We start from the raw sequence: 57,671 nt of genomic DNA, 5'->3' as shown, positions 1-57,671 counted from the left end.
GTGGCATAGCTTAAGGCTTCCAGCCATCGTTGCGGGTATGTTATGGTCTGTGCCGTGACACGGGGTGTCCTGCACCACAGGGCTGAGATAACACCCGTAGAACCTGATCCAGTTCATACTGGCGAAGGGATGTCAGCCTGCCGGCCATGATGCCATCGCTGCCTTATCATGCCTTCGCCTCAGCTCCGAGGTAGAGAATGCAAGCTTCCATTCCGTTTAACGAACAACTGGTACTGGTTACCGGCGGTGCCCGCGGCCTGGGCGAACATCTGGTACGCGCCTTTCTGCAGGAAGGTGCCAGGGTCGTCATCAACTATCTGAACAGCGCCGAGGCAGCACAAAAGCTGGCGGCCGAAGCGCCGCAGCAGGCCCTGGCGATACAGGCCGACGTCACCGATGCCGCCGCCGTGCAGCGTATGTTCGAGCGGGCCGAGGCCCACTTCGGTTGCCCGGTAACCACAGTTATCAACAACGCCCTGCCGGCGTTTTCCTTTAATGGTGATGCCCGTACTCATGCCAATGAACTGGCCTGGGAGCATATTAACCAGCAACTGGAAGGCGTGGTGGGCGGTGCCATTAACACCACTCGGGCAGCGCTGGCCGGCATGCGCAAGCAGGGCTTCGGCCGCATTGTCAATGTGGGCACCAATCTGTTCCAGAACCCGGTAGTGCCTTACCACGACTACACCGCTGCCAAGGCGGCACTGCTGTCCCTGACCCGCACCCTGTCTCAGGACCTGGGCCCTGATGGTATTACTGTTAACATGGTGTCCGGCGGTCTGCTGCGCACCACCGATGCCTCTGCCGCCACCCCGGAAGCGGTGTTTGACTATATCGCTGCCAACACTCCGTTGCGCCGGGTGACCACGCCGGCGGAATTTGCCGATGCCACCCTGTTCTTCGCCTCGCCCTGGTCGCGCTCGGTGACCGGCCAGAATCTGGTGGTAGACGGCGGTTTGGTGAAAAACTGATGAGTATGAAACAACGCATGATGCACCTGAACCTGTTTCTGTTCGGATGCGGTCACCACAGGGCGGCCTGGCGTCATCCCGGCTCATCGGTTGAACAGCTGGGTGACATTCGTTATTACGAGCGGCTGGCGCAAACCGCCGAACGCGGCAAGCTGGATGCGGTATTCTTTGCCGACGGCCAGTCTGCCGGCAGCGTGACGGATGGCAGCTACTGGTTTCTTGAGCCACTGACTGCCATGGCGGCGATGAGCCGGGCGACGGATCGCATCGGTTTTATCAGCACGGTCTCCAGTACCTTTTTTACCCCGTTTCATGCCGCCCGCATGATGGCCTCGCTGGATCATATTTCCAATGGCCGCATGGGCTGGAATGTGGTGACCTCCATGTTCGATGTGGAAGCACGCAACCATGGTTACGAGTCCATGCCCGGGCATGCCGAGCGTTATCGCCGGGCGGAAGAGTTTGTGGATGCGGTACTCAAGCTGTGGGACTCCTGGCAAGAGGATGCCCTGGTGATGGACCGTGCCGGTCACTATGCCGATCCGGAAAAAGTGACCCCCATCAACCATCAGGGCGAGTTCTTCCTGGTGGACGGTCCGCTTAACGTGCCGCGTCCGCCTCAGGGACATCCGGTGCTGTTCCAGGCCGGAGCCTCGGAGCAGGGCCGGACCCTGGCGGCCAAATGCGCCGAGGCCATTTATGCCGTGGCTTACGATCTGCCGGCCGCGCAGGAGTATTACCGGGATATCAAGCGCCGGGTGCGGGATGCGGGCCGTCAGGTGGAGGTGCCCATCATGCCCGGGCTGGTGACTTATGTGGCCTCCACCGAGGCCGAGGCGCTGGGCAAGCAGCGTGAGCTGGATGAACTGCTGCCCGCCGATGCTTCGTTGCGCCAGCTGGGCACTTATGTGGGTCAGGATTGTTCCGGCTGGGAGCTGGACGGCCCGGTGCCGGCGTTGCCGTCGCTGGATGCTTTCACCGGCCCCAAAGGGCGCTACGCTACCGTGCTGCGCATTATCGAAACCGAGCAGCCTACGGTACGTCAGCTGCTGGGCCGGCTCGCCGCAGGTGGTGGACACTGCACCATGGTTGGTACGCCCGAGTCTATTGCCGACCGCATGGAGCAATGGTTCCGCCATGAAGGTGCCGATGGTTTCAATCTGATGCCGCCGTCACTTCCCTCCGGAATTGAAGATTTTGTGGAGCAGGTGGTGCCCGAACTGCAGCGTCGCGGCCTGTTCCGCACCGAATATGAAGGCAGTACCCTGCGGGAGCATCTGGGGCTGGAAAAGCCGTAAGGCGAACAGCTCCCGTATTTACCATGTTACCCCCGCGAAGGCGGGGGCCATACAACAGACAACGCCTTTGCTGGTGTTGTGCACTCCTGTCTGGATGCCCGTCCGCACGGGCATGACGGAAATTATTGTCACCCCCGCGAAGGCGGGGGCCATACAACAGACAACGCCTTTGCTGGTGTTGTGCACTCCTGTCTGGATGCCCGTCTGCACGGGCATGACGGAAATTATTGTTACCCCCGCGAAGGCGGGGGCCATACAACAGACAACGCCTTTGCTGGTGCTGTGCACTCCTGTCTGGATGCCCGTCTGCACGGGCATGACCATTATCCTCCCGGCGGAGTCAGCCGTTGTTCCAGGCGACGGAGCAGGGCGTCGAGCGCCATGGCCATCAGCGCCACCATCATGCCGCCTTGCAGCACAAAGGCCAGGTTATCGGTGAGCAGACCGGCAATAATTACTTCGCCAAAGCCCTTGGCCGCGACTGTGGAGCCAATGGTGGCGGTGCCAATGCTGATCACCAGTGAAATGCGGATACCTGCTACCAGAGTGGGTAATGCCAGAGGTAATTCCACCCGCCACCATTGCTGTAAGGGGGTCATGCCCATGCCTTTGGCTGCTTCACGTACGCTGGCGGGAATTTGCTGCAGACCGGCAACGGCATTCTCAAAAACCGGCAGCATGCCGTAGAGCAGCAGGGCCACCAGCGTGGGGGTGAGGCCAAATCCCAGGGCCGGTACCGCCAGTGCCAGCACCGCCACCGGCGGAAAGGTCTGCCCCAGGTTGGCCACGGCCCGGGCCAAAGGAAAAAAAGCCCGGCCCGCAGGGCGGGTGACTGCTACGGCGGCTCCGAGTGCCAGCAGGGTAGCGCCTGCGATGGCGGTAAATACTGCCAGTGCATGCCACCCCAGCAAACTGGCAAAGCTGTCACGGGCATAAATGGCCGGCGCAGGCTCATCGACCAGAGGGCGGAACAGCGGAGTCAGAGCTTCCATATTGAATGTAAGCAGGGTCAGCAGCAGGACGGGTACCAGCCAGCCAAGGGGATGACTCATGGGCGGGCACCCTGTTTCAGCAAATTTTCCAGGGTGACTTCGCCGACCACCAGGCCGTTTTCGTCCACTACCGTCAGCCGCTCGGTGCCTTGCCATATCAGCCCGGCCATGGCGTCTCGCAGGCTGGTGCTGGTTGCCATGGCCGGTCCGGAGGGCCGAGTGACTGGTGTCATGATATCCGCCAGGGTCTGGGTGGCCAGCAGATGCAGGGATCTGTCCTGGCCACCCACCAGGTTTTGCACAAAACCCGGTCTGGGATAACGCAGCAGGGCCTGAGGGCTGTCTATCTGCAGTATTTCGCCTTTGTCCATGACCGCGATGATATCGGCCATTTTGATCGCTTCCTCCAGGTCGTGGGTCACCATGATAATGGTAATGCCCAGCAGCTTCTGAATACGCAGCAGTTCGTCCTGCAAGTGCGTTCGGGTCAGCGGATCGAGAGCGCCAAAAGGTTCGTCCATCAGCAGCAGTTCAGGTCGTGCTGCCAGCGCCCGGGCTACCCCTACCCGTTGTTGTTCACCACCGGAAAGCTGATGCGGATATTTCCCGGCAAAGGTGGCAGGGTCGAGCCGGAACAGGCTCAGCAGCTCGTTGACCCGGGCATCGGTATCGGCCCTGGTCCAGCCGAGCAGACGGGGGACGGTGGCAATATTGCGGGCAATGGTCTGGTGCGGAAATAATCCGACGCCCTGAATGGCGTAGCCAATGCGACGCCGCAGTTGCTCTGCCGGAATGGCAGTGACATTTTTACCCTGAATGAAAATTTCGCCTGCGCTTGGTTCAATCAGCCGGTTAAGCATGCGCAGGGTGGTAGACTTGCCGCAGCCGGACGTGCCTATCAGGGCACAGATCTGGCCGTTGTCTACCCGGAACGAAAGATCTTTCACTGCCAGCTGAGTGCCGAAGTGTTTGCTGAGATGTTTTACTTCAATCATGCGTGCCGGCCTTGTTGCTGGGCGATCAGGATGTCAATCAGCATGGCGAACAGAAACGCCAGCAGCAGGGTAGGTAGGGCACCGAGGATCACCAGATCGGTGGCGGTCTGCCCCAGGCCCTGAAAAATATAGGTGCCGTAGCCGCCGCCGCCCACCAGTGCAGCGACCGCCACCAGACCGATATTCAGTGTGACCACCACTCGCAGGCCGCTCAGAATGACTGGCAGGGCCAATGGAAACTCCACCTGCCACAGCCGTTGCCGTCGGCTCATGCCCATGGCGGTAGCGGCTTCACGTATGTCGGCATCGATCCGGTCAAAGCCCAGTGCGGTGTTACTGACGATGGGGAGCAGAGAATACAAAAACAGGGCGATCACCGCCGGTGCCGCACCAATACCACGAATACCGAGCTCTCCCAGCCAGGGATGTGCCGTGGCCAGCAGACTGAGCGGTACCATCAGCAGGCCGAACATGGCGAGGCTGGGAATGGTCTGTAAAATATTGAGCACCGGAAACAGGGTTGCCCGCAGCCCCGGTGAACGATGGCATGCGATCCCCAGGGGTATGCCTGCCAGTACCGCCGGAATTATGCTGCCCAATGCCAGCTGTAAATGACGCAGCCCCTGATGCCAGAAGTCGCTGCGGTTGTGAAACTCCTTGAGCAGCGAGAGGTTATCACAGTGACCAGATGCCAGCAGGGCCGCCACCGAACCACTGAGCAGGCTGATCAGCAGTAACCGTGCCGGGGGTTTTAGTTTCAGTTGCAGAGTGGTATCGGTGATCAGTAGCAGCAGCCAGAACAGGCCCAGCCAGAAGCCGGCGCCCAAGGAGACCCGGGCCAGAGGGGAGGCATCTGCCAGCAGGTTGGTGGCGGTGTTGCCGGCGGTATAAAGCAGCAGTAACAGGGCGAGGGAGGTAAGCAACAACCGCAGTTTCAGCCCCTGCTTAATCAGACACAGCGGCAGCAGCAACAGGAGCCACAGTCCGGGCGGCCCGGCTGCGTTCAGCAGCCCCAGTGGCTCGCCGGGCAAAATACGGTTGGGCTGCAGACTCACAAAAGGCAACGCCAGCAGGCTTGCCGTCAGTGCTGTCGCCAGCAGGCCGGCGACTTTATCGATGTTCAATGTAAAAGAAATGGGGACTCCCGGGGTTCGTCTTCGCGTGGGTATTCGCCGACTTCAGTCAGTGTGTCTGCTGCTCCGGGCTCAGTCCTGTGTCAGTCCGGCCAGATGATCGGCGGCCACGGCTTCAGCGCTTTCACCACCGATGGCGATGCGGCTGTTAAGCGTTTGCAGGGTTTCCACATCCAGAGACTGGAATACCGGCTCCAGAATGTCGGCGATTTCCGGGTGTGTATTCAGAACGCTTTCCCGCACGACCGGGGCTGGCGCATACACCGGCTGAACACCCTGGTCGTCGTCCATGACTACCAGTCCGACAGAGGCAATGGCACCGTCGGTGCCATAGACCATGGCGGCGTTGGTGTGGTCAGTTTGCAGGGCGGCTGCCTTGATGGTGGCTGCGGTATTGCCACCGGAGAGCACCAGCAGCTGGTCATCGGTCAGTTCAAAACCGTAGGTTTGCTGAAACGCCGGCAAGACGGCGGGGCTGGAAACGAACTCTGCCGATGCCGCCAGTTTGATGTTGCCGCCGGCACTGACATAACGGCCAAAGTCCGACATGGTGGCCAGCCCGTTGGTATTGGCAATGTCCTGGCGTACGGCAATGGCCCAGGTGTTGTTGGCGTTGGCCGGGGCCAGCCATATCAGTTGGTGGGCATCCAGGTCCAGCTGGCTGGCCAGGGAGTATCCATCGTCAAAGCGTTTCCAGGCGTCGCTGTCTTCTTGCTGATGAAAAAAAGCGGCGTTGCCGGTGTACTCCGGATAGATATCGATTTCGCCGGCGATAATGGCCTTGCGCAGTATGGGCGTGCCGCCCAGCTGGCTGCGGTTTTCCACCTTCAGTCCGGCATTATTCAAGGCCTGGTAAATCAGGTTGCCGAGCAGGCCGCCTTCGGTGTCGATTTTGGAAGAAACGACAATCGGCTCCGCTGCCATCACCGGCAGAGCAAGGGTCGCAGAGAGGGTAAACATGGCCGTGGCCAGCAGCTTTTTCATCATATTGTTCCTTCAATTCGGCGAAGTCGGGGCATCCTTTCTCTTTAGGGTACCCCATGGCTGATCTCATCTGAACCCTATTCGGGCGCTTTTGGTGCTTTGGCAGGGGACTTTTCAGTCCGTTTCAGTAACTGCAGCGGTCGCCACAGGCCGTCGCGGGTAAAGCACTGCCAGCCCCAGCGCAGCCAGCCCAGTAACGCAAAGGCCAGCCATAACGCCCATACCAGCATCAGCAGGCGGTACAGCAGCAGCGGCACCGACAGCACCCAGGCCACGGGCAGGGCACCGTCGGTGCGATCCTGATACCAGTTGAGTTGGTTGCCATAAGAGCCGTTGCCGGCAATCTGCATATGGGGAAGCCCCAGCAAGCCCTGCTGAATGGCACTGAATAAATAACTCAGCGCCACCAGAGTCAGCAGAGCCAGGCCAATTTGCGCCAGGTTGAACCAGGCTCCGGCCTGCTGATGTTGCCAGCGTTGACGTAATCCCAGGGCCAGCAGCCAGAACACCACGGTAGTCGCCATCCACAGCGGAACCTGGGTCAGTCCCAGTCCCAGCAACAGCCAGTGATGAAAGCGCAGCGGTGTTACCGGCAAGCGGGACAACCCTGCCGCAAGCAGCACCATGACCGCAACCAGGCTCCAGAACAACACCGCCGGGCCCAGCCGCGGGCCGGCGGTAAACAGCAACCAGCGGTCCTGTCCCGGCACCAGTTCAATACGGTGGTTAACACTGTGACTGTTGAGCTGAACCTGTGGTGTGGTGAACAGGGTGCTGATACCGGGCGTTTGTCGCCAGTGAATGCGCACCGCCTGTACCCCGGGGGTCAGCGGTAAAGTAAGCGTGCGCTCACTTATGCGCAGCGGCAAAGTACGGCCATTGATGACGACCGACTGCAGTTCGGCTGTTTCCGGCAGTTGCAGCGCATGCTGGCCGCCCCGGCTGCTGCGCAGGGTCAGATCCAGGTGAGCGTCGGTGGCATGTTTTCCCGGTTGCACCCTGAGGGTACTGGCGTCAATGGTCAGGGTCTGGCCGGGCATGGCGTCGGGCCGCTGAATGCTCAGCGTGAGCCGCTCTCCGGGCCAGGGCCGCCATTCCGGCAGTGCTCCTTTTTGGGGGGAGACCGGGGCCAGCCCTTCAGTGTTGATATGCCAGATGGGGCTGGCATTCAGCTGCCAGGTTTCGCTCCAGACCTGAGTGTCCGGTGCTTCAAAGGCCAGGCTGTCTGTCCGGGGCAGCGTCGACTGCCAGTGCAGCTGGTGCTGGCCGGCGGTCAGTGTGATATGGGCCTTGCCATCGATAACCGGGATGCCATCGGTAAGTACTGACTCACCGGGTAACAGCGGGATTTCCAGGCGCAGGGTGCGATCTGCATCAGACTGACGGGCGAGAAGGTTCTCTACTCGCCAGTCCAGGCCCAGTTGCAGGGTACGGGTCAGCCGGGCAAAGTCGGGCAGTGTGCCCGGTTTGAGACGGGGGGTGGCCGGCTGGCCATCGGCAGCCAGCCGGGTGAGCTGTAATCTGCCTTCGGGCACGCCGTTTTCGTTCAGGCCCTGCAACTGCCAGCCATTCAGCTGTGCATTTACCCGCTTGGGTATCATGCGCAGGGGCAGCTGCAGCCGGTCCTGTTCCGGCATTGGGCCGCTCAGCTCAACGTGATGAATGCCTGCCGGCAGCGGCAGGTGTACCACGCCGCCGTTATCGCGCCACAGCGCTTGTGCCGGGGTGCCATTTACCAGCACCTGCTCCGGTAACCAGGTGTTGTGCTGTGCCGGCAGGGGCACGGCTGTGCTGGTCTGAGTATGAATATTGAGTCCGAGTGTTAACCGCTCTGCTGCGACCATCAGCTTCATGTCGGTGGTAAGTGCACACTCGGGCAGGCAGTCCGGCGGGGCCTGCAGCCGGGTTTTCAGTTCACTCAGCAATTCAGGTGAAGGAAACTCGGCTCTGGCCTGAGGCGCATTCATCAGTAACGGCAATGCCAGCAACACAGGCAGTGTAGACAGTAATTTTTGCTGCATATGCAGACCCTTGCCACGAGTGAAGCCGATACCGGCCATACGCAGTACCAGCAGGCACAATAAGATCACCCGCAAGATATTCAGCCCCGTATTGACGGCAGGTGGCAGAAGCACCAGCCGGACTTGTTGTTCCTGGGTGACCGGGCCATTCCAGTTAAACTCCACACTGCGCCATTGCCAGTCGGGCAGGCCCGGGCCGGTTTGCACCTGAGCTCCGGGATCCAGCCGGGGCAGAGGGGCCGGCTGGCGGGGCGCCGGCGATAACATCATTTTATCGGCCACCGCTTCTGATTCGGCCTGATGCGGGCCGCTGGTGACGGCAGCAGGTGCCATCATGCCTGCGCGTGCCAGCTGCGGATAAAAAGCGGTGCGCAGCTCGTCCACGATAAAGGGGATGGCAAGCAGAGTAAGTACTAACAAGGTCAGCAGCCGGTAGCTTGCTATCCAGAGACGCAGCTTTCCTGCCGGCAACACTTTCAGCAGGGCACAGGCGGCCAGCAGGTTCAGCCAGATCCAGCGTGGTGGCCCTATTCCCGATGGCTGATGCCAGATCAGACTCAGGGTCAGCAGGGTCAGCACGCCCCAGTGCCAGCCCCACAGCCTGAATGCGGCGACGGCGGCAATCAACACCAGAAATAAATCCAGCAGAGTCCAGCGTTGCAGCCAGGTGTGAGGCGTGTTGTCCATACCAAACGCCGCCAGCAGGCTCCAGCCCGGTGGCAAATGCAGCCGGCTGCTCAGCTGCTGCACGGTAAGATCCCATCCCACGGCCGGCAGGGTGTCGCTCTGCTGTTCCAGGCGGCTGTCGGCCACCATATTTAACGGGCCTGGACGCAGCTCCACCCCGGGCTGATTATTATCAAGCCGGGTGAGCAGACGGGGCTCGCCGTTGACCGCAACCCGGCCCGGAGTGAGTGAGGTGCTCAGCCGGGTGCTGTGGGCAAGCGTGCCGGTGAATGTGTCTTTCAGCGTGTAACCGCCGCCGTCAAAGTCCAGCCACATTTCACGGTGCAGAGCCAGCTGGTCAGGCACGGGATTGGGATCACCCCGGCGCAGTACCTTAAAGGCCATGGTGGTGTCCGGTGTCATATGGAAGGCGGGCAGCGTCTGCCACTCGGGCGGCAGACCGCTCTGGCTGGCATCCAGGGTGGCCGGGCCGGTGATCTCCATCAGCCGCAGTTGCGGGTAGGCCTGTACCGCCCAGACTTCCTCTGCCGGCCATGGTGCAGGAATGGCCGGCAAGGTCAGCGCCTGAACGTCTCCGGAATAACGGCTGACAAGGTGCACCTGCCAGCTTCCCGGGCGGGCCTGAATACGAATACGTCCGTCCGGCTCCAGCCGGGCCGGCAGGGAGGAGTTGAGTACCAGGGGGATCTGGTCTTTAAGCAGTGCCGGGCCCAGCAAAAGCTCTCTTGGCTCGCCGGCCACGTTCAGTTCAATACGTGTATTGACCTGCAGCGGAATATCATCCGCGATATGGCGGTAGACATTTACATTGAGCGTATTGGCCGCCGGTGTCTGGCTCTGACTGCGCCGCCCCGGCCAGAGCCGGCCCTGTATATCCAGTTCGGGGGCGGCAACGGGCTGGCCGTTCAGGCTGAGTGCCAGCAGTCCGGTGCCGGGATCCAGCTGCAGGCTGACCGGCATCCGGGCCCATTGCCAGCTGCCTTCGATGGTGTATTGACCGGCGGGCAGACGGAGCAAAGGCTGATCGTTGCGCTCGCTCAGCACGGCGGGCTTATTATTGACCAGGATGTGCTGAGGCCAGTGTTCACGGTTACCGGGCAGAAGAATACCGGTGGTCTCATACAACTGCCAATGCTGTTTGAAGTGGCCGCCGCTGTCGGTGAGACTGAGCTCCAGCTGACCCGGCCAGGCGCAGTGGCGCTCGTCTTTTTGCCGGTATAAGAGGGGGCAGCGGGATTGATTTTCTCCGTGTAATGCCCACTCCGCCCAGGGCTGCAGAGGTGAGGGGATCTGTTGCCAGGACAAGGGAGCAGCCGATGCCGGCAGCATAAACAGCAGTAATAACAGTGTGAACACGGAGCGCATAGGCATCCTTAAATATGGCTGCGCAAAAAAGTGTGCCTATATCCTAGCAGGCGACGAACAAAAAGGAGCCAATTGACAGCAATGTCTGTGGCTCCTGTCACGTATGCCAGTGATGAGATGGAAAACGCCGCAGGGTCAGGCCATCCGTCTGTTTTCCCGGGCGGGGACCAGTGACGCTGGCGGCAGATGACAGCGCAAGCTCCCGTCACCACTGCATTGTTCCGGAGGGGACTCTGTGTTGCAGACCCCCGGGATGGCATGGGGGCAGCGATCCTGGAAGGCGCAGCCCTGTAGGGGGATGCCGGGTTGACTGCCGGCGCCCTGTTCAATAATGGGCAAGGGGGCGCCCGGTGACAGGGCGGCATCCAGCAGCAAACGGGTATAAGGATGCAGCGGGCCTGATGTGAGCTGATGAACAGTACAGAGTTGCATCAGTCTGCCTTTGTAGAGCACGGCAACACGGTCGGCAAAGCTCCTGACCAGGGCGAGATCATGAGCAATGAACAGGATGCCGATATCTCTGTCCTTCTGTAACCGGGATAGCAGTCGCAGGATGGACGCCTGTACCGACACATCGAGTGCTGACGTGACTTCGTCACACAGCAGCAGACGAGGCTGGGCAGCCAGGGCCCGGGCAATGGCCGCCCGTTGCAGTTCACCACCGGATAACTGACCGGGTAACCGGTCAAGGTAGTCGGGGTTTAATTTTACTTCCTGCAGTAATTGGGCTGCTTTTTCCCGGCATTCGCTTTTACTCAGCCTGAACCATCTACGCAAGACCGGCGCCAGGCTCTGATACAGCGTCAGTCTGGGATTAAAGGCGGCATCCGCATGCTGGAAAATCAGCTGCATACTGCGCTGTTGCTCGGGTGAGCGGGTGTTCATTTGTGTGCTGAGCACCTCGCCTTCGAAGTAACCTGCTCCGGTACTGGGGGGAATAATGCCCGCGAGGGCTTTCAGAATGGTGGATTTGCCACTGCCCGACTCCCCAATCAGCGCCAGAGTCTGTCCCTGGTGCAAACTGAAATTGATGTCATTGACGGTATTCTGTACGGGCCGGCTGCGCAGCCTGTCCAGCCAGCCGGGCTGCTGGTAACGGATGGCCAGTTCGCTGACCTGCAGCAGGGGAGTCTCCCGGGTGTTAACCTGTCGCTGCCGTTCTTCACCGTGACTCTCTGCATGCTCTGTCTGCCCCGGAAAGTGGCAGGCTACGTTACCCGGTGCCGACAGCCGTGGGATCTGCTGCCGGCAGCGTGTTTGGGTATTCGGGCAGCGGGCAGCGAAGGCGCATCCGTCCAGCCGGCTGCCGACGGCAGGCGGCACGCCAGGTAATTCGGGCGGCAACCCCTGCTGCTGGTATCCGGGGGTCGCGGAGAGCAAGGCCCGGGTGTAGGGATGGCGGGGGGAGTTCATCAGGGCCTTCTGCTCAGCGATTTCAATTATATGGCCGGCATACATGACGGCAATGCGATCACAGAGGCTCGATACGGCACCCAGATCATGGCTGATAAAAACAATGCTGGTGCCTACCTCGTTCCGCAGTTGTTGCAGTAAATGCAGGACGTGCACCTGGGTGGTGGCATCGAGTCCGGTGGTCGGCTCGTCCATCAGCAGCAGCCGGGGTTTGGCCGCCAGGGCCATGGCGATGACTACCCGCTGTTGTTGCCCGCCAGAAAGCTGGTGAGGGTAACGGCTGAGCAAAGAGGCCGGGGCGGGCAACCTGACTTGTTCCAGCAGGGAAATGGCCGCCTCCCTGTGCTCGCCTTTGCCCTGATGCAGACGCAGCATTTCCTGCAGCTGGTCACCGATGGTCAGGTGAGGAGTAAGGGCCTGCCCCGCCTGTTGTGGGATCAGGTTGATACCATGCTGATGGATCAGAACGTCCGGCCGGTGTTCGCTGAGTGTGAGCGGGGTCCCGTTTACCCTGACTGCCCCGGAAACGGCCATGCTGCCACTGCGGAGCAGACCCAGCATGGCCATGGCCAGAGTGCTTTTGCCACAGCCGGATTCGCCGACGATACCAAGGATTTCCCGCGGAGCCAGCGTCAGGTTAACACCGCGCAGCACGGGACGAAGCTCCCCGTGATTATCCTGGTAGCCCAGTTCCAGGTCTTCAATGGCTACTAATGAATTAGGCATGGTGATTCCTCAGCGGATCGCGGACGACTTATCAATCCCCAGGGCTTTGGCCAGGGCATCAGAAGTCAGGTTAATGGCAATGATCAGGCTGCTCAGAGCGATGATAGGTGACAGCACGGCCCATGGGGCAATAGACATAAAGCCCCGGGAATCTGCAATCATCAGGCCCCAGTCCGGCGTAGGTGGTGAGACCCCGAAACCAAGAAAGGAAAGCGAGCTGAATGCCAGCAGCATCCAGGACCACCTCATGGCGATTTCTACCAGAATGACATCGGTGATATTGGGAAGAATTTCGCGCCAGATCAGGGTGAAATGACTGTCTCCCCGCAGGCGGGCTGCCGTGATAAATTCCCGACAGATGACTTCCTTGGTGGCGGTCAGCACAACCCGGATCACGGCAATGCCGTAGAAAAAACCCAGGGTAATAATAAACACCAGTGGCCCGGGGCCGGCCAGGCTGATAATCAGCAGCATAAATAACAGCCAGGGGATGGACAGCAAGGCATCGACCAGGCGCATGGCCCAGTCTTCCACCATGCCTCCGCGGATGGCGATAAATAAACCGGCCAGGGAGCCCCAGGCAACCGCCAGCAAAGCGGCCGGGAAGGTGGTGATAATGGCTTCTCTTCCCCCCATCAGGGTCCGGCTCAGCACATCCCGTCCCATTTGGTCGGTGCCAAGCCAGTGTGATGAGTCGGGGGCCTGCAAGATGGCCAGGCTGTTGGAAGCGGCAAAGTCATAGGGGAGCAACCAGGGTGCCAGCAACATCACCAGCAGGTGGAGGGTCAGCAACAGCAGGCCGATCTGGCCGGCACGGGTGCTGGTCAGCCGAGCCAGCACGGCAGGGCAGGTCTGCCGGGCAGACAAGAGCAGGGAGAGTGACATGGTTATCTCAACCTCGGATTGAGCAGAGTGACACAGAGATCGGCGAACAGGTTACAGGCGATATAAATAGCTGAAAGAGTCAGGGCACAGGCTTGAACCACCGGAATATCCCTGTCATAGACGGCCGAGATCATCAGGGTGCCAATGCCCGGATAGTTAAAGACCTGTTCGATAATCACGACGCCGCCCAGCAGCCAGGCAACGGTCATGGCCGAGAGGGTAATGGTCGGCAGCACGGCTGCTGGCAGCAGATGGCGCAGCAACAGGCTGGCAGACGGGATCCGTCGTATGCGCGCCATTCTGATGAAGCTGGCCGACAGGACGTCAATGGTGCTGCTGCGCATCATGCGCATCATGTGTGCTGTACTGATTAACACCAGAGTCAGTGCCGGCAGCCAGGCATTGGGCAGCAGTTCGTCCAGTCCTGCGTGGGCGTCCGCCAGGGTGACGGCCGGAAACCAGGGCAGCCAGATGGCAAATGCCAGGGTCAGCAGGGTCGCGGTAATAAATTCGGGAACGGTCATGGCCAGCAAGGTGATGCCTGAGATCAGGTTATCCAGCCAGGAATCACGGTAGATGGCGGTCACCATCCCCAGAAACAGAGCCAGCGGAATCGCCAGCAGTGCGGCCATTCCACCTAACAGCGCGGTGTTGGCGAGGCGCGGTAGTAACTCATTATTCACCGGTCCTCCGCTGCTGAGTGACAGGCCAAAGTTGCCTTTGAATAACTGGCTGCTCCAGGTGGAGAAGCGTTCCAGCACGGGCTGACTCAGACCGAAGTTATCCCGGCACAGGGCCAGGTTGTTCTCGTTGACGTTGCGGCCCAGATAACTCGTACAAAAATCTCCCGGCAGCGCTTCGGTGACGGTAAACACCAGGCAGGCCACAAAAATCAAGGTAAAAACGGCGTATACGAGTCGTTTACAACACAGCATCAACATGGGATTTCTCTGCATATTCGTAAGTGATGCCCAGCAATTGTGCCAGTGTCGGAGTGACGGTCAGCGAGTTTGCCCGGGAGATAATCTGCCGTTCCGGTACCCCGGGGCCGCTGAAGATGGCGATGCGTTCATCGTCCGGATGAGCCGGTCCCATACCATGAGTGGAAACATATTTGGGCCTGGCAGTGGGAGCGTTTCCTGCATGTTTGGCGGCAGGTTCAAAGCTGGTGTTCTTGGGTGCAACAAACACGGCCAGCTGCTCAAGATGCGTGGCGGGCAAGTAAGCGGGATTATCCAGCCGGGTCACGCCATAAGCAGAGAGTCTGGTATCGATGCTGTCCAGTTCGGCCGGGTTGTTACAGGCGACAAATAACAGGCCCCCGTCACAGTGTGTCTTCACTCCCGGGATAATATGTTCAGGCACCAGTGCCGTTTCCACCAGGGCATGACCATGATCACTGACAATTGCCAGGTTGTACTCGCTGGCCAGCCCGCTTTCCTGCAGGCGACTCAGTAAACACCCCAACTGGGCATCGACCAGTTCCAGCGACCAGGCGACCAGTTCACGCTCGTTACCCAGCAGGTGCTGGCAATAGTCCGGGCTGTTCAGCTCCAGCATCAGCAGATCGGGACGCTGATGCTTAAGGAGCTGCCAGCCCTGCTGTAACAGCTGGTGATCATTGGCCGCGATCCGGGTCAGCGATTCGGAGCCGCCGGACAGAGAGTGCAGACCGGGAGCACTCAGCGCTTTGGCGCGCTGGCAACCATCTTCCCACCATGGCGACAGATACCAGTCGCAATCATCGGCGCTGACCAGGCCGAAACCGACAGAGGCGACGCGCTTATTCTGTGCTCTGGCCACTCGGGCGAGGGTGGGTACCCGGACGTCACTGGCCTGGGCGGGAGGAAAATACTGGCCGTTCCACAGGTTATTGGCGTAGATACCGTGCTGAGTGGCATCCACTCCCGTCAGAATGCCGGCTCTGGCCGGCATGGAATTTGCGTTGGCATCGGCTCCCAGTCGTTGTATCAGCAGCCCTGTTTCTGTCAGGGCCTGCAAATGAGGCAGGCGATGAGCGTACTGTTCAAACAGGCTGGCGCTTACACCATCCAGCAGAATCAGGATTAATTTACCGGACATACGTGTCTCCGAAACATAAATGCGCCCCGCAGGGCGCATGGGGGGGTGAGCGCCGGTGATCAGGATTTGTCGACCAGATGCCAGCGGATGGCAAAGTGCTCTACTGCCGGAATAGAGACATTGGCTCGCATCACCCGGTTGTTATTCAGGTGGAAAGGAATAAGGGTACCGCTTTGCTCTGAAAGCAGGCGTTGTGCCGACTGGTAGAGCTGAGCGCGTTTGTTATGGTCGGTTTCTTGCCGTGCCTGACTCAGCAGCTGGTCGAACTCTGCATTTTTAAAGGCGGATTCATTCCATGGGGCTGTGCTGCCGAATACCTCACTCAGGACCTGATCAGCGGGGCGTTGTCCCCAGGCGGTATTGAATACTGACTTTTTCATCCAGGCGGTGCTCCAGTAATCGGAGGCCGGGACTGTCCGGATATTTACCTTGATGCCTGCACGAGCTGCCTGGCGCTGATATATCTCCGACATCGGGCGGAAATAGCCGTCGGCAGGGCTGGTATACAAGTCCAGGGTCAGGCCATCCGGGTAGCCAGCTTCACGCAGGAGTGATTTGGCCCCCTCAATGTCTTGCTCACAGTGTTGCTCCAGACGGTATTGATCCCCTGCCCAGACCGGATTGTCACAGGAGATGGTCGCCCCCCCCTGACCAAACAGCAGCTGGACCATTTCCTGGCGATCCACCACCATACGCAGGGCTTTCCTGACCCTGGCGTCTTTCAGTGCCGGATCGTCGTTGCGAAAGACGATGCCACGCCAGTCGCCCGTGGGAATGGCGTCATAATGAAAACGGGCGTTGCCTTCAAACATACGCAGTTGCTGGCCATTGACGCCGTTCCAGCCGGCCCAGTCGATCTGTCCGGCCAGCAGTGCCTGGGTGCGGGCGTTTTCATCTGCAATGGCGATGAGCTCCATGCCATCCAGCTTGGGCTGGCCTTCCCAGTAGTTGTTAAACGCATCGAATGTGGTGGTGCCTTTCGGTTCAAATCTGGTCAGCTGGAAGGGACCGGTGCCCACGCCCATCAGGGCGGGATCTTCATCAAACCCGGCCGGCACGATTTTGGCTCGATAGTCCATCAGCAGAATGGGCAGGTCGGCATGAGCCTGGCTCAGGGTAAAAATGACCTTGCCATCTTCGGTGCCGGTAACCTGCTTAATCATGGACAGGGCAGCACGGGCAGGCGCGTCACGCAGGGGATCAAGAATCCGGTTGAAGCTGTAGACCACATCTTCCGGGGTCATGGTCTTGCCATTGTGGAATTTGACATCCGGACGCAGGGTAAAGGTCCATACATCCGCGCTGGCGTTCGCACTCCAGCTGCTGGCCAGAGCTGCAACCGGCTCGCCCTGCTCTCCCTGGCGTACCAGCCGGTTATACAATATCTGAATGGCATCGTAGTAACGGGTAGACGAGATGGGATCGAGAGATTCCTTGCCGTTATATTCCAGCCAGTAGGGCGTTTTCAGTGTTTCTGCCTGGGTCAGGGTGGTGCCGGAGACCAGGAGTAATCCGGCCAGACTATGCTTCCAGTTCATATCTCATTCTCGTTAGCAGTATCGGGGAATTGGCAGTGAGGTTAGCAAGGAGACGTGACGCTTTTTTTATGAATAAAGGCGGTTTCCTGCGTTTGCCGTCAGGGTTGCTAAGGGCCAGCCTTAGCAAAACAGGGAGAAGCATCCGAGGTTCATTTTTATCCGGCCAGGTTGTCCTGCTCCAGTTCCTGCAACAGCCATTGCCTGAATATCCGTATTTTTTCGAGGCTTCGTTTGTGAGGCGGGATAAGCAGAAAATGGTTGCTCTGGCTGGCCATGCGGTAAGGGTGGGCCAGTCTGAGGGTGCGATTGGCCAGCAACTGCCTGACCAGCGGGTAGCGAACCAGTAACAGTCCCAGTCCCTGCAGGGCGGCGGCAATTGCCAGGCTGGAGGTGCTGAATTCCATTTTGGGCATGGTAAAACCTTGCTGGGGATCCTGCTGCTGAAACCAGTCTCGCCATCCTTCCCGGTAGCCGTAACATCCGAGCTTGGGATAGGAAGACAGCAGGTGCAGGGGAGCTTCGGCGGGATAGTGCACCAGCAGTGCCGGGCTGGCGACCACCACCCAGTGATCATCGGTCAGTTGTTCAGCCTCCCGATCTGGCCAGTTGCCGTAGCCGTTGATGATTTCCACATCCACCTCACCGGGTTCATCCGGGATGGCGTGATTGGTCGCCAGAAACCTAAGCTGTATACCCGGGTGGGCCTGATGAAAACGGGCCAGTCTGGGGATAAGCCAGTGTTCGGCAAAACTGTGTGCCACCCGCAGGGTAAGCTGAGTTTGTTGCTCTCCCCGGAACAGATCGTCCGTGCCTTTTTTCAGTGACTCGAACAACCAGCTGAGCAGGGGAAGATAGGAACGGGCTTCATCGGTAAGTTCGATACGGCTGCCGCGACGCAGAAACAGTCTGACACCAAGAAAGTCCTCAAGTTGTTTGACCCGTTGACTGATGGCGCCCTGGGTGACACAAAGCTCTTCGGCGGCGCGGGTAAGACTTTGGTAACGAGCGGCGGACTCAAAGGCCAGCAGGGCATTAAGAGGGGGCAAGCGGTTGGTGTTGTATTGCATGGTACGTCTTCCGGAACGGGATCATCTGCTGCTGATCATAGGTGTCAGTCAGCCGTGCTCAGGGTGGCTTCTTATTACGCTGTATTTATGACGTTTTAATGATGCAGGCTTCAGCATTTCTAAGGCAGAGCCCCAGAAATGATCGATGTTGCCGGTGGTAACCGGACGCTAGAGTAACCCCGATCAAAGGCGCCAAAGCAGCGCCGGACCGATAGGTAACGGGAGCTACCCATGTTGAAGTATTTTGAGTATGAGCAAAACAGTCTGACCCTGAGCTGGGCCGATGGCCGGGTCACCCGGCTGGACGTACTCTGGCTGCAGGATCATGATCCCGCCGGGCGTCATGATAATGGCCAGCGCTTGATTTCAGTGCTGGATCTGGACTGGCAGGCAGGGATCCGGGCCGTGGATCGGCAAGGCGGCTCCCTGGTGATCTGTCTGACAAACGGTCGCGAGCTGACCTTTACGCTGGAGCATCTGGCAGCGGAGCAGATGACAACAATCCAGGATGACCGAAGCTGGCGTGGTAAAACCCTGTGGCGGGGTGAGGCGTTTACGTTGCCGGACGTCAGCTGGCCGGATTATACCGGTCATGATGACATTCGTTGCCGGGCCCTGGCCGCCGTTGCTGAAAGTGGCCTGGTATTGTTGCGGGATGTGCCCTGTGAGCCTGGCCAGGTACTTGAGGTCATTCATACCTTTGGTTATGTGCGGGAAACCAATTACGGCCGTTTATTTGATGTAAAAACCGTGGTCTCGCCCAGTAACCTGGCGTTCAGCAATCTGGGACTGGGACCGCATACCGATAACCCATATCGTGATCCTGTCCCTGGCGTACAGTTGCTTCATTGTTTGTCCAATGAGGTGGACGGCGGAGAAAATTTACTGGTGGATGGCTTTCAGGCGGCAGCACGGCTGCAGGCGGAGCATCCGGAAGCCTTTGAGTTGCTGACCCGGATCCGACTGCCCTACCGCTTCATTGACGAGAAGGCTGATTTGCGCAGCCGGGTGCCGTTTATCGAAACCGATGGCGCCGGCAATGTGCTAAAGGTTCGTTACAATAACCGCTCCATCGCTCCCTTTATGTTGCCGTTTGAGGAGCAACGGGCCTTCTACCAGGCGTACCGGTTGTGGGCAGAAACCCTCTCTGCGCCGGATCTGGCGTTTACCTGTCGCCTGGAGCCGGGCGATTGCCTGATCTTTGACAACACCCGGATCATGCATGCCCGTACCGCTTTTACCGATGGGGGCCGCCGTCATCTGCAAGGTGCTTACAGCGATCTTGACGGCCTTTACTCTACTCTCTACCGGCTGGGAGCGTCAGCATGCTGAATCAGGCACCGACCAAAGACAATATTATCGAGATGATTGAAGCGGTCTTCACCCGTCATGGTGCCGACTCTTATCTGGGCGAGCAGGTGACCATGGCTCAGCATATGCTGCAGGCAGCCTGGCTGGGTGAGTTGCAGGGAGAAAGCGATGCGGTAGTACTGGCTGCGCTGTTGCATGATGTGGGTCACTACGCCAACAAATTGCCGCCGGAGGTGCTGATGTCCGGTACCGATAACCGGCATCAGGAGTCGGCAGCCAGCTGGCTGGCACCTTTTTTTCCGGCCGAAATCATTGAGCCCATTCGCCTGCATGTTGCTGCCAAACGTTATCTGGTAACGGTGGATCCGGACTACCGGAACCAGTTATCGCAGGCATCGATTGACTCTCTTGCGCTGCAGGGAGGTATGATGTCTGCCCGTGAAGTGCATGAAATGGAAGCCAATCCTTATCTGGATATGGCGATCCGGGTGCGCCGGCTGGATGACCAGGGCAAGGATCCTTCGCTGACAACACCAGACTTTGGCCATTTCAAAGTCAGACTGGATCGCTGGTTGTTGTCCGGTGATGACAGGCAGTAACGGTCTCACCGGCTGATGTTTCTGCCGGGATGATGGATGTTCCCGGTAGAAGCAGACAACAAGTGTGCTGCATGTTGCAAAATATTGTTTTTTTGATTTTTTTGTGATCAGTCATGCTATAAGGTTGCGTCATCTGCAGGATATAAAGTGGCCCTTAGACCACAAAGGATGACTATGAACCAAACTCAATCTCTGATGCTGCGCCTGTTTTATGGCGGCAGCCTGGTAACCCGGATTTTAATTGGCATTGTAGCCGGCGCGGCACTGGCGGTGCTGGCGCCGGCCGCTGCCGGGTCTGCGGGTCTGCTGGGCAGCCTGTTTGTAGGCGCGCTGAAGGCCGTCGCGCCGGTACTGGTGTTTGTGCTGGTGATGTCATCCATTGCCAACCACAAGAAAGGCGAGCAAACCAGTATTAAACCCATACTCTATCTTTATCTGCTGGGTACGTTTGCCGCCGCCCTTACCGCCGTGCTGATGAGTTTTATTTTTCCTACCGAGCTGGTGCTGGCAAGCCACGGTGGTGAAGCTTCCCCTCCGGAAGGCATTGGCGAAGTACTGAGAACCCTGGTGTTCAATATTGTCGATAACCCGGTGAATGCGCTGCTTACTGGCAACTTTATTGGTGTGCTGGCCTGGGCAGTGGGCCTGGGACTGGCGTTTCATCATGCCGGTGACAGCACAAAAACCTTGCTGAATGACCTGTCTGTGGGCGTGTCGGCCATTGTGAAGTTTGTTATCCGGCTGGCCCCTGTGGGTATTTTTGGTCTGGTGGCTGAAACCATCGCCAGCACCGGCTTTGAGGCACTCTGGGGCTATGCCCATCTGCTGGGTGTGCTGCTGGGCGCGATGCTGATTATTGCGCTAGTGGTGAACCCGCTGCTGGTATACCTGAAAATCCGGCGCAATCCCTATCCGCTGGTACTGCAGTGCCTGCGTGAAAGTGGCGTGACGGCTTTCTTTACCCGCAGTTCGGCCGCCAATATTCCGGTAAACATGGAATTGTGCAAGAAGCTCAAGCTGCATGAAGACACCTATTCCGTGTCTATTCCTCTGGGAGCCACCATTAATATGGGCGGTGCCGCCATTACCATTACCGTCCTGACCCTGGCAGCGGTGCATACCCTTGGCATTGAGGTCGACATCATGACTGCGTTGCTGCTGAGTGTGGTCGCGGCAGTGTCAGCCTGTGGTGCATCAGGTGTGGCCGGTGGCTCACTGCTGTTGATCCCGCTGGCCTGCAGCCTGTTTGGTATTCCCAACGACATCGCTATGCAGGTGGTGGCCGTGGGCTTTATTATCGGTGTGCTGCAGGATTCAGCAGAAACCGGCCTGAACAGTTCTACCGATGTGCTGTTTACCGCCGCAGCCTGCATGGCTGACGAAAATAAAAACTGATCTCCAGGTTCCCTGATATCAAGGCCGGTAAGCTGATGCTTACCGGCCTTTTGTTTTTGCGCTGGCATAAAGCCGGTTTCCGTCTAGCCTTGATGTGGTAAGCAGGTACGCAATAACAAGAACCGACAAGGATGGTGGCATATGAAAATCAAGGCAGTGGTTGTGGTTTCCTGTCTGCTGGCCGCGGGCGTTCAGGCGCAGGGGTTCAGCTCTACACCCATGATGTATTCACAGCCCGAATTTTATGTTGGGCTGAATTATGCGCAGCTCAGTCTGGATGCCGAAAACGACTTTTTCGGGGAGTCTGCCGACTGGAATACGGTCGGCCTCAATGCCGGTGTGCAGCCGTCTCCGTATCTGGCATTTGAAGGCCGTTACGGCAAAGGGGTAGGTAATGATGACCATTTTGACGGGCTGGTGGAGAGCAAGCTGAAGCATTATTTTGGTCTCTACGCAGTGCCACAGTTCCCCATTCAGGACTTTATGTCTGTTTATGGTCTGCTAGGCTGGACCAAGGCAAAAGCCGATTTCAGTGCATCCATTATCAGTGAAAAAATTTCTGAAACGGAAGATGACTTCAGCTACGGCGTAGGCGTACGTTTCCGTGATATGCGTACCCCGAACGGGGTTGCCTTCTTTGCCGAGTACGCGCAGTTAATCAATCGAAGTGATTACGATGTCAATGGCCTGACGCTTGGGCTGAGCTGGCATTTCTGACGCTTTGTGGCAGGTCGCGGAAGCAGGGGTCAATGGCCCCTGTTATTTTTATACAACCAGTACCGGGCACCTGGCGGCACTGGTAACCCGGTGTGATACGCTGCCAAGCAGCATGCCTTCCTTATCGCTGTGAGTACCGCGAGTACCTACCACAATGAGATCCGCGTCTTTTTCTTTCGCGAACCTGACGATAACTTTTGAGGGCCGGCCGCCGCGAACAAAGCCGCGTAAATGGGTGGCCTGCAGTTCCTGCGCGTGCGCCTTGGCGAAGTTGACAACCTCCCGGGCGTATTCCGACAGCACCTTGTCGGGAATATCCATCTCCGCCGGCCGGCCGATGGACAGGCTGGCTTCAAACAGGCTGTGATGTTTGTATACGCAAATAAGCAATATTTCGGCCTCGGGCAACAATTTTTGCAACTGCACCGCCTTGTCCACGGCTCTGAGGGAGGAATCAGAGCCGTCCACAGCCACCACTATTCGTTTAAACATTCTGCCTCCTTTCACAATGTGTGGTGCGAAACCTCAGTCCGCAAAGGCCAGATCCCGGAAATACAGTGCAATGTCGGGAAAGGCGATAATCAGCCCGGCGGCCGCCACCAGCATAAAGATAAAAGGTGGAGTACCGCGTATTACTTCCATATATGGGCGTTTGAAAATAGCAATGGCGGTGAAGATGTCACAGCCAAAAGGCGGCGTGGCTGAACCGATGGCCACCTGCAGAGTGATGAGGACACCGACCAGCACCGGATCCAGCCCGGTGGACTGAATGGCTGGCGCGAAAATAGGGGTCAGCACCAGAATCACAACAATCGGATCCACAAACATGCAGGCAATAAAGAACGCCACACAGATGGCGATAAGTACGCCTACCGGACCCGCCTCGTTGACACCAACAGATTCCAGAATGGCTTGCGGTACCTGGGCAAACGACAAAATCCAGGAGAAGCCGTTACCCACCGCCACCAGAATAAAGACCACGGCGGTGATCAGCCCTGTAGACTTGGCAATGCGGTAAATATCGGGAAGTTTGAGTGAACGGAATATCACGAACTCCAGCAAAAAGGCGTAGAGCACACACACGGCGGCGGCTTCGGTAGGGCTGAAAATACCGCCGTAAATACCGCCGACGATAATGACCGGGAAAAACAGCGGCCACAGTGCCTGGCGCACGGCCCGGCCCCGCTCGCGCCAGCTGGCTTTTGGCTCGGTCGGTACGCCGTGCTTGTGGGCGTAATACAGGCAATAAAGAGAGAACATCACCAGAATCAGCAGACCGGGACCAATACCGGCAATAAACAGCTCGGCGATGGAGGTTTCGGAGATCACCCCATAGATAATCATGCCAATGCTGGGGGGGATCAAAAAGGCGATGTCACTGGCGTTGATGATCAGCGCGAGAGTAAAAGGATCGGAGTAACCGGCCTTCAGCATCCTGGGACGCAGTGGCGAGCCTACCGCCACCACAGTGGCCTGAGTAGAACCGGATACTGCGCCAAACAGGGTACAGGAAGTGGCGGTGCTGATGGCCAGGCCGCCCTTGATGTGACCAATAAAGGCCATCACCATGTTGATCAGCCGGTCGGCGGAGTGACCCCGGGTCATGATATCGGCGGCCAGAATAAACATGGGGACGGCAATCAGCGAAGCCGGGCGAATGCCTCCCATCATCTGCTGAATAAAGGTACCCATCTGGCCAAAGCCGTCGAACATCATGATAAAGCCAACCACAGAAGCGGTGATCAGCGGAATCATCATGGGAAAGCCCAGCAGCAGCAGGCCAATCATGATCGACATTAACAGTGTTGCCATGGAATTTTTCCTCAGACTTCGGTTTCGGTGTCGCCATAGCCATCCGGCACGCCGGTAGACAGGTATACACCATGGCTGGAGATGTTTTTAACGGCGGTCAGAAAATACTGAATGCCGGTAATGGCAAAGCCCACCGGTACCCACAGGTAAATCCACCAGATCTCAAAGCCCAGTGCCGGCAATATGCGGCCTCGGCTGTATAGCGTTTCAATGTAGCCATAGGCGTGGTAGCAGAGAAAAAACATCACCGCAGAGGTAAACAGGGCAATCACTATCATCAGGATTTTACGTAGCCGAACGGCCAGTGAATCATACAGTGCCGACATGCGAATATGGCGGCCGTGGCGGGCGGCATAGCCCAGACCGGCAAAGGTGATCAGAATAATCAGAATGCGGTTTATTTCGCCGGAGAAAAAAAAGCCTTCGCCAAATACGAAGCGGGCAATGACATTGCTACAGGTGTTGATGGCCATCAGCAGTACACCGAAGGCGAGCATGACTGCCTCAATGCGGGCTATCCATTCATCTACCCAGCCCAATATACCGGGCAGGCCGGAGTGGTAGCCGGCGGTATCGTCTTCGACGGTTTCCTGGGTTTTGTTGTTCATACCTTGCTCCTTGGCCGGATTAAAGGGCCGGCCAGGGTAAGTAGAAATGGGGCGCAGCGCGCCCCGTTCAGGTTAGTTGGTGACTTTCTGAAGATCTTCTTTGAAGGTGTTGAGCAGTGCTTTTCCGCTTTCACCGGTCATTTCGATGAACTTGGCTTCCACCTGGGGAGCCCGCTCACGGAAGGCGGCAATCTGCTCGTCGTTCAGGCGGGTGACGGTGACTTTGTCACTGCTGCTGGTGATCTTTTCCAGTGAACGCTCGGCCAGACCGTCAATATGCTTAAGAATTTCTTCAAAGGCGTAGTCTGAGGCCTGCTGTACCAGCTGCTGGTCTTCATCGGACAGGCCATTATAGAAGTCCTGATTGGCCATCATGGCAGTGGTGAACCAGCCGTGGCCGGTGAAGATCAGATTGGGCGACACCTCGTACAGACCACCGGATTCAATCCAGAAAATAGGGTTTTCCTGGCCTTGAATCATATTGGTCTGCAGTGCGCCGTACACCTCGCCCCAGGGCAACGGAGTGGGGGTCGCACCAAAGGCAGAGTAGGTTTCCGACAGCAGCGGGTTGGTCATCACCCGAATCTTCTTGTTTTTGAGTTCTTCGGGGGTGGTGACAGGTTCATCCAGGGTGACGACAAACTCCCCTTCCGGATACATCTGCAGCAGCTCCAGGCCCTTTTCCGCATACAAGGCAGGAAACTTGTCGTTGATGGCGTCACTTTCACGGAAGAAGCTCACCACGTTTTTCATGTCGGTGGGCATCAGGTAAGGAATAAAAAAGATCTGCGCTTCAGGGATCAGAGAGCCGGTAAAGCCGGGCGACTGGTTCACAAAGTTAAGAATTCCCGCCTGGGTCTGCTCCATAATGTCGTCGGACTCACCCAGTTCGCCAAAGCGATAGATCTGCAGTTGATGCTCCGAGTTGTCTTCAATGTATTCTTTAAATTTGTACGCGAACACATCCTGCACATCGCCCTCATATTCCTCGTGGGCATAGCGCCAGGTGTCGGCTTGAGCGGCACTGCAGGCGAGCAGAGCCAGAGCCGGGATGCCGGCCAGCTTTTTGAACTTGAATCCCTTTTGCGTATCCATGCGATGCTCCGTTATGGTTTCGTGTTCTAACCTTAATTGCTTTTATAGACTGGCAAAATAAGTAAAAAGACGCAAGGGAAGGGGTTCATTCAGGAACGCAATTGTGAGAGGAAAGGAAGAAGAAATCGCATTTAAAAGGGTTTTTTTGTGTTGTTTTGCGTATTTTTATAGGTTTTTTGGGTTTTTTTTGTTTCTTGGTTTTTATGAGAAGTCAAAGAGGGTGGTTAAGGATAGAGGGCTAAACATTACAATAGTAACTATTTTTCGTTCCTGTCAGGATAACCTTAGCTGGTAAAAAGAAAAACAGGCAACCGGGTTGCCTGTTTTTTTAACTCAGAAGTGGTAACTCAGCACCGTACCGGCCAGAACCTGTGTTGATTCGCCGACCTGACGGACAATAGGGCTGTCTTTGGCATCGCCAGTCAGTCTGGTCACCGTAGCAAGGCCGGTCAGTGACCAGTTTGATGAAAAGCGGTAGTTAACATGGCCGCTCAGGCCCAGACGCCAATAGCCGTCACCGGGCTCATAGCGTTGAAAGCCGCTGCGGGCTGCATCAGTTGCAGATACCCGGAACAGGCTCTGGGTCCATTCCTTGCTGCTGTAAATCAGGTTGGGACCAATGCCGGCAGACCAATTGGGAGATATGCTGTGGCGCCAGCCAGCACGCAAAATGACCTGATAACCATCCATATCACCGGTAAGTGGAGTTTGAGCTTTTAGGGTCACATTCCAGGGGCCTGGCTGGTACCGCAGGCGCATACCTCCGGTGATACCTCCGTCTATTTTTTCAAAACGGCTAAGGTCACCGTCGTTATCACGACCCGGGATATACCCGATAAAAGGTGACAGGGTCCAGTTTTTCTGGTGGTACAGGTTCCAGCCCAGGCCGTCTCTCAGGTTCAGATAAAACTGATCGCCATAGCGCAGGTTGGCATCAGGCAAAATCCGGGTTTTGTAATCATCGCTACCCAGATAATCCGGGGCCAGAGTAACGGAAACTCCAATGCTGCCGTTCAGTGGCTGGGCCATGGCCGGTACCGCCAGCAGTGGCAAGGTAGCAAGAGAGCAGGCAATACTTCTGTACATGGGGCTATGCTCCTGAAATAGGGGGTAATGACTGACAATAAAGCGCCAATGCCGGGATATACAATACCGCTCGAGTCTATCATGGCTACTGACGGTGTCGTGGTTGTGTATACCCATATTGGGCGGAGCGTGAGTAGTACAGCTCTGCCATGATACTGAACTCAGCCCCGGCTCCGCTGATACCCTGGTAATAAAAAACCCGGCCGAAGCCGGGTTTAATTTATTTGTAAATTAAAATAGGTAATCAGCCGTTCAGCTGAGCCAGAGCCTGATTCAGGGTAGCGCTGGGGCGCATCACCTTTTCCAGCTCGGCCGGATCGGCGTGGTAGTAGCCGTGTACACCGGCAGACTTGCCCTGTACCGCGTTCAGCTCTTCCACGATTTTGTCTTCGTTATCAGCCAGTGCTTTGGCCAGCGGCGCAAAATGCGCGGCCAGTTCGGCGTCTTCGGTTTGCGCGGCCAGCTCCTGAGCCCAGTACATGGCCAGATAGAAATGGCTGCCCCGGTTGTCCAGCTCACCGGCACGGCGAGACGGTGATTTGCCGTTATCCAGCAACAGCTCGGTGGCTTTGTCCAGAGCTCCGGCCAGCAGCTTGGCTCGGGTGTTGCCTTCCTTGAGGCCCAGCTCTTCCAGTGATACCGCCAACGCCAGGAACTCGCCCAGAGAGTCCCAGCGCAGGTGGTTTTCTTCCATCAGCTGCTGTACGTGCTTGGGCGCAGAGCCGCCGGCACCGGTTTCATACATGCCGCCACCGGCCAGCATGGGAACAATGGACAGCATCTTGGCAGAGGTGCCCAGTTCCATAATGGGGAACAGATCGGTGAGATAGTCACGCAGTACGTTGCCGGTCACGGAGATGGTGTCTTTGCCGCGCTTCATGCGTTCCATGGAGAAACGGATGGCTTCGTTATAAGACATGATGTGAATGTCCAGACCGGTCAGATCGTGCTCCTGCAGGTAGGTTTCTACCTTTTTGCGCAGCTCGTTGTCGTGAGCACGCTCGTCGTCCAGCCAGAATACTGCCGGGGTGTCGGAGTTGCGGGCACGGTTAACGGCCAGTTTCACCCAATCGCGAATGGCGGCGTCTTTTGTCTGGCAGGCGCGCCAGATATCGCCTTGTTCCACGTCGTGCTGCATCAGCACGTCGCCGGCTTCACTCACCACACGCATGGTGCCGTTTTCAGTCATCTCAAAGGTTTTATCGTGAGAGCCGTACTCTTCGGCTTTCATCGCCATCAGGCCAACGTTGGATACCGAGCCCATGGTGCGCGGGTCAAAGGCACCGTTGGTTTTACAGAAATTGATGACTTCCTGATAAATACGGGCATAGGTGGACTCAGGCATGACCGCCTTGGTGTCTTTCAGCTTGCCGTCGCGGCCCCACATTTTACCGGAGTTGCGGATCATGGCCGGCATGGAGGCATCCACAATCACGTCGCTGGGCACGTGCAGGTTAGTGATGCCTTTGACCGAATCTACCATGGCCATTTCCGGACGGTGCTCGTAGCAGTCGTGGATGGCTTCTTCAATTTCTTCCTGGGTCGACTGGGGCAGGGTCTTGATCTTTTCCAGCACGCTGTTCATGCCGTTGTTGGGATTCACTCCCAGTTCTTCAAACAGCTTGCCGTATTTATCGAATACTTCCTTGTAGAACACTTTAACAGCATGGCCGAACACGATGGGGTGAGAGACCTTCATCATGGTGGCTTTAACGTGCAGAGACCACATCACGCCCGCATCTTTACATTCCTGCAGGGTCTTTTCAAAGAAGGTTTCCAGTGCGTTGGCGCTCATAAACATGCTGTCCAGCACTTCGCCTTTTTGCAGTGCCAGCTCTTTTTTCAGCTGGGGCTTGCCGTCTTTACCGATAAATTCAATGCGTACGGTCTGAGCCTTGTCGCTGGTGATGGATTGTTCGCTGGAGAAGAAGTCACCACCGTTCATGTAGTCGGCATGGGAACGGGACGCCTTGCACCACTCACCCATGGAATGGGGGTACTTGCGGGCAAAGGCTTTAACCGCGGTCGGGGCACGGCGATCTGAGTTGCCCTGGCGCAATACCGGGTTGACGGCACTGCCCAGAATTTTGGAATAAGCGTCACGAATGGCTTTTTCTTCATCGTTTTTCGGCTCATCAGGCAGATCGGGAACCTGATAACCCTGAGACTGAAGCTCTTTGATACAGGCGCGCAGCTGAGGCACGGAAGCGCTGATGTTGGGCAACTTGATGATATTGGCGTAGGGATCCTGCGTCAGCTGGCCCAGCTCGGCCAGGCCGTCGGTAACACGCTGTTCGTCGGTCAGGTGTTCGGGAAAGGCGGCCAGGATGCGGCCGGCCAGGGAGATATCGCTGAGCGTGACATCAATGCCAGCGGCATCGGTAAAGGTGCGAATAATGGGCAGCAGAGAGTAGGTGGCCAGCGCAGGTGCTTCGTCAGTCAGGGTGTAGACGATGGTTGATTGTTTTTTGGTCATTATTTCCCTATTTCCCAGGTTTGGTGTTGGGGGAGCAGCGGTTACGTCTGGCACCAGAGGGTATCAGGTGCTGACGCTTGACATCACGCTGCACGGAATTTCCGTCACTTATTGTATGACACTTGGGCGTCAGGACTTAAGTGCTCAAGTTCAAATAAGAAAGAAATAGTCAGTCAAGATGTACATACGCGCTGACGGTGAAAGTATAATTTTAGAAAAGCCTTACTTAACGAACAGGTATTCATCTCAATGCCGTCATTTGAAAGGGCTCAGGGTCGTGTTTAGCGGAAATGCGGCGCTTCAGCGGGATAAAGCGATAATGAAGGATTCTGTATGAGAAAAAATCTCCCTGTCACCGATAATGAACGTACCTTCGGTATCAATGAGCACTTGGTATCAACCACCGATATCCAGGGTAATATTCTTCATTGCAATGATGCGTTTGTGGCCGTCAGTGGCTATACCCGGGATGAACTTATCGGCCAGCCTCACAATATGATCCGTCATCCCGATATGCCGCCTCAGGCATTTAAAGTGATGTGGGAACACCTTAAAGCCGGTAAGCCCTGGATGGGACTGGTAAAAAACCGCTGTAAAAACGGCGATTATTACTGGGTGGATGCATACATGTCGCCGATTACCGAAAAGGGCAAGATTGTCGGTTACGAGTCGGTGCGGGCCTGTCCGGCGCGGGAGGATGTGGCCCGGGCCGAGCGGCTCTACGGGCAGCTGCGGGCGGGCAGGAAAGCGCTCCCAGCCATGTTCTTTAAGCGATCTTTGTTCTGGCTGGTGGCATCTCAGTTACTGGTGGCCGGCCTGCTGCTGACCGGGTATACCGATGCCGGCATCGCTGCCGAACTGCTGGCACTGGCCGCTTTTGCGGGCTGGAGCCACTACCGGCATACCTGTTCGCTGAAACAGCTGGATGTGCTGTTGGGGAGTGCCTTTCGTCATGAGCTTGCCGTGCAGACTCACAGTCATGAGCAGGGCATGCAGGGCCGGCTGAATGTGGGGATCCGCAGTGAGAAGGCGCGTCTTATGGCCACCATTACCCGTATTGAAGATGCGGCAGTCAGAGTGCACGGTCGTTCAGAGGAGGGCCTGATGCAGTCCCGGCAAACGCGGGAAGGCATGTCCGGCCTGAGTGAACAAACCGAGCTGGTGGCCACCGCTATGAATGAGATGAGCACCACCATAAATGACGTGACGGCCCATGTGCAGGAAACTGCCAGTCAGGCTGACACTGCCAGTCAGATGGCCAGGCAGGGTCTGACGGTAGCCGGTGTGACCCGGGAAGCGATCGCTGAACTGAAAAGCATTGTGGACGATATCAGCGGTGAGGTCCGGCAACTGGCGGAGCAAACTTCCTCCATTGCCCGGGTGGCAGGCATGATTGAAACATTATCGGAGCAGACCAACCTGCTGGCACTTAATGCGGCCATTGAGGCTGCCCGGGCCGGTGACCAGGGCCGTGGTTTTGCGGTGGTAGCCGATGAGGTACGACAGCTGGCCGCCCGTACCCGGGATTCTACCGGTGAGATCCATCGTATTGTGGCAGAGCTGACTGAGCGGGCCGGCTCGTCCGTCGACGTGGCGGAGCAGGGGAAAGCCAGTGCCGAATCGGGGCTGGCGCGGGTAGTGGAAACCGAACAGACCCTCAGCGGTATCGTGTCAGCGGTGTCCCGCATTGCCGATATGTCTTTGCAGATGGCAACAGCGGTAGAGCAGCAGGCCCGGGTGGCGGAAGATATTAATCAGCAGTCGGTAACCATGGCGGAGGTATCCGATACGGGGCTGACGCAGGCAGATGCGGCTGCCGGTAGCATGGAGGCATTACAGCTGGTGGCCACCGAGTTGCACGATCTGGTGGTGCGGCTGAAGCGGTGAGGTAAACCGTGAGTCATTCAGCGGGTGGGCTTGTGTCCGGAATGGGTATCCGGGCTGAAGCCCGCCTTACTTGCGTCTGGCATAGGTCCGGCTGAGCCGGCGCAGTACCGGTAATTGCTGCTGAAAGTTGTGGCAGGCGGCACAGATAAGCGTGTGCAGCCTGAGTGACAGCTTTTCTCCGGCGGTAAGAGACCGCTCCTGGGCTTCGGACATCAGCCGGGTAGCCTGATGACATTTCAGCATGTGGCATCTCCTTGTCGTTGCCAGCGGTTTTCCAGGCACTCACGCAGCCGCAGACGGGCGCGGTACAGCAACACATTCAGATTGCTGACAGTCAGTGCCAGTTCGGTACAGATCTCTGCGCTTTCCAGTCCGATAAATTCCCGCATCATAAATACCCTGCCCTGGCTGGCAGGCAGACCATTGAGACAGGCCTCGAAGATTTCCCAGAAGCGTTCGTCTTCCAGGTTGTCATCGGGAGAGCTCCAGCGCACCGGGCGCGCCTCTTTATGCCAGCGGCCATGCTGATTAAACAGTGTTTCTTCAAACTGTCGGTCTTCCCTGTCGCTCAGCTCGCTCACTGTCGCCAGTCGTTTCCGTTTACGCAGTTCATCGGCAATTTTGTGTTTAAGAATGGCAAACACCCAGGTTTTGTAGGCGGAGCGACCGTTAAAAGAACGGGCATAACAAAAGGCACCAAGCATGGCCTCTTGCACGGCGTCTTCCGCCATGTGCGGATCCCGCAGTTGCAAGGTGGCAAATTTCAGCATTTGCAGCCGCAGTTGTTCGTTCAGCTCGGGTGATTCCGAAGGCGCAGCCATGACACTCCTTGTCGGTTTAGTCCGGAGAGATAACGAACAGTTAATCACAGACTTTTCCTGTTAGCCAATGATCCAGTGACACCACCCCCGGCCCGCGAGCGGCCAGCAGCAATAAGACGGTGGCCCAGACGCCATGCAGAGGCCAGGCTCCGGGATAGACCAGCACCTGAATGACCAGCGTCATGCCCAGAAGCGCCAGCGCCGATATCCGGCTGGCGAGCCCAAGTACCAGCAGCAGCGGAAATACATGCTCGGCGGTGGCGGCCAGCAGGGCCCCCAGTTCGGGCGAAATGAATGGGAGCCGGTATTCTTCCCGGAACAGAAACACTGCCGAGTCATTCAGGCTGGGCCAGCCCAGGCTGAACTCGCCGCTGATAACATCCAGGCTGAAGTTGTCGACTTTGGTCTGGCCCGAACGCCAGAACACGGCGGCAATGGAAAACCGGCCCAGCAGAGCGATCAGTGAATAAGGCAGGCGGCTCAGTCGCTCACGCCAGGTGCATATAGTGTGAGTGAGGCTCATGATGTTTCTCCCTTGGTGATCACGCCGGTGATGGTCTGGTTGGTCAGCAGGCACTGCAGCAGGTCTGCGGGGTTAACGTCGGCATGGCGTTGTGCCGTGCGTTCAAGAGCGGCACTCAGCGGCAGGCCGGTCATGAGGGCCGTCATAAAGTCACTGTCGGCATCGTTCAGGCCAATCATATTTACTATCAGCCCGGGCCGTAACAACAGTGCATTTTCGGCTATAGAGAGATCAATCTCATTTAGTCGGCCTTCGCCATGATGGGCCCGCCATAGAGAGCACACCGCAAAAGAGGAGCGCAGCAGGAAGCAGGCGGGAGATAGCTGCAGGCTCTGACCGGCAAGACGTTCCGGGTCAGCCAGCAACGCCTGCAAGATATCTGTGGCCACGGCATTGGCATCGGCTGCATGGCGCACCTGTTGCAGAGCAAGCTCCAGCCGCGCCATGTCTGCCAGATAGGGCAGGCTGGCAGCGGGAGCAAAACCGGCAATAAATGCGGGCATTGTGGTGCCGTATTCGGTCAGCAATGGTGTGGCAGGAGGTGATTGTTCAATATAGAGGGCGGCCATGGCGTTGAAAAAGTCTTCCCCCACCAGTTGCCGGCACACCGGAAACTGGGCTGCCAGCGCCTCGGTGAGGGAGGCCCGTATATTGTTGCGGTACACATTAAAACGAGCCTGCCGGCCGGGGTGAGTGGTGACGGTATCGGGTACCGGTTGGCTGGCATCGAGCAGGGCATGGTAAAAAAGGTTATGCATGGTGGCGCTCCTGCTGGCCGGCTCGCTCCAGCAAATGCTGAATATAGCCGGTTTCTGCCAGCAGCTCGTTCAGGGCAGGAACATGGTTATCCCGCTCCAGCAGCGTGGGTCGTGGGCCGGTCTGCTTCAGTAGCCACTGATACAAGGACCATACCGGCTCGGCTACCGGGCTGCCATGGCTGTCGATCAGCAAGCGGGCACCACTGTCATCGGTTTGCTCGTCAAAGCCGGCCAGGTGTATCTCGCCCACCTGCTGCAGCGGCAGGGCGTTAATATATCCCTGTGCATCGCGTCGGTGATTGATTGCCGATACATACACATTGTTGACGTCCAGCAGCAGGCCGCAGCCGGTGCGGCGGACCGTCTCGCTGATAAAGTCGGCTTCATCGAGCGTGGATTCGGTGAAGGTGAGGTAAGTGGCGGGATTTTCCAGCAAAATGGTGCGATTCAGCACCTGCTGCACCCGCTCCACATGATCACACAGTCGTTGCAGGCTGGCCGGAGTATAGGCCATGGGCAGCAAGTCATTGGCATAACGCCCCCGGTATCCGCTCCAGGCGATATGTTCGGATACGGCCTCGGGCTGATAGCGCTGCACCAGGCGGAACAGCCGGCCCAAGTGGTCTTCATTCACCGGCTCGACACCGCCCAGCGACAGCCCCACGCCGTGCACCGACAGCGCGTAATGATCGCGAATGCGGCTCAGATAGTGATGGCGGGGGCCGCCTTCCACCATAAAGTTTTCTGCATGAATCTCCACAAAACCCAGTCCGGGGCGGCTGGAGAGTATGTCTTCGGCGTGCTGCAGCTTAAGCCCCAGTCCGGCAGCGGCCGGCAACCGGGAGGCACCGGTGCCGGCGGTGTTAAACGCTGTGGTCATGGTGCCTCCTCAGGCTCAGGCCTTTACTTCCTTAAAGGCTTCCAGCTGGCCCTTGCCAGTGGGTGAGGTGGGGGAGTCGGTTTCCAGGCAGGTGCCGGCAGGCACCAGTTTCCAGGAATTACCCTGATAGTCGATCTTGGATGTGCCGGCGCAGGTGGTGCCGGGGCCAGCGGCACAGTCATTCTGACCGGCCATGGCGACACCGAAGCACTTTTCCATGGCGTGCTTGTTGCCGGCATGGCTGTCGGCCAGAGCCGAGCCGGAAGCGGCCAGGGCGGTGCTCAGCGCAAAAGCGAGAGTGGTTGCGGTGTTGATCTTGTTCATGGCGCAAATCCTTCTGTTGAGTGATGAAAGAAAGGCGGGATATCGCCGTCTTTTCATTCTGTAAGTCGAAGGACGAAGCGGGTTTCTTACAATTTTTTTCAGGTTTTTGTTTGCTGAGGGATTTCCTCGATTTCCACAATTTTGGAGCGGCTCACCACCACTTTCCACCGCTGCAGCACCGGCGGATTCTGGCCCTGCACTTCCCGGGTGACCAGATTGAACAGATAGCGCTTTTCTACCGGCTGACGGACGACCTGACGGTCTTTCAGCTGATAGACATGGTGCGAGCCTTTTTCCATCAACCGGGCCAGCATGCCCAGATCCAGCTGCAGGCTTTCCCGGGTCTGCTCATAACCGGTCAGAAAGCGGGTGGGCAGCATGCGTGAATGACTGCCGTAAAACATCACTACCTCTTCACGCTGGCTGACACTGGCCCGGCGGGCGGCCCGCACTTCTTCAGGCACCCGGGCTGGACGTTTATAATCAAACCATTCCAGCTGGCGCCCGACTGGCTGGGTGCTGTGTACATCAAAATATTGTCGCCGCCATTTGGGTCTTCCCTTACGCAACCATCGCCACAGGGTATTGCGCAGGTCATCCTTAAACAGTTCCCGCAGGGCATAGAGCAGAGCCAGGGCAAAGATCACCATCATGGAGATGCCGCCCAGGGTTTCCCGGACCTCGTAGGCCGCCAGAGAAACGGTAGTCATCACCACGGCAGTTACCACCGACTTAAGCAGTTTCTGCTCGCCGCCGCCCAGCTCCCGGGTTTTCTCCTTGAGGGTGACCGGGTACTCAATCAGCCTGCGCAGCAGCCGCATTTTATTGGAAATACGCGACAGTGAGTCACTGGCGTGGGCGGTATTGTACTGGTGTTTAATGCGATGCTGGCGCTCCAGGGCAGAGACTTCCAGTAGCAGGGGTTTCACGGTTTTATAGTCCCCGTTGCGAGGCAGGTGGGCCACCAGCGACAGCAGCCGCTGTTCGGTAAACCAGGACACATAGTTATCGATATTGGTGTAGTACTTGCGCAGGGTGTCGTCGGCAGGCACCCGGCGACGCAGCCGGCTGAGAATATCCTGGGCCAGCGCTACAACCTCCTCAACCTTTTCCCGCTCTACCTGATCCATATGGTTACGCAGGTCGTGGCAGGACTGCTCCAGCCCCACCACATACTGATAGCCATAAAGGCTCAGGCTGAGCCGGTATTGTTCCGGGGTGAGTTTGCCGCGTTCTGCCAGCCGGCTGTGCACCAGTGGCAGGTGAGGGCGATCGCTGAAGTAAGTACGGCTGGTGTGAATGGCATTGTGGTAAAAGCTCTCTTCGGGCACGACCGTGCTGTTGAGGCCCAGCTCTCCGGGAACAAACAGATAGAGCTCAAGCCGGTGCTCGGTAGCTTCCCGCAGAATGCGTGAGAGCTTGAGTAAGTGGCCGTCTTTGCGTTCAGCGGCAATCACGAAATGGCGGCCTCCGGTATCAGTCCTGCAGCAGGCGTGAAGAGCGGCTCAACAGGCCATGCAGCAGAGTCTGAGTGGTATTTAATTCATCGCCGGTATCGTTCACAAAGCTCATCATGGTGGTGAGATAAATGCCGGTAAGGGCTACTTCGCCCGCACTGCGACGCCAACCGGCGGCCTGCCAGTGGGCGGATTCCAGCAACCACTGCACGGTACGGCTGATACGGGTAAGGCCATGGGCCTGCAGGTGAAAGTGACCCGGCTCCAGCTTATAGCCCAGTATTTCCTTTACGATATTGCGATACGGTGACAGGTAGTCAAACCAGGTCATCATAGCGCTGAACAAGCGTTCATTTAACGGCAGCTGCTCGTCCGGCAACAGGCTCAGCAGTGCCTGATCGGCACGGTCGAACAAGGCTTCGGCCAAATCATCACGGGAACGAAAGTGCTGGCTCAGTGCTGCCAGGCTCAGCTCTCTGGCTTCGGCCAGCTCGCGCAGGCTGAACCCATGCCAGCCCCGGTGCAGAGCCAGGTGCAGCGCGGTATCGAGAATGGCATCCCGTTCGGTGCTCTGATGCGTCATCACGGTCTCCTGCTGTGGAATGGGGAGCATATCAACAGACTATAACAAGAAAACGGGCCGCAATGGGCCCGTTATTATGTTTACGCCAGCAGCGATTATTGCTGCTGGTCGGTCAGGGTTTTGCCATGTCCGGTCCAGAACACTTTGGCGCCATCGTGCAGCGGGGTCACAATGCCCATGGTGCCGGAGTCGATGTTCATGGAGGCGGCGGCCTGGGACACCGAACGCATAAAGGTCAGGCCTTCCTCGGAGTAAATTTGTGTCAGGCTGTCGGCAACCTGAGCTTCAGACAGATGACGGCCTGCTACCCAGAGGGCGGAGTCCTGTACCGTAACCACGTCGTAGTCTACGCCCGGGTAGGTGCCGGCGGGAATGGTGACTTCGGCATAGTAGGGATGATCCTGGAACAGGGTGCCATTGCTGGCGGCTTCATGCACCTGCAGCAGGCGGATATCGTTGCTGGAAGCAGCCTGAATGACGGAAGCATTGGGGAAGCCGGCGAATACCCAGAGCGCGTCAATCTGGCGGTCACCCAGCGCCGAGGCTCCCTGGTTGTAACCGATGTACTGGGGGGTGATCTTGTCCCACAGACCGACGCTTTCAAAAAAGCGCTGGGCTGAGGCGGCGGCACCGGAGCCTGCCGGCCCCACGGCCACGTTTTTGCCTTCCAGCTGGGAGACCTCGGTAATGCCGGCACCGTCGAGCACGATCAGGTGGGCGGGGGCACCGTAGAGGTAGGATACAGCCTTGGCGTTGCGGTACTTGCGGGTGTCGTTGGTCAGCTTGCCGTTCAGGCCCAGGAACATGTCACCGGAGTAGACAATACCGAAGTCGGCGTCTTTGGAATTGACCCGGCGCAGGTTTTCCACCGAACCGGCAGAAGCCATATTAGACACTTCCACGCCGTCCAGGGTTCGGGACAGGCGGGTGGAAATGCCGTTGGAAAAATACTGAAAGGTGCCGCCGTCGGGGCCGCCGGAAAAGGCCAGGCGCTCGGTCTGGGCCTGAGTGGCAGCGGTACTCAGGCTGGCCACGGTGGCCACGGCCAGGGTAGTCAGAACACGAAAAGACTTGTTGGTCTGTTTGCTCATAGTGCTTTCCTCTTTTTGATAACGTTTATGGTCTTCCGGTGAATACGTTTTAGTCGCGCTCGGGCACCGTCAGTACAGGGATGTCCGACTGGCGCAGGACCCGCTCGGCGGTAGAGCCGAGCAGCAGTTTTTCCATGCCGCGCCGGCCGCGTGTGCCAAGTACAATCAGGTCGGCACCGAGCGCCGAGGCCCCGGCCAGAATTTCTTCGGCGTCGTAACCCAGCCTCAGTTCGGTGCTCAGCTCGCCAGCAAAGTTCTTGAAATGACGGTTCTTAAACGCGTGCAGATCGCTCATGGCCTGAGTTTTTACTTCTTTTACAAAGGCTTCCATCACACTGGCGGGAATGCCGCGGCGATGGCGATCATCCAGCTCAGTGATCACGTGCAGCAGGTACAGGTGAGCGCCGTGGATCTCGGCCATGTCCCGTGCCAGGGCCGCCGCACCGGCGGCACCCTCGGAAAAGTCAGTGGCATACAGGATAGAGTTAATCCGTGACATGGGCCCTCCTTAACGGGCGTTGGAATGGTTAACGGCGGAGCGGGGGCTGTCTTCGCGCTGCAGCCACCACACCAGAGCGACCAGTGCCAGGCCGGCAACATCGGAGAGCAGGCTGGGCCAGTACAGCAGCAGGGTACCGACACCCAGCAGCAACCACTCGTGCAGACGAGTTTTACGGCGCAGGTAGCCCATGGCAAAGGCACCAAAAGCCAGTGTACCCAGCGTAGCCGAGACAAAGGCGGTCATGATTTCAAGCAGGGTGCCGTCGAGCAGCATGGCCGGCACATAGGCAAACAGCAGCGGCATGACATACAGCATTTTGGCGAACTTGAACGAGGTCCATCCGGTCTTCCATGGATCCGAACCGGCGATGGCGGCTCCGGCATAGGCGGCCACACACACTGGTGGGGTGATGTTGGAATCCTGGGACAGCCAGTACACGATCATATGGGCGGCAATGGCCGACACGCCGAACTCACCCAGTGCCGGCACGGCTAGTACTGCCACAATCAGATAGGCAGCGGTCACCGGTACCCCCATGCCCAGAACCAGTGAGGCGATGGCCACCAGTACCAGCGCCAGCAGCAGGCTGTCGCCGGCCATGGAAATAATCAGGTCAGAGAATTTGAGGCCCATTCCGGTGAGGGAGATGGTGCCTACAATGACGCCGATCACCCCGATGGTGGCTCCGACGATTAGGGTATTGCGCGCACCGGTCTGAATGGCTTCCCAGATCTCTCTGGGCCCCATGCGGGTTTCCTTGCTGACCCAGCTGACGGCGATGCACGACAGGGTAGCCCAGAACGCCGAGTTGCCGGCGGAGCGGCCGGCCAGCAGCAGCACCGTGATGATGACCAGTGGCAGAGCGTAGTACCAGCCGTTCTTGAATACGGTTTTCCAGTGAGGAATTTCTTCTCCCTGTATGCCTACCAGGCCATGCTTTTTGGCTTCGAAGTGAACCATGCAGTACACCGCCAGGAAGTACAGAATCGCCGGTCCGATGGACAGGATCATGATGGTGGAATAAGGAGTACCGGTGAGTTCGGCCATCAGAAAGCCGCCGGCACCCATGATGGGAGGCAGAAACATACCACCGATGGAAGCCGCAGGCTCAATGGCGCCGGCCACGTGGGGTTTGAAACCGGCCCGCTTCATCATGGGAATGGTAAAGGCGCCGGACGACACTGTGTTGGCGATGGCGGAGCCGGATACCGAACCGAACAGGGCAGAAGAAATGACCGCCACCTTGGCCGGACCACCGGTGGAACGGCCGGCCATGGCCAGGGGTAAGTCAATAAAGAACTTGCCGGCACCGGACTTCTGCAAAAAGGCACCAAAGAAGATGAACAGAATGACATAGGTGGCCAGTACGCTGGCCATAACCCCGAACACGCCATTGGTGGTCAGGAACAGAGCGGTAGCCAGGCGTTCAAAGCGGAATCCTCTGTGGGCGAACAGCTCTGGCAGATAGGGCCCGAACAGGGCAAAGGCGATCATGCCTATGCCAATCAGGGTAATGGACCACCCCAGTACCCGGCGGCAGATTTCCAGTGACAGCAACAGGCCGACTACACTCACCAGCATGTCTACTTCATTCTCGGCACCAGCCCGGTAGTTGAGCGCTTCAAACTGGCTGATCCAGTACAGTACGGTACCGGCCACCATCAGTGCCAGTACCACATCACTGGCGGTGGGGCTGTTGCTGTTGCGCTGGCTCAGCCACTGATCCAGTGGGAGCATCAGGGCGGCAAAGGGTACGATCAGGGCCAGCACATAGTGCAGCCGATCGAGATCCTGCTCCAGTGCTACCCCCAGGCCGTCGTATTCCCAGGTTTCCCGGAACAGGGTGATTTGCTGGTACAGGGCGGTGGGCGAATCGTAAATGATAAAGCAGCCCGCCAGCAGGGCCAGCAGGGCGGCGCTGACCACCGACAGGCCGGCATGGGCCGAGCGGCCACCGGCGGGGTAAAGTAAAAACACCAGTACAAAGGTGATCAGCACATAAATACCGAGGTGATATTGTGTGCTGAGGGCGGATACGCCGGCACCGTAGAAATAAAGTGCCACCATGGCGGCGGCCAGGGCTGCTGTCAGCCAGGCCCAGGGCCCGGAGAGCTTGCGCTCGGTTTTGGCATCCTTTTCCATCAGCTCCTTGAGCTTCTTCTGCTCTTCGGGGCTGAGCTCGTCGAGCTGTTGTTGCTGCTGTGACATTCCTTAACCTCGTTTTTTCATTGGCTGCTAACAAGCGACCTTTTCCATTAACAGCTTATTAGCAAAAATAAGGCCAACTTATGTTTATATCGCGAAAGACCGCGCCATGACTGGGTATTAACTGGTTCGGAAATAACAGGTGTGCGGAATAAGGTGGACGAAATGGGTGGAGATATACCCATGAAAATCCAGAAATGGGTGAGTTCCCACCCATTTTAATTAAAAGGGATTGATAGCAGGGACTGCTGCTTGAGCATGAAGGATATCAATCACCATCCGGTACTGAAGTGTGATCGTCTTCACGGTGCGAAAACGGAGCAATGGGTGGAGTTCCACCCATTGCAGGGTCAGCGACTCTGGTGGTTGACCGGGGTAGCTCGCAACAGGTTGTCATGTACCGGACAGCGGGCACACACCAGTTCAAGAAACGCCTGCTTTCCGGCCTCATCAAGATCTGCATCGATGTCGGCACGGATATCAATGTGCTTAAATCCGACCGGATCGGTACTCGGCTTGCCTGCCAGTCCTGCCGGATTGAGTTCGCCATTGACTTCTACTTTAATGCCACGCAGCTCAAAGCCCTGTTCCCGGGCAGTCATTCGGGCAATGGTGGACACACAGCCAGCGAGGGCAAATAAAAAGGTATCCAGCGGATTCGGTCCGGTATCGCCGGCTGCAGGCTGGTCGATAACCAGTTGATGTTTGCCCACTTCGGCTCTCACCTGCCAGCTGTTGGTCATTTCTGTTGTTACGGTATAGGTTTTCATTGTCGCAAACTTATCTAATTTAGGTTTTTCTTATACTAATGCTGGCAGGATGAAAAGCAAGCGGGTTACATTTGGATTTCAGGGTGTTGCTCTGCTGTTTGCAGGGACATGCCGGAGCCGAGCGTCACATGACGGGACGCTGCAGCGTGTTCACCCCTTGTAGTCTTTTTTGTCGAGGCCGTGTTTTTTCATTTTGTCGTACAGGGTTTTGCGTGGCAGTTGCAGGCTTTCCTGGGTGTGTTTGATCGAGCCGCCATGGCGGGCCAGCTCGGTCTGGAGCAGGGTTTTCTCGAACTGGTCGACCCGTGCGGCCAGCCCCTGACCAATGGCTGGGTGGTGAGTATCGCCGTTATTGCCCAGATCAAAGGAACAGGCTTCACCCAGCAGCACGTAGCGTTCCGCCAGGTTACGCAGCTCCCGCACATTACCCGGCCAGAGGTGACTCATCAGCATATGCAGTCGCTCGGCCGACAGGGGGGGAATCTCGCGCTCGAACAGGGCGGACGCTAGCAGAGCAAAATGCTGAAAGAGTAACGGAATATCTTCGGGACGGGCGCGCAGGGGAGGAATATCGATGCGCACCACATTGAGCCGGTAGTAAAGATCTTCCCGGAATTCGCCGGCATCGGCCAGCGCCCGCAAGTCTGCCTTGGTGGCAGCGATAATACGAAGGTCGAGAGGAATCAGGTGGTTGGAACCCAGCCGTTCAATGGCACGCTCCTCCAGTACCCGCAATAATTTTATCTGCAGGCTGATGGGCATGCTTTCGATTTCATCCAGAAACAGGGTGCCACCGTTGGCGTACTCGAACTTGCCGATGCGTTTTTCCCTGGCATCGGTAAAGGCCCCCTTCTCGTGGCCAAACAGCTCGGATTCAATCAGACTCTCAGGCATGCCGCCACAGTTGATGGCCACAAAATTCTGCTCGCGGCGTGGGCTGTGTTCGTGAATATAACGGGCCATCAGATCCTTGCCTGATCCGGTTTCCCCCATCAGTAAAATGTCTGCCGGGCTGGAGGCTACCGTCTGTACCAGCCGGCGCAGTTCCTGCACTGCGGTTGAAGAGCCGATAATGCGCGGGCCGGGTGCGCTCTGAGCCTGAAGTTCCTGACGCAGACGGCGGTTGTCCAGGGTCAGAGCACGTTTTTCTAGTGCTCTGTGCACAACATCAAGCAGTAAATCTGACGAAAAGGGTTTTTCAATAAAGTCGTATGCACCGTTACGAATGGCGCTGACGGCCATGGATATATCGCCAAAGCCGGTGATGAGTATCACCGGAATGTCTCTGTCGATGGTCCTGATCCGTTCCAGCAGTTCCAGCCCTGTGGTACCCGGCATGTTGATATCAGTAATGACGATGCCGGTAAAGTGTTCGTCAAGCAGCGCCATTGCCTTGTCAGCGCTGTCCAGTGCGCAGACGTGATAATCTTCCAGCTCCAGGGTCTGGCCGGCGGAGCGTCGGATGGCGGCATCATCGTCGATCAGCAGTATCTGGGGCGTGGTCATGCAGGCTCCTTGTCGGCTCGATTTAATACAAGAGTAAAAACGGCACCACCCAGAGGATGATTGGCGGCAGTCAGTTCACCTCCCAGGCTCTCCGCAATACGATGGGAGATGGACAGCCCCAGCCCCAGCCCGGTGGATTTGGTGGTAAAAAAGGGCTCGAACACATGTGCCAGCGCCTGCTCACAGAGGCCTGGGCCATAATCACGCACGGCAAGAGTAACGTGCTCATCTCCAATCGTAACATTAACGTCGATGCGGGGTGCTGTGGTCCCTGTCATGGCCTGCAATGCATTACTGATCAGGTTAACCAGCACCTGCTCCAGCCGGCCAGGGTCGCCGGTTACAGAGATATCATCCCACTGCTCGGGCCAGTGAAGATGGGCGTGCTGCTTTTCCAGTTCTACTCCCAGTAGTACCATCGTTCCCCGGCGTAGCTGGGCCAGCTGGGTTTGTGCACTACTGGCATCACGCTTGCGGGCAAATTCCCGGAGAGGCTGCAAAATGGCTGCCATGCGCTCGGCCAGTCCGCTGATTTCCTGCAGATTACTTTCCACAGCCTCATGGCGGCCCCGCTCCAGCAATTTGCGGCCGTTGTCGGCAAACTGACGGATGGCAGTCAGTGGCTGGTTCAGCTCATGATTGATACCGGCCGACAGTTGGCCCAGTACCGCCATCTTGGCTGCCTGCACCAGCTGGTTCTGGGTTTGGTGATGCAGTTCCACTTCCCGCTGAAGTCGTTGGTTACTTTTGGTCAGCTGCCGGGTGCGCTGTTCTACCCGTCGTTCCAGTGCTTCGTGAGCCAGCTGCAACTCGCGTTCATGACGTTGCTTCATACCGTGGCGGGCGCGTAAAAACAGCAGCAAGGCGGCCAGCGTCCAGAATATGGCCAGTCCTGCCGTCAGGGTCCGGGTTATGTGTGCTTTAAGTGGTAATAAATTGGCCAGCACCGCTACCTGCATGCCCGCTTCCGGCAGCAGCTTGCTCACCAGCAGATAATGACCGGCGGCATCCATTCCACCCAGTGTCAGCAGTTGTTCGCCTTCTGCCGTGGTTTCTCTGTGTTGCAGTGGCAGGGGCTTAAGGATGGTATTTTCGTAGCGGCGGCTGGCTTCAATGCGGCTCAGTAGTTGTGAAGGGGAAGTTTGTTCCCCCGGCTTCGGCAGCAGGCGGAAGCGCCAGTTATGGCGGGTAGAAATAAAAATGACGCCGTCTTCATCCATGACCAGAATGTCCTGCAGGGGATCATTCCAGCTGCCTTCAATGTCTTCCAGATCCACCTTGATAACGGTAACGCCGATCACCTGGTCGTTTTGCCACACCGGTGAGGAAAAGAAATAGCCCCGCACCCGGGAAGTGTTCCCCAGTGCAAAGTAACGGCCCTGGCCCCCCTCCATGGCCTGCTGAAAATAGGGGCGGAACCGGTAATCGTTGCCCACAAACGGGCTGGGGCCGTTCCAGTTACTGGCCGCCAGCGTAATGCCGTTGCTGTCGATAAGGTAGCTGTCAGTGGCTCCCATGGTGTCATTCACCCAGGCCAGGTAGTGGTTGGCGGCATCGGTTTTTTGCGGGCTGGCAGGATCGTTCAGCAAGTCTTTGAGCTGTTGCTGTTCTGCCAGCAGTTTGGGCAAATCCCGATGCCGGGCCAGCTGATGGCGCAGGTTGATGATGTAGCGGCCCAGGCTGACTTCGGCACTTTGCCGGATCTGTGTCAGCCCCTGTTCTCTGGCATGAAAAAATAACCCTGTGCTTACCAGCAGGGTGCCAAACAGGAGTAGCAGGGGCAGGGCAAAACGGCGCAATGGTGTGACAGTGAAAAAGGAGTTCTGCCATCATGATGGCGAACATTGAGCTTCCTGTCATCGAAAATTGACGTGATGCTGACCGCACTCTTGAGTACAAAGGCCGTTTGCAGCGACAATAACACTTTTTACGGAGCTTCCATGGCCTTTCGCATTCGTTACCAGTTTCGCAAGCAGCAAAAAGAAATCGGCTATGCCAACGATAAACACCACAGCATTTATGATGCGATTGCCAGCGCTGAAAAACTGGATCTTACCGAGTTTCGCCGTATGGAAGATCAACTGGCCAATATCAGCCGTAATGATAGAAAAACCATGAAGGAATTTCGGGAAGAATATTTCCGCAAGTTGGGTGTGACGCAAATCACGATATTCAGAGACGAATAAACCGAGCAGGGGCGTTCCGGTAAATTTATTTATTCTTCTGCTTTATTGGTCGGTTCTGGTTTAAATAACTGTTTTTTTTATTTTTGGTAATGTAGTTGCCTGGTTTATTTTTGATATGGCTTTTAATTCAACTTTGATTTATTTCGGTCTCATTTGAATTTGTTGCTGCTGTGTTGATTCCTGATGATTTTTCCTTTTAATTGGAGCACTCAGGGGCCGGGATTACGCTGCCCGGTATGCCGATAATAACAGGGAAAATTCGTTACGGGAGAAAGGTACAATGAATGCCATATTCCTGATGTTGGTAGGACTGGGTGCTATGGCACTCGGCTATTTTGTGTATTCAAAATTTGTAGCTGAAAAAATATTCCGGCTGGATGCCGGGTTTCGCACACCGGCTCATGAGTTTGAGGATGGGGTGGACTATGTGCCCACCAACAAGTTTGTACTTTGGGGTCATCATTTTACCTCGGTAGCTGGGGCGGCACCCATTGTCGGGCCGGCCATTGCGGTTATCTGGGGTTGGGTACCGGCCTTTTTATGGGTGGTATTCGGCACCATTTTTTTTGCCGGCGTGCACGATGCCGGGGCTATCTGGGCCAGTAACCGTAATAAGGCCAGATCGGTTGGAGCCTTGACCGGCGATGTGGTTGGTAAGCGGGCCCGCAGTATTTTCATGATCGTGATCTTCCTGGTGCTGCTGATGGTAAATGCCGTGTTTGCCGTGGTTATCGCCGGCCTGCTCACCAAGTTCCAGAGCTCGGTGGTGCCGGTATGGGGTGCCATTGTGGTGGCCTTGATCATCGGCCAGCTGATTTACCGCAAAATGATCGGCCTGCTGATGGTGTCGGTGGTCGGGGTGATCGCCCTGTATGCCCTGATTTGGGTTGGCCCATCTGTACCGCTGGCATTGCCCGAGATGTTTATGGGTATGACCGACAAAGCCCAGTGGATTATTTTGCTGTTTGTCTATGCGGCCATTGCCTCGTTACTGCCGGTATGGATGTTGCTGCAACCCCGTGACTACATCAATGGTCTGCAGCTGTTTGTTGGTCTGGGTCTGCTCTATGGTGCCGTGCTGCTGTCAGCCCCGGATGTGGTGGCCCCGGCCTTTAACGATAACGTCCCCGAAGGCACACCTTCTTTGTTGCCCTTGCTGTTTGTCACCATTGCCTGCGGTGCCATCTCTGGCTTTCATGGTCTGGTATCGTCCGGCACAACCTCCAAGCAGCTCAATAAGGAAACCGATCTGCGTTTTGTGGGCTACTTCGGTGCCATTGGTGAAGGTTGCCTGGCGCTGGCTGCGATTATTGCCGCCACCGCCGGTTTTGCCACCCTGGCCGACTGGCAGGCCGTTTACAGCGGCTTTGGTCAGGGCGGTGTGGCCGCCTTTGTACAGGGTGGGGCCAATATTCTGAGTAATGGCCTCGGCTTTGAGATCGAGCTGTCTCAGACCATCCTCACCGTGATGGCGGTGCTGTTTGCCGGCACCACTATGGATACCGGTCTGCGGCTGCAGCGCTATATCTTTCAGGAGTGGGGTGTTATCTACAAGATTAACTGGATGCAGAAGGCGGCTCCGGCCACCCTGCTGGCGGTGGGATCCTGTTTGCTGCTGGCCTTTGGCTCCGGCGGCGACGGCTCTGGCGGTCTGTTGATCTGGCCGTTGTTCGGCACCACCAATCAGCTGCTGGCAGGACTGACCTTGCTAGTGATCACCGTGATGCTGGCACGCTTGGGGCGGCCCATGTTTGTCACCCTGATCCCGCTGCTGTTCCTGCTGGTGATGACGGTGCTGGCCTTGCTTATTCAGCTCAAGGGTTTTTACGAACAGGAAAACTGGTTCCTGTTTGCACTGGATCTGGTAGTGCTGGGAGCCGCTATTCTGGTGGCGCTAGAGTGCGGTGCCACGCTGAACCGGTTGCGCAGTGGCAAGGCTGAGCAGGCCGGAAGCCAGCCGTGAAAATCAAGCGGGTGCTGGCCTGGATAAGCCGGGCCAACCGGTATGCAGAAGAGGTGTACAACGCGCCGTACCGGGCGGCGATAGCCCGGGCCCGACGTGAGGAAGACGATCTCTTTATGCTGCTGGTGTTTTCGGAAATGATGGGAGTGCCGAACCCGGCCTCCTATTACACTCTGGAACTGCAGCCCCTGCTGCTGGAGCGGTTTCACGACTGGCACCAGCGCATGGGCATGGAGCACTCGCCGCTGGATCACTTTCGCTGCTGCTGATTGAGTTGTTTTCTGGTTGGGCAAAGGTTGGAAAAAGGGCCGATGCCACCGGGACGCCGTGACGAAGTTAAAAAGTTTGCTCGAACATTGAGTATGTTCGCAGCGAACTTTTTAATGAGTGGCGCTCATCGAAGCGTGCCGAAGAAGGTAATCCTGCTGTCGCTTCGCATATCGGGGCCGGCTTTGATGCCGGCCTCACTGTTTGGAGATATTGAATGTTACTGACCGACAAGCGGGTGTTGCTGGTGGGCGGCAAGGGCGGTGTGGGTAAAACCACGGTATCGTCGTCGCTGGCGCTGCTGGCGGCACGCCGGGGCAAGCGATGCCTGCTGGTATCGACTGATCCCGCTCACAGCCTGGCCGATGCCTTTGGCCGGGACATTGGTGATGTCATTACCCGGCTGGCTCCCAATCTCGATGGACTGGAGCTGGATCCGGATCATGAGGTGGAACAGCATCTGGCCCGGGTGCTGGCTCAGCTCAAGCGCTTTACCCGCCCCGAAATGTACGGTGAGGTAGAGCGGCAGATGCGCCTGACCCGCCAGTCGCCGGGGGCGCAGGAGGCAGCGTTGCTGGAACGAATAGCGAAGGTAATGGAAGAAGGCCTGCAGACTTATGATCTGGTGATCTTCGACACCGCCCCCACCGGCCACACGTTGCGCCTGCTCAGTCTGCCCGAGGCCATGGCGGCCTGGACCCAGGGCATGCTCAAAAGTAATCAGCGTTCGGAGAAGCTGGGCGAGGTGCTGAATCACCTGACTCCGGGTAAGGACGTAGACAGCCCCTTTGGCGACCCCCGAGCCCATGAAACCGCCGGCCTGGACGAGCGCACTAAATCCATTACCGAAACCCTGCTGGCACGCCAGCGGCTGTTTCAACGTACCCGCCGGCTGCTTACCGACGCTGGTCAGACTGCGCTGCTTTTTGTACTCACGCCCGAGAAGCTGCCGATACTGGAAACCGGGCGGGCGGTAACGGCGCTGCAGGAAGAAAAGCTGCCACTGGCCGGGCTGGTGGTGAACCGGATATTACCCGAAGAAGCCGATGGTACCTTTTTGGCCCGGCGGCGGGAGCTGGAAAAAACGCATCTGGCCGACATCGCCCGGGTGTTTACCGGTCTGCAGCGTTATCCGCTGTACTTGCAGCCGACGGATATTCAAGGGCTGGCTGGCCTGGATGACATGGCGACCCGGCTGGAGCAGGCCGGGCTGTAAGTGCCGCTGGAATCCATTTACAGCCCGTTTTGGCATTGGGTAGAATTTGCCAGAGGGTTTTCTTTTTTAAAACGGAGCAATATGACAACGGCGAAGCAGGTCGGCGACGACGCCAACGATGTGGGCACCCGCCTCAAGGCGGTGCGCCTGATGCGCAATATTTCCCAGCGGGAGCTGGCCAAACGCACTGGTGTGACCCATTCCAGCCTGTCGCTGATTGAGCAGGGCAAGGTCAGCCCGTCGGTCAGTTCGCTGAAGAAAATCCTCGACGGCATTCCAATGACGGTCGGTGAGTTTTTTACTCTGGATCTGCAAAACACCGATCAGATTTTTTTCAGCCCGGATGAACTGCAGGATGTAGGCAGCGGCAACCTGTCGCTGAAACTGGTAGGGTACAATCGCAAGAACCGGGCCATGTCCTTTATTGTGGAAACCTATCCACCCGGTGTGGACACCGGCCACGATATGATGGCCTATCACGGCGAGGAAGCCGGGGTGGTGATTGAAGGGGAAATAGAAATCACCATCGGTGCTCAGTGCCGGCTGCTCAAGGCCGGTGACAGCTACTATTTTTCTACCACTCAGCCGCACCGCTTTCGTAACAACAGCGATCAGCCCTGCCGCATCGTCAGTTGTTCTACTCCCGCCAAGCATTTCTGAATGAAGCAAGGGCACTGTGACGGTGCCCTTGCCGGAAGTATCCGGGGTTTTATCGTTCACCTGATACGGGGACGGGAAGCCGGCCTTTGCCGGGCAGGGGCCCCTGATAAAGCACCAGGGCAACCCCCAGCAAAAAGGCGCTGCACGACACCCATTGGGCCGGCGATAACTGCTCGCCATAGATCAGGTAGCCGCTGGCGAGGGCGAATACCGACACCAGCAGGGTCAGCGGGGCCATGCGGCTCATGGGATATTTGAGCAGCATGCGGTTCCATACCCAGTAGCCGAACAGCGTGGTGGGATAGGCCTGGAATAGCACCGAGAGCCAGGCTCCGGCGTGCCACTGCCGGTAGGTCAGTTCGAACACCCCGGGCCCGTTGAACAGCAGGCTGAGCCCGATCAGCGGCAGCGGTGCGAACAGCATGCCCCAGATATTGAAGGCAAAGGGGGAACGAGTGCCGGAGCGACGGACGATAACCCCGGCCAGGGGCCAGCAGATGGCGGAAACCAGAATGAACATCACCCCGGCGGGCGTGACGTTGCCGTTGGTATAAATGATGGCCACCAGCACCCCGATGAGGGCGATGCCGATGCCGACTCCCATGCGTCGGCTGATGGTTTCCCGATACAGCAACACCCCCACCAATACGGTAGTAAGCACGTCTATCTGCAGCAGCACCGAGGCCATGCCCGATGACAGGCCAAAGGTGATGGCGCAGGAGGCCATACCCCAGATACCGGTGCCGAACACCAATCCGTAGCTCATCAGGTGACGCCAGGGAACGGCGGGCCGGCGAATGAAAAAAATGATGGGAAAAGTGGCGAACAGAAAGCGGGCTGCCGCGATCAGCAGCGGATCCAGCTCGCTGACGCCGAGTTTGATCATGGAAAAATTAATGCCCCAGATTGCCATGACCAGGACGACAAGCCCGAGATCCTTTGGATTCATGTCTTATGCTCCGAGTGAAGTAACAGGATCCTGAGTGTCCCTTGCCGGGTAAAATCGGTACAGATACAATTTTTTAAAACTTAACGGGTACAGAAGGTATGTTGTGAGCAAATACCGGCAACTGGCGGAAAAATTCATCACTGATATCCGGGCCGGGCGGCTGGTGCCGGGCGACCGACTGTTATCACTGCGCCAGTTTGCCCGTCAGCACGGGGTCAGCATGTCCACTGCGGTCAGCTGTTATGCGGAGCTGGAATCCCTCGGCTGGCTGGTGGCGCGCCCCAAGGCGGGCTTTTTTGTGGCGGCAGGGCGACCCACAGCGCCAACACCAGAATGGCCTCCTTTCACCAGCCGGGTGGTCACACCTGAGGCCGGCCGGGTCAGGACACCAGGGCAGGGCGGTGGTGCACTGGGCACGGCGCGGCTGGATCTGGACGAAGTAGCCCGCAATGGTCTGGAACGCAGTTTCCGGCGTGCTCTGACGCGTGCCGGCGGCCGGCTCGGGGAATATCCGCCGGCCTCGGGCGAACCGGCCCTGCGTATGGCACTGGCCAGTCATTTCAGCCAGGCAGGGTTTGCGCTGGGGGCCGACGAGCTGCTGATCACCCACGGTTGCATGGCCGCGGTACAGGCGGCCCTGGAGGTCTGCACCCGTCCCGGCGATGCGGTGGCGATAAGCTCTCCTTGCTATAACGGCTTGCTTGAATTGCTGGCGCAGATGTCGCGGCGCATCGTGGAAATTCCGTCCCGGCCCGACGGCATCGATCTGGATCAGCTGGAGCAGCACCTGGTCCGGGGCACGGTGCAGGCAGCATTGTTCTGCACCAGCCATATGAATCCTCAAGGGCTTACCTTGTCGGTGGCTCAGAAACAGCGGTTGGCACAACTGGCCGGCCGGTACCGGACGCCGGTGATCGAAGACGATGTTTATCTGGAGCTTGCCCACGGCGACAGTATGCCGCTGCCGGCGGCCTGGTACGACGATAATGGCTATGTGATCTGGTGCGGCTCCGTGTCCAAGACGCTTTCTCCCGGCTACCGTCTGGGTTGGTGCCGTCCGGGGCGCTATGGTACTGCGCTTGCTTCCCGGATGTTTGGTGTACCGACCCTGATGCAACTGGCCTTTACCGACTTTATCGAGACCGGTGCCTATGTCCGGCATTTGCGACGAACCCGCAGCCGGCTGACCCGGCAAAAACAGCTGTATCTGGATTACCTGACCCGCCATTTGCCGGCAGGCAGCCGGGTGGCTCAGCCCGATGGTGGCCTGGTACTGTGGCTACAGGTGCCCGGATTGGCTGCCGAGGCACTCGGGCGGGCGGCGGGACAGTCCGGGCTGGATATTCGTACCGGTGAGCTCTTTACTGCCTCGGAACGCTACCGGGATTGTCTGCGCATCAACATGGGTTTTATGTTCGGTGAGCAGGTACAGCATGAGCTGGATGCCCTGATTGGCCTGATTAATCGTTATTGTGACTAAGTGCTGCCTCTTTATCTGAAACGCGGCCCGGGGCACAACGTCTTCAACCTGTTTCACCCATTGCTTATGTTTCTTACCTGTATTTAATTTGTTTCTTAATGGTTAATTCGCAATGTGAGCCTGCTCACACTGAATGTCCCTTCAGGGACATTCGGTCACTTTCCGCGTCCCTTTATGATGAGGCGTCAATGGAGCGACGAGGAAAAGGTGATGGAAAAGATACTGACTCCCGGTGTGGAAAAACTGCCCATCGGCTGGATAAAACTGTTGGTGCTGAGTGGCCTGTTGCTGCTGGCAGTATCATTGGGTACGGGCAACGGCGAAGGCGAATTCGGATTCTTCGCCCTGGTGCCGACTCTGGTGGTACTGGGGCTGGCGCTGCTGACCCGACGCACTCTGGAACCGCTGCTGGCCGGTGCCCTGACCGGCTTTGCGCTGATTGAGCCGGAACGTACCCTGCACAATTTTGTTGCCAGTACCCTGGAGGTGATGCAGGGGCCCATCATGGGCTGGCTGATCCTGGTGTGCGGACTGCTCGGCAGCCTGATAGCGTTGCTGCAGTTTTCCGGAGCCACTCTGGCGTTCAGCGATGCACTGGGTAAATACGTCAAACGGCGCTCTCATGCGCTGGTGGCCAGCTGGTTGCTGGGCATTGCCATTTTTATCGATGATTACCTCAACGCTCTGACCGTCAGTACCGCCATGCGTAAGCTGTCGGACAAGCTGAAAATATCCCGGGATATGCTGGCCTACGTAGTGGATTCCACCTCGGCACCGGTGTGTCTGCTGATCCCCTTTTCCACCTGGGTGATTTATCTCGCCGGGCTGATTGAAGTCAACGGCCTGGTGCCGGAAGGAGAAGGTTTCAATTATTACCTGAGTCTGTTGCCTTACCTGGTATACCCCTGGGTGGCACTGCTGATGGTGCCGCTGGTGGCATTTGGGGTGATCCCCTTGTTGGGTAGCATGAAACAGGCCGAGCGGGATTGTCTTGAAGGCAACAGCCTGCCGGTGGAGCAGGATGAGCCGGGCCATCGTCAGCCGCCACGACTGGTCAACTTCATGTTGCCGGTGCTGACCTTGCTGCTGGCAACCTGGTATTTCGATATTGATGCCTTGATGGGCGTCGGTTGTGCTCTGGTGGTGTCGCTGGTGTTGTACCGGCTGCAAGGGCTGGCCAGCCTGCCCCGGCTATTTGATGAAATTATCCAGGGAATGGCTTCGATGTTGCTGCCTCTGGGCATTGTGTTTGCGGCCTTTGTGCTGCAGGCGGTGAACGAGAAACTGGGGCTGGCACCTTATCTGATTGACGCTATCACTCCCTACATGAACGCCCGTTGGCTGCCGGCGCTCAGCTTTCTGGTGCTGGCCGGACTGACCTTTGCCACCGGCTCCTTCTGGGGCGTCTATGCCATCGCTTTTCCCATTATGGTCCCCCTGGCTCAGGCTCTGGACGCCAATATGGCACTGACCCTGGGCGCGCTGGTGTCGGCCGGTGCCTTTGGCAGCCATGCCTGCTTTTTTGGGGATTCTACCGTGATTTCTGCCCGGGGATGCGGCATCAGCCCGATGCAACATGCCCTTAGCCAACTGCCTTATACCCTGATTGCAGCTGCCGTCACGACCCTGGTGTTGTGGCTGCTGGCCTGATATTGAACAAGGAGAGCAATAATGAAACGAACCGGATTCGCCTTTCACGAACACTGCCTGTGGCACGATGCCGGCCCCTGCTCGGTGTTTGACCGGCCGGGGGGGTTTGTGCAGCCTGCCGCCGCCGCTGAACATCCGGAAACCAAGCGTCGGCTGCGCAACCTGCTGGCGGTCAGCGGCCTGCTGGAGCAGCTGACACCGGTGCAGGCGGAGCCGGCAACACGGGAAGATCTGCTGCGCTTTCATACCGAGCGTTATATCGATGAGCTCAGCGCCATGAGCGAACAGGGCTTCGGTGATGCCGGCCAGTACGCACCTTTTCGTCAGGATGCCTTTCCGATTGCCTGCCGTTCGGCCGGCCTGGCCATGGCCACCGTAGCGGCGGTGCTCAACGGTGAAGTCGACAACGGCTATTGCCTGTCGCGTCCGCCTGGCCATCATGCCGAAGCGGACAGGGGGATGGGGTTTTGCCTTCTCGGTAATATTCCTATTGCCATTCGGGCGGCCCAGGCTCAAGGTCTGGTGCGCCGGGTCGCAGTGATCGACTGGGATGTGCACCATGGTAATGGCACTCAGCAGGCGTTCTATCAGGATGCTGAGGTGCTGACCATCTCTCTGCATCACGACAACAACTATCCGGTAGGGTCGGGGAGTGCGGAGGAGCGGGGCAGTGGTGCCGGACTGGGTTATAACCTCAATATACCGCTGCTGGCGGGATCCGGTATTGGTGCCTATCTGGCGGCCATGGATCAGCTGGTGATCCCGGCGCTGGATCGTTTTCGGCCGGAGTTGATCGTGGTGGCTTGTGGCTTTGATGCCAGTGCCATGGATCCGCTGGGATGCATGCTGCTCAATGCCGATGCGTTTGGTCAGCTGACCAAGAAGGTGATGGCTGCCGCCGACCGCCTGTGTCAGGGCCGGCTGGTCATGATTCATGAAGGGGGTTATTCGGAAGGCTATGTGCCCTTCTGTGGTCACCGGGTGATTGAAACCCTGAGTCAAACGGAAATTTATGTGCCCGATCCTGCTGGTGGTGACATCGCCCGTTGGGGGCAGCAGGAGTTGCAGCCCCATCAGGCAGCGCTGCTTGAAAGTCTGCAGCCATTACTGAAGGATATTCGCTAGCTGTGGCATGGCCCTGACGCGGTGAAAAACTGGTCAGGGTTATGTTTAAGTGTTACATTTTATTCACCGTTTAACAGGTCGGTGGATCACGGTCTCAATGCAAAAGGATATTGCGCCAAATTCTCTTGAACCCCTTGCAACGCTGCTTTCATCTGTAGACTGTAAGGATTTCTTACCACAATTACAGGCTTGCCTGGAAAGTTATTTCCCGCGTATCGATCTGGTTCTATGCCAGTTTCACCGTCACCGACGTCCCGATGTTTTGTTACATAATTTAAACCATCGGCAGGAGGCTGCGACCCTGCACCCTTATTGCGCTGGTATGTATCAGCTCGACCCTTTCTACCAGCACTGGCTGAACCGGCCGGCGGCCGGTGTGTTTCGTCTGGATGACATTGCTCCGTCGGAGTTCCGGCGTACCGAGTATTTTCTGACTTATTACACCGGGCTGGGGTTACATGATGAGCTCATGTGTTTTTTCTCATCCAATACGGAAGCCACTCTGGCTTTTTCATTGGGTTTTTACCAGCCACCGCAGCACTCTGATGGTCGCCTGTTGAGCGACAGGATCACCTACCTGTTTCCGCTGTTGCAGGCATTGCTGCAAAAACATCACTGGCAGTCATCGTCTACTGTAACAGGAGCAGGGTCGGTGTCCGGGGAGTTTCTTGATGAGCGCCTGAGCGAGCGTGAACATCAGGTGGTCAGGCTGTTTTTGCAGGGACACAGTGCTGTGGCCATTGCCGATCAGCTGTGCATCAGCCCCGGCACGGTGAAAAATCATCGCAAGAATATTTACGGCAAACTCGCCATCAACAGTCAGGCAGAGCTGTTTCAGCTGTTTCTGTGTCAGCTGGGTGTGGAGTAAAAACACAAAGGGCGCCGAAAGGCGCCCTTGTAGTCTGCTGACAATCTTCGTTTTTCTCTGTCGTCACTCCCGGCAAAGGAACGTCATCCCCGGCGAAGGCGGGGACGGGAGTCCAGTGCAATATGTCGGGGACCCCCGCTTTCGCGGGGGGACAAGAAAAACGCGGGGGCGACGGTGGTTAAGTTGCTGTGATGCTCGGCCTGCTGGTGCTTCACATGACGCTCAGCCCGCCCCGAACTCTATCCAGGTGGTTTTCAGCTGGCTGTATTCGGCCAGGGAATGCAATGACTTGTCACGACCGTTGCCGGATTGTTTGTAGCCGCCAAAGGGTACTGTCATGTCGCCGCCGGCATAGTTGTTGACGAATACCTGACCTGACTCCAGTCGCCGTGCCGTGAGCAGCGCCTTGTCGAGGCTCTGGGTCCAGACCGCTGCTGCCAGACCGTAGGGGGAGTCGTTGGCGATGGCGACTGCCTCGTCGGTGTTGTCAAAGCCGATCACCGCCAGCACCGGGCCGAACACTTCTTCCCGTGCCAGAGCCATGCCGTTGTCTACGTTATCAAATACGGTGGGGGCAAAGTACAGACCGTCATCGACATGTACCGGCTTGCCGCCGGTGCGCAGACGTGCGCCCTGCTCGTGTGCCGCTGCCACATGGCCGGCAATACCGTCGAGCTGGGTGGCATCAACGATGGCGCCCATGGTGGTGGCCGGATCCAGTGGATTACCGGGTTGCCAGGCGGTGGCATGGTGCACAATGCGTTCCACCAGCTCGTCCTTGATTGAGTTTTCTACCAGCAGCCGGGAGCCTGCTATGCACACCTCACCCTGGTTGTAGAAAATGGCCTGGGCTGCCTGTTGCGCCACCAGATCCAGGTTGCCGGCATCGGCAAATACGATATTGGCGCTCTTGCCACCGCACTCCATAAAGGTGCGCTTCATGTTGGACTCGCCCGCATACTGGGTCAGCAGCTTGCCCACGCCGGTGGATCCGGTAAAGGCCAGGGCGTTGACGTCCATGTGCAGAGCCAGGGCTTTGCCCACGCTATGACCGTAGCCGGGCAGCACCTGCAGTACGCCGGCAGGCAGGCCGGCATCATCCGCCAGAGCTGCCAGCCGCAGGGCGCTCAGGGGGGATTTTTCCGAAGGCTTCAAAATAACGGTATTGCCGGCGGCCAGTGCCGGGGCAATTTTCCAGCAGGCCATCATCAGTGGAAAGTTCCAGGGTACGATGGCGGCTACTACCCCTAGCGGTTCCCGGGTCACCAGTCCCAGACTGCCGGCGGCGGTAGGGGCGATTTCACCATATACCTTGTCGATGGCCTCGGCGTTCCAGCGCAGGCAGCGTACCGCCGCGGGCAGGTCCACTTCCAGACTGTTGGCAATGGGCTTGCCCATGTCCAGGGTTTCCAGTAGTGCCAGTTCCTCGGCGTGCTGCTCTACCAGATTGGCAAATTGCAGCAATCGCTGTTTGCGCTCCGCCGGGGCCAGCCCGGCCCAGTGGGGCAGGGCGGTGCGTGCGTGGGCCACCGCCAGGTTGGCGTCCTGCTCATCGCAACTGGCCACTTCGGCCAGTTGCTGTCCGGTGGCCGGATTGTGGCTGGCAAAGCGTTCGCCGGCAATGGCATCGCAGTAGCGGCCGTTGATAAAGGCGCGGCCTTCGGGCCGCAGTCCTTGACTTAAGGCTTGCCAGTGGGCAAGAGAGTGTTGCGTCATGTTTGCCTCCTCAGCTCATGATGCCCAGCTGGCGGGCGGTGGCGTCCAGGCTTTCGCGGGCCAGACGGACCAGATCGTCGATCTCGGGCTTGGTGATCACCAGGGGCGGAGACACCACCATGGTTTCGCCCACGGAACGCATTACGATACCGGTGTTAAAGCAGTTGTCCCGGCAGCGGCCGCCGATGCCCGGCTCAAAACGTGCCAGGGTACTCTTGTCGGCCACCAGCTCCAGAGCGCCCAGTAATCCCAGGCTGCGTGCCTCGCCCACCAGCGGGTGATCCGCCAGGCTGGCCCAGCGCTCGGCAAAATAGGGTGCGGCTACCTCGCGCACGTGCTCCAGTACACCGCCTTCTTCCATCAGCTCCAGGTTGCGCAGTGCCACGGCGGCACAGGCAGGGTGACCGGAGTAGGTAAAGCCGTGGTAGAACTCGCCGCCTTGCTCGATCAAGGTCTCGGCCACCCGATCACCTACCAGCACGCCACCGATAGGCAGGTAGCCGGAAGACAGCCCCTTGGCGATGGGCATAAGATCGGGCTTGATGTTGAAATGCTGACTGCCGAACCACTGGCCCAGCCGGCCAAAGCCGCAGATGACCTCGTCGGCGATCAGCAGAATGCCGTAGTGATCGCAAATACGCTGAATTTCGGGCCAGTAGCTCTCGGGCGGAATGATCACGCCGCCGGCACCCTGCACCGGCTCGGCGATAAAGGCCGCTACCCGGTCTACGCCCAGCTCCTTGATTTTCTGCTCCAGGGACTGAGCTGCCAGCACGCCGAACTCTGTCGGGCTCATTTCCCGGCCTTCGCCGAACCAGTAGGGCTGAGCGATGTGCTCGACGTCAGCCAGCATGGGGCCACCCTGTTCGTGCATGGGAGCCATGCCGCCCAGGCTGGCGCCGGCCACGGTGGAGCCGTGGTAGCCGTTACGCCGGCCGATGATCACGGTTTTTTCCGGTTGGCCCTTGAGCTGCCAGTAGCGACGTACCATGCGTACGACCGTGTCGTTAGACTCGGAGCCGGAGCCG

50 protein-coding genes and 1 riboswitch (1 of these 51 cut by a window edge) are annotated in these 57,671 nt (G+C 57.7%); of the genes, 16 read left to right on the top strand and 34 right to left on the bottom strand.

The window, feature by feature from the left end; translation table 11 throughout:
* Positions 1-50 precede the first annotated feature (50 nt).
* Positions 51-147: riboswitch (TPP riboswitch) on the top strand.
* A 50-nt stretch (positions 148-197) separates the two neighbouring features.
* Positions 198-971, top strand: coding sequence for a 3-oxoacyl-ACP reductase (locus tag B6S09_RS12885; protein ID WP_094278904.1), 774 nt, complete (start codon positions 198-200; stop codon positions 969-971).
* A complete protein-coding gene (locus tag B6S09_RS12880; protein WP_208321746.1) occupies positions 971-2,269 on the top strand; it encodes an LLM class flavin-dependent oxidoreductase in 1,299 nt (432 codons plus the stop codon). Before B6S09_RS12885 ends, B6S09_RS12880 begins: the two co-directional genes overlap by 1 nt.
* 323 nt (positions 2,270-2,592) lie before the next feature.
* Here the strand turns inward: B6S09_RS12880 and B6S09_RS12870 are convergent, their stop codons facing one another.
* The 11 genes from B6S09_RS12870 to B6S09_RS12820 all read right to left on the bottom strand — a co-directional run bounded on the left by B6S09_RS12870 (position 2,593) and on the right by B6S09_RS12820 (position 18,157).
* A complete protein-coding gene (locus B6S09_RS12870) occupies positions 2,593-3,321 on the bottom strand; it encodes an ABC transporter permease (protein ID WP_094278902.1) in 729 nt (242 codons plus the stop codon).
* The gene (locus B6S09_RS12865; RefSeq protein WP_094278901.1) at positions 3,318-4,256 is read right to left on the bottom strand and encodes an ABC transporter ATP-binding protein; all 939 of its coding nucleotides are present in this window, start codon (positions 4,254-4,256) and stop codon (positions 3,318-3,320) included. The genes B6S09_RS12870 and B6S09_RS12865 overlap by 4 nt, the downstream gene beginning before the upstream one ends.
* Positions 4,253-5,380, bottom strand: coding sequence for an ABC transporter permease (locus B6S09_RS12860; RefSeq protein ID WP_243832839.1), 1,128 nt, complete (start codon positions 5,378-5,380; stop codon positions 4,253-4,255). The genes B6S09_RS12865 and B6S09_RS12860 overlap by 4 nt, the downstream gene beginning before the upstream one ends.
* Before the next feature lie 81 nt (positions 5,381-5,461).
* Positions 5,462-6,376 (bottom strand): glycine betaine ABC transporter substrate-binding protein OsmF, encoded by a 915-nt coding sequence (osmF, locus tag B6S09_RS12855; protein WP_243832840.1) that lies wholly within the window; start codon positions 6,374-6,376, stop codon positions 5,462-5,464.
* 74 nt (positions 6,377-6,450) lie between these two features.
* Positions 6,451-10,446 carry a hypothetical protein gene (locus B6S09_RS12850; protein ID WP_094278899.1) on the bottom strand — a complete coding sequence of 1,332 codons (3,996 nt, stop codon included), beginning with the start codon at positions 10,444-10,446 and terminating at the stop codon, positions 6,451-6,453.
* Between the two features lie 135 nt (positions 10,447-10,581).
* Positions 10,582-12,585 carry an ABC transporter ATP-binding protein gene (locus tag B6S09_RS12845; protein ID WP_094278898.1) on the bottom strand — a complete coding sequence of 668 codons (2,004 nt, stop codon included), beginning with the start codon at positions 12,583-12,585 and terminating at the stop codon, positions 10,582-10,584.
* Positions 12,586-12,594: 9 nt separating this feature from the next.
* Positions 12,595-13,470 (bottom strand): ABC transporter permease, encoded by an 876-nt coding sequence (locus B6S09_RS12840; RefSeq protein WP_094278897.1) that lies wholly within the window; start codon positions 13,468-13,470, stop codon positions 12,595-12,597.
* Between the two features lie 2 nt (positions 13,471-13,472).
* Complete coding sequence (locus B6S09_RS12835) at positions 13,473-14,411, bottom strand: ABC transporter permease (RefSeq protein ID WP_094278896.1); 939 nt, start codon at positions 14,409-14,411, stop codon at positions 13,473-13,475.
* Positions 14,392-15,552, bottom strand: a complete 1,161-nt coding sequence (locus tag B6S09_RS12830) for an alkaline phosphatase family protein (protein ID WP_166670319.1) — start codon at positions 15,550-15,552, stop codon at positions 14,392-14,394. Before B6S09_RS12830 ends, B6S09_RS12835 begins: the two co-directional genes overlap by 20 nt.
* Before the next feature lie 59 nt (positions 15,553-15,611).
* On the bottom strand, positions 15,612-17,090 hold the full coding sequence (locus B6S09_RS12825; RefSeq protein ID WP_094278894.1) for an ABC transporter substrate-binding protein: 1,479 nt from the start codon (positions 17,088-17,090) through the stop codon (positions 15,612-15,614).
* A gap of 155 nt (positions 17,091-17,245) precedes the next feature.
* Positions 17,246-18,157, bottom strand: coding sequence for a LysR substrate-binding domain-containing protein (locus B6S09_RS12820; RefSeq protein ID WP_094278893.1), 912 nt, complete (start codon positions 18,155-18,157; stop codon positions 17,246-17,248).
* 231 nt (positions 18,158-18,388) lie between these two features.
* Here B6S09_RS12820 and B6S09_RS12815 point away from each other — a divergent pair, with 231 nt between their 5' ends.
* From B6S09_RS12815 to B6S09_RS12800, 4 genes are all read left to right on the top strand, one after another.
* Positions 18,389-19,489 carry a TauD/TfdA family dioxygenase gene (locus B6S09_RS12815; RefSeq protein ID WP_094278892.1) on the top strand — a complete coding sequence of 367 codons (1,101 nt, stop codon included), beginning with the start codon at positions 18,389-18,391 and terminating at the stop codon, positions 19,487-19,489.
* A complete protein-coding gene (locus tag B6S09_RS12810) occupies positions 19,483-20,067 on the top strand; it encodes an HD domain-containing protein (protein ID WP_094278891.1) in 585 nt (194 codons plus the stop codon). Before B6S09_RS12815 ends, B6S09_RS12810 begins: the two co-directional genes overlap by 7 nt.
* A gap of 174 nt (positions 20,068-20,241) precedes the next feature.
* On the top strand, positions 20,242-21,462 hold the full coding sequence (sstT, locus tag B6S09_RS12805) for a serine/threonine transporter SstT (protein WP_094278890.1): 1,221 nt from the start codon (positions 20,242-20,244) through the stop codon (positions 21,460-21,462).
* Positions 21,463-21,603: 141 nt separating this feature from the next.
* Positions 21,604-22,179, top strand: a complete 576-nt coding sequence (locus B6S09_RS12800) for a porin family protein (RefSeq protein ID WP_094278889.1) — start codon at positions 21,604-21,606, stop codon at positions 22,177-22,179.
* A 48-nt stretch (positions 22,180-22,227) separates the two neighbouring features.
* Here B6S09_RS12800 and B6S09_RS12795 read toward each other — a convergent pair whose 3' ends face one another.
* The 6 genes from B6S09_RS12795 to B6S09_RS12770 form a co-directional block, all read right to left on the bottom strand.
* Complete coding sequence (locus B6S09_RS12795) at positions 22,228-22,671, bottom strand: universal stress protein (RefSeq protein ID WP_094278888.1); 444 nt, start codon at positions 22,669-22,671, stop codon at positions 22,228-22,230.
* 33 nt (positions 22,672-22,704) lie between these two features.
* Complete coding sequence (locus B6S09_RS12790; RefSeq protein WP_094278887.1) at positions 22,705-23,991, bottom strand: TRAP transporter large permease; 1,287 nt, start codon at positions 23,989-23,991, stop codon at positions 22,705-22,707.
* An 11-nt stretch (positions 23,992-24,002) separates the two neighbouring features.
* A complete protein-coding gene (locus tag B6S09_RS12785) occupies positions 24,003-24,599 on the bottom strand; it encodes a TRAP transporter small permease (protein ID WP_094278886.1) in 597 nt (198 codons plus the stop codon).
* A gap of 72 nt (positions 24,600-24,671) precedes the next feature.
* Complete coding sequence (locus B6S09_RS12780; RefSeq protein WP_094278885.1) at positions 24,672-25,694, bottom strand: TRAP transporter substrate-binding protein; 1,023 nt, start codon at positions 25,692-25,694, stop codon at positions 24,672-24,674.
* A 333-nt stretch (positions 25,695-26,027) separates the two neighbouring features.
* Entirely contained in the window at positions 26,028-26,780 is a 753-nt protein-coding gene (locus B6S09_RS12775) for a MipA/OmpV family protein (protein ID WP_094278884.1), read from the bottom strand.
* A 244-nt stretch (positions 26,781-27,024) separates the two neighbouring features.
* A complete protein-coding gene (locus B6S09_RS12770) occupies positions 27,025-29,256 on the bottom strand; it encodes an NADP-dependent isocitrate dehydrogenase (RefSeq protein ID WP_094278883.1) in 2,232 nt (743 codons plus the stop codon).
* A 333-nt stretch (positions 29,257-29,589) separates the two neighbouring features.
* Between B6S09_RS12770 and B6S09_RS12765 the strand changes: the two genes are divergently transcribed.
* Positions 29,590-31,143: a methyl-accepting chemotaxis protein gene (locus tag B6S09_RS12765; protein WP_094278882.1), complete on the top strand. Its 1,554-nt coding sequence runs from the start codon at positions 29,590-29,592 to the stop codon at positions 31,141-31,143.
* A gap of 66 nt (positions 31,144-31,209) precedes the next feature.
* Here the strand turns inward: B6S09_RS12765 and B6S09_RS18320 are convergent, their stop codons facing one another.
* The 14 genes from B6S09_RS18320 to B6S09_RS12700 all read right to left on the bottom strand — a co-directional run bounded on the left by B6S09_RS18320 (position 31,210) and on the right by B6S09_RS12700 (position 44,362).
* Entirely contained in the window at positions 31,210-31,386 is a 177-nt protein-coding gene (locus B6S09_RS18320; RefSeq protein ID WP_134113989.1) for an anti-sigma factor family protein, read from the bottom strand.
* A complete protein-coding gene (locus B6S09_RS12760) occupies positions 31,380-31,964 on the bottom strand; it encodes a sigma-70 family RNA polymerase sigma factor (protein WP_094278881.1) in 585 nt (194 codons plus the stop codon). Before B6S09_RS12760 ends, B6S09_RS18320 begins: the two co-directional genes overlap by 7 nt.
* A 40-nt stretch (positions 31,965-32,004) precedes the next feature.
* Positions 32,005-32,487, bottom strand: a complete 483-nt coding sequence (locus B6S09_RS12755) for a DoxX family protein (RefSeq protein WP_094278880.1) — start codon at positions 32,485-32,487, stop codon at positions 32,005-32,007.
* Positions 32,484-33,245, bottom strand: a complete 762-nt coding sequence (locus B6S09_RS12750) for an HvfC/BufC N-terminal domain-containing protein (protein ID WP_094278879.1) — start codon at positions 33,243-33,245, stop codon at positions 32,484-32,486. Before B6S09_RS12750 ends, B6S09_RS12755 begins: the two co-directional genes overlap by 4 nt.
* A complete protein-coding gene (gene bufB, locus B6S09_RS12745) occupies positions 33,238-34,125 on the bottom strand; it encodes an MNIO family bufferin maturase (protein WP_094278878.1) in 888 nt (295 codons plus the stop codon). The genes B6S09_RS12750 and bufB overlap by 8 nt, the downstream gene beginning before the upstream one ends.
* A 15-nt stretch (positions 34,126-34,140) precedes the next feature.
* Positions 34,141-34,449: a BufA1 family periplasmic bufferin-type metallophore gene (locus tag B6S09_RS12740; protein WP_094278877.1), complete on the bottom strand. Its 309-nt coding sequence runs from the start codon at positions 34,447-34,449 to the stop codon at positions 34,141-34,143.
* A gap of 98 nt (positions 34,450-34,547) precedes the next feature.
* A complete protein-coding gene (locus tag B6S09_RS12735; protein ID WP_094278876.1) occupies positions 34,548-35,906 on the bottom strand; it encodes a hypothetical protein in 1,359 nt (452 codons plus the stop codon).
* 19 nt (positions 35,907-35,925) lie between these two features.
* On the bottom strand, positions 35,926-36,489 hold the full coding sequence (locus tag B6S09_RS12730) for a TetR/AcrR family transcriptional regulator (protein ID WP_094278875.1): 564 nt from the start codon (positions 36,487-36,489) through the stop codon (positions 35,926-35,928).
* Between the two features lie 95 nt (positions 36,490-36,584).
* Positions 36,585-37,580, bottom strand: coding sequence for a TAXI family TRAP transporter solute-binding subunit (locus B6S09_RS12725; protein ID WP_094278874.1), 996 nt, complete (start codon positions 37,578-37,580; stop codon positions 36,585-36,587).
* A gap of 49 nt (positions 37,581-37,629) precedes the next feature.
* Positions 37,630-38,079, bottom strand: a complete 450-nt coding sequence (locus B6S09_RS12720) for a universal stress protein (protein WP_094278873.1) — start codon at positions 38,077-38,079, stop codon at positions 37,630-37,632.
* Between the two features lie 9 nt (positions 38,080-38,088).
* On the bottom strand, positions 38,089-40,290 hold the full coding sequence (locus B6S09_RS12715; protein ID WP_094278872.1) for a TRAP transporter permease: 2,202 nt from the start codon (positions 40,288-40,290) through the stop codon (positions 38,089-38,091).
* A 347-nt stretch (positions 40,291-40,637) separates the two neighbouring features.
* Positions 40,638-41,057, bottom strand: a complete 420-nt coding sequence (locus tag B6S09_RS12710; RefSeq protein ID WP_166670320.1) for an OsmC family protein — start codon at positions 41,055-41,057, stop codon at positions 40,638-40,640.
* Positions 41,058-41,207: 150 nt separating this feature from the next.
* Entirely contained in the window at positions 41,208-42,563 is a 1,356-nt protein-coding gene (locus tag B6S09_RS12705) for a sigma-54-dependent transcriptional regulator (protein WP_094278870.1), read from the bottom strand.
* A complete protein-coding gene (locus tag B6S09_RS12700; protein ID WP_094278869.1) occupies positions 42,560-44,362 on the bottom strand; it encodes a sensor histidine kinase in 1,803 nt (600 codons plus the stop codon). The genes B6S09_RS12705 and B6S09_RS12700 overlap by 4 nt, the downstream gene beginning before the upstream one ends.
* A 141-nt stretch (positions 44,363-44,503) precedes the next feature.
* Between B6S09_RS12700 and B6S09_RS12695 the strand changes: the two genes are divergently transcribed.
* The 5 genes from B6S09_RS12695 to B6S09_RS12675 all read left to right on the top strand — a co-directional run bounded on the left by B6S09_RS12695 (position 44,504) and on the right by B6S09_RS12675 (position 48,855).
* Positions 44,504-44,749, top strand: a complete 246-nt coding sequence (locus B6S09_RS12695; protein ID WP_094278868.1) for a DUF2960 family protein — start codon at positions 44,504-44,506, stop codon at positions 44,747-44,749.
* A 280-nt stretch (positions 44,750-45,029) separates the two neighbouring features.
* The gene (locus B6S09_RS12690; RefSeq protein WP_094278867.1) at positions 45,030-46,712 is read left to right on the top strand and encodes a carbon starvation CstA family protein; all 1,683 of its coding nucleotides are present in this window, start codon (positions 45,030-45,032) and stop codon (positions 46,710-46,712) included.
* A complete protein-coding gene (locus B6S09_RS12685) occupies positions 46,709-46,981 on the top strand; it encodes a cory-CC-star protein (protein ID WP_094278866.1) in 273 nt (90 codons plus the stop codon). The genes B6S09_RS12690 and B6S09_RS12685 overlap by 4 nt, the downstream gene beginning before the upstream one ends.
* Before the next feature lie 215 nt (positions 46,982-47,196).
* Positions 47,197-48,195 carry an ArsA family ATPase gene (locus B6S09_RS12680; RefSeq protein ID WP_094278865.1) on the top strand — a complete coding sequence of 333 codons (999 nt, stop codon included), beginning with the start codon at positions 47,197-47,199 and terminating at the stop codon, positions 48,193-48,195.
* A gap of 81 nt (positions 48,196-48,276) precedes the next feature.
* Complete coding sequence (locus tag B6S09_RS12675; RefSeq protein WP_094278975.1) at positions 48,277-48,855, top strand: cupin domain-containing protein; 579 nt, start codon at positions 48,277-48,279, stop codon at positions 48,853-48,855.
* Between the two features lie 49 nt (positions 48,856-48,904).
* Here B6S09_RS12675 and B6S09_RS12670 read toward each other — a convergent pair whose 3' ends face one another.
* Complete coding sequence (locus B6S09_RS12670) at positions 48,905-49,804, bottom strand: EamA family transporter (RefSeq protein ID WP_094278864.1); 900 nt, start codon at positions 49,802-49,804, stop codon at positions 48,905-48,907.
* A 103-nt stretch (positions 49,805-49,907) separates the two neighbouring features.
* On the opposite strand from B6S09_RS12670, the gene B6S09_RS12665 reads away from it, so the two are divergent.
* The 4 genes from B6S09_RS12665 (at position 49,908) to B6S09_RS12650 (ending at position 54,927) form a co-directional block, all read left to right on the top strand.
* Positions 49,908-51,284 (top strand): aminotransferase-like domain-containing protein, encoded by a 1,377-nt coding sequence (locus B6S09_RS12665; protein WP_094278863.1) that lies wholly within the window; start codon positions 49,908-49,910, stop codon positions 51,282-51,284.
* A gap of 210 nt (positions 51,285-51,494) precedes the next feature.
* Entirely contained in the window at positions 51,495-52,934 is a 1,440-nt protein-coding gene (locus B6S09_RS12660) for a Na+/H+ antiporter NhaC family protein (protein ID WP_094278862.1), read from the top strand.
* A gap of 21 nt (positions 52,935-52,955) precedes the next feature.
* On the top strand, positions 52,956-54,059 hold the full coding sequence (locus B6S09_RS12655) for a class II histone deacetylase (RefSeq protein ID WP_094278861.1): 1,104 nt from the start codon (positions 52,956-52,958) through the stop codon (positions 54,057-54,059).
* A gap of 322 nt (positions 54,060-54,381) precedes the next feature.
* Positions 54,382-54,927, top strand: a complete 546-nt coding sequence (locus B6S09_RS12650) for a response regulator transcription factor (RefSeq protein ID WP_243832841.1) — start codon at positions 54,382-54,384, stop codon at positions 54,925-54,927.
* A 222-nt stretch (positions 54,928-55,149) separates the two neighbouring features.
* Here the strand turns inward: B6S09_RS12650 and B6S09_RS12645 are convergent, their stop codons facing one another.
* Positions 55,150-56,643 carry an aldehyde dehydrogenase gene (locus B6S09_RS12645; RefSeq protein ID WP_094278859.1) on the bottom strand — a complete coding sequence of 498 codons (1,494 nt, stop codon included), beginning with the start codon at positions 56,641-56,643 and terminating at the stop codon, positions 55,150-55,152.
* 10 nt (positions 56,644-56,653) lie between these two features.
* Positions 56,654-57,671 carry the 3' portion of an aspartate aminotransferase family protein gene (locus B6S09_RS12640; protein ID WP_166670321.1) on the bottom strand. Its footprint extends 344 nt past the window's final position, so the window shows 1,018 of its 1,362 coding nt (coding positions 345-1,362); its start codon lies off the right edge, out of view; it ends in the stop codon at positions 56,654-56,656.

The sequence above is a fragment of the Oceanimonas baumannii genome (assembly GCF_002245495.1).
Taxonomy (GTDB): Bacteria; Pseudomonadota; Gammaproteobacteria; order Enterobacterales; family Aeromonadaceae; genus Oceanimonas; species Oceanimonas baumannii.
Note: the sequence above shows the minus strand (reverse complement) of the source record. Positions and strands in the feature narration are given on the sequence as shown.

Bases quoted from the DNA above. Each gene is read 5' to 3' on its own strand.
- B6S09_RS12760 (WP_094278881.1), bottom strand. From the start codon at position 31,964: ATGGCTGCGCCTTCGGAATCACCCGAGCTGAACGAACAACTGCGGCTG.
- B6S09_RS12655 (WP_094278861.1), top strand. From the start codon at position 52,956: ATGAAACGAACCGGATTCGCCTTTCACGAACACTGCCTGTGGCACGAT.
- osmF (WP_243832840.1), bottom strand. From the start codon at position 6,376: ATGATGAAAAAGCTGCTGGCCACGGCCATGTTTACCCTCTCTGCGACC.
- B6S09_RS12740 (WP_094278877.1), bottom strand. From the start codon at position 34,449: ATGAACAAGATCAACACCGCAACCACTCTCGCTTTTGCGCTGAGCACC.
- B6S09_RS12710 (WP_166670320.1), bottom strand. From the start codon at position 41,057: ATGAAAACCTATACCGTAACAACAGAAATGACCAACAGCTGGCAGGTG.
- B6S09_RS12680 (WP_094278865.1), top strand. From the start codon at position 47,197: ATGTTACTGACCGACAAGCGGGTGTTGCTGGTGGGCGGCAAGGGCGGT.
- B6S09_RS12870 (WP_094278902.1), bottom strand. From the start codon at position 3,321: ATGAGTCATCCCCTTGGCTGGCTGGTACCCGTCCTGCTGCTGACCCTG.
- B6S09_RS12835 (WP_094278896.1), bottom strand. From the start codon at position 14,411: ATGTTGATGCTGTGTTGTAAACGACTCGTATACGCCGTTTTTACCTTG.
- B6S09_RS12755 (WP_094278880.1), bottom strand. From the start codon at position 32,487: ATGAGCCTCACTCACACTATATGCACCTGGCGTGAGCGACTGAGCCGC.
- B6S09_RS12720 (WP_094278873.1), bottom strand. From the start codon at position 38,079: ATGTCACGGATTAACTCTATCCTGTATGCCACTGACTTTTCCGAGGGT.
- B6S09_RS12815 (WP_094278892.1), top strand. From the start codon at position 18,389: ATGTTGAAGTATTTTGAGTATGAGCAAAACAGTCTGACCCTGAGCTGG.
- B6S09_RS12830 (WP_166670319.1), bottom strand. From the start codon at position 15,552: ATGTCCGGTAAATTAATCCTGATTCTGCTGGATGGTGTAAGCGCCAGC.
- bufB (WP_094278878.1), bottom strand. From the start codon at position 34,125: ATGACCACAGCGTTTAACACCGCCGGCACCGGTGCCTCCCGGTTGCCG.
- B6S09_RS12750 (WP_094278879.1), bottom strand. From the start codon at position 33,245: ATGCATAACCTTTTTTACCATGCCCTGCTCGATGCCAGCCAACCGGTA.
- B6S09_RS18320 (WP_134113989.1), bottom strand. From the start codon at position 31,386: ATGCTGAAATGTCATCAGGCTACCCGGCTGATGTCCGAAGCCCAGGAG.
- B6S09_RS12840 (WP_094278897.1), bottom strand. From the start codon at position 13,470: ATGTCACTCTCCCTGCTCTTGTCTGCCCGGCAGACCTGCCCTGCCGTG.
- sstT (WP_094278890.1), top strand. From the start codon at position 20,242: ATGAACCAAACTCAATCTCTGATGCTGCGCCTGTTTTATGGCGGCAGC.
- B6S09_RS12770 (WP_094278883.1), bottom strand. From the start codon at position 29,256: ATGACCAAAAAACAATCAACCATCGTCTACACCCTGACTGACGAAGCA.
- B6S09_RS12795 (WP_094278888.1), bottom strand. From the start codon at position 22,671: ATGTTTAAACGAATAGTGGTGGCTGTGGACGGCTCTGATTCCTCCCTC.
- B6S09_RS12850 (WP_094278899.1), bottom strand. From the start codon at position 10,446: ATGCGCTCCGTGTTCACACTGTTATTACTGCTGTTTATGCTGCCGGCA.
- B6S09_RS12785 (WP_094278886.1), bottom strand. From the start codon at position 24,599: ATGAACAACAAAACCCAGGAAACCGTCGAAGACGATACCGCCGGCTAC.
- B6S09_RS12880 (WP_208321746.1), top strand. From the start codon at position 971: ATGAGTATGAAACAACGCATGATGCACCTGAACCTGTTTCTGTTCGGA.
- B6S09_RS12820 (WP_094278893.1), bottom strand. From the start codon at position 18,157: ATGCAATACAACACCAACCGCTTGCCCCCTCTTAATGCCCTGCTGGCC.
- B6S09_RS12705 (WP_094278870.1), bottom strand. From the start codon at position 42,563: ATGACCACGCCCCAGATACTGCTGATCGACGATGATGCCGCCATCCGA.
- B6S09_RS12825 (WP_094278894.1), bottom strand. From the start codon at position 17,090: ATGAACTGGAAGCATAGTCTGGCCGGATTACTCCTGGTCTCCGGCACC.
- B6S09_RS12715 (WP_094278872.1), bottom strand. From the start codon at position 40,290: ATGTCACAGCAGCAACAACAGCTCGACGAGCTCAGCCCCGAAGAGCAG.
- B6S09_RS12780 (WP_094278885.1), bottom strand. From the start codon at position 25,694: ATGGATACGCAAAAGGGATTCAAGTTCAAAAAGCTGGCCGGCATCCCG.
- B6S09_RS12695 (WP_094278868.1), top strand. From the start codon at position 44,504: ATGGCCTTTCGCATTCGTTACCAGTTTCGCAAGCAGCAAAAAGAAATC.
- B6S09_RS12660 (WP_094278862.1), top strand. From the start codon at position 51,495: ATGGAAAAGATACTGACTCCCGGTGTGGAAAAACTGCCCATCGGCTGG.
- B6S09_RS12725 (WP_094278874.1), bottom strand. From the start codon at position 37,580: ATGAGCAAACAGACCAACAAGTCTTTTCGTGTTCTGACTACCCTGGCC.
- B6S09_RS12670 (WP_094278864.1), bottom strand. From the start codon at position 49,804: ATGAATCCAAAGGATCTCGGGCTTGTCGTCCTGGTCATGGCAATCTGG.
- B6S09_RS12675 (WP_094278975.1), top strand. From the start codon at position 48,277: ATGACAACGGCGAAGCAGGTCGGCGACGACGCCAACGATGTGGGCACC.
- B6S09_RS12650 (WP_243832841.1), top strand. From the start codon at position 54,382: ATGTATCAGCTCGACCCTTTCTACCAGCACTGGCTGAACCGGCCGGCG.
- B6S09_RS12775 (WP_094278884.1), bottom strand. From the start codon at position 26,780: ATGTACAGAAGTATTGCCTGCTCTCTTGCTACCTTGCCACTGCTGGCG.
- B6S09_RS12865 (WP_094278901.1), bottom strand. From the start codon at position 4,256: ATGATTGAAGTAAAACATCTCAGCAAACACTTCGGCACTCAGCTGGCA.
- B6S09_RS12800 (WP_094278889.1), top strand. From the start codon at position 21,604: ATGAAAATCAAGGCAGTGGTTGTGGTTTCCTGTCTGCTGGCCGCGGGC.
- B6S09_RS12645 (WP_094278859.1), bottom strand. From the start codon at position 56,643: ATGACGCAACACTCTCTTGCCCACTGGCAAGCCTTAAGTCAAGGACTG.
- B6S09_RS12790 (WP_094278887.1), bottom strand. From the start codon at position 23,991: ATGGCAACACTGTTAATGTCGATCATGATTGGCCTGCTGCTGCTGGGC.
- B6S09_RS12690 (WP_094278867.1), top strand. From the start codon at position 45,030: ATGAATGCCATATTCCTGATGTTGGTAGGACTGGGTGCTATGGCACTC.
- B6S09_RS12885 (WP_094278904.1), top strand. From the start codon at position 198: ATGCAAGCTTCCATTCCGTTTAACGAACAACTGGTACTGGTTACCGGC.
- B6S09_RS12730 (WP_094278875.1), bottom strand. From the start codon at position 36,489: ATGACGCATCAGAGCACCGAACGGGATGCCATTCTCGATACCGCGCTG.
- B6S09_RS12845 (WP_094278898.1), bottom strand. From the start codon at position 12,585: ATGCCTAATTCATTAGTAGCCATTGAAGACCTGGAACTGGGCTACCAG.
- B6S09_RS12810 (WP_094278891.1), top strand. From the start codon at position 19,483: ATGCTGAATCAGGCACCGACCAAAGACAATATTATCGAGATGATTGAA.
- B6S09_RS12765 (WP_094278882.1), top strand. From the start codon at position 29,590: ATGAGAAAAAATCTCCCTGTCACCGATAATGAACGTACCTTCGGTATC.